General features: G+C 71.3%; 54 protein-coding genes, 1 tRNA gene and 2 pseudogenes (2 of these 57 cut by a window edge). 25 read left to right on the top strand and 32 right to left on the bottom strand.

The annotated features are described in order from the left end of the window. Positions 1-181 carry the final stretch of a beta family protein gene (locus ABEA87_RS26010; protein WP_345633880.1) on the top strand. Its footprint begins 851 nt before the window's first position, so only the last 181 of its 1,032 coding nucleotides appear in the window; its start codon lies off the left edge, out of view; it ends in the stop codon at positions 179-181. On the opposite strand, the gene ABEA87_RS26005 is transcribed toward ABEA87_RS26010, so the two are convergent. From ABEA87_RS26005 to ABEA87_RS25995, 3 genes are all read right to left on the bottom strand, one after another. Further along, on the bottom strand, positions 147-716 hold the full coding sequence (locus tag ABEA87_RS26005) for a sce7726 family protein (protein WP_345633878.1): 570 nt from the start codon (positions 714-716) through the stop codon (positions 147-149). The genes ABEA87_RS26010 and ABEA87_RS26005 overlap by 35 nt on opposite strands. A 153-nt stretch (positions 717-869) precedes the next feature. Beyond that, positions 870-943, bottom strand: a tRNA-Pro gene (locus tag ABEA87_RS26000). Between the two features lie 132 nt (positions 944-1,075). Beyond that, complete coding sequence (locus tag ABEA87_RS25995; RefSeq protein WP_345633876.1) at positions 1,076-1,909, bottom strand: helix-turn-helix transcriptional regulator; 834 nt, start codon at positions 1,907-1,909, stop codon at positions 1,076-1,078. Positions 1,910-2,095: 186 nt separating this feature from the next. On the opposite strand from ABEA87_RS25995, the gene ABEA87_RS25990 reads away from it, so the two are divergent. Beyond that, a complete protein-coding gene (locus tag ABEA87_RS25990) occupies positions 2,096-3,523 on the top strand; it encodes an aldehyde dehydrogenase family protein (RefSeq protein WP_345633874.1) in 1,428 nt (475 codons plus the stop codon). Between the two features lie 60 nt (positions 3,524-3,583). Here the strand turns inward: ABEA87_RS25990 and ABEA87_RS25985 are convergent, their stop codons facing one another. Next, the gene (locus tag ABEA87_RS25985; RefSeq protein ID WP_345633872.1) at positions 3,584-4,348 is read right to left on the bottom strand and encodes an SDR family NAD(P)-dependent oxidoreductase; all 765 of its coding nucleotides are present in this window, start codon (positions 4,346-4,348) and stop codon (positions 3,584-3,586) included. A gap of 96 nt (positions 4,349-4,444) precedes the next feature. Between ABEA87_RS25985 and ABEA87_RS25980 the strand changes: the two genes are divergently transcribed. Beyond that, positions 4,445-5,074: a TetR/AcrR family transcriptional regulator gene (locus ABEA87_RS25980; RefSeq protein ID WP_345633870.1), complete on the top strand. Its 630-nt coding sequence runs from the start codon at positions 4,445-4,447 to the stop codon at positions 5,072-5,074. Positions 5,075-5,090: 16 nt separating this feature from the next. Here the strand turns inward: ABEA87_RS25980 and ABEA87_RS25975 are convergent, their stop codons facing one another. Beyond that, positions 5,091-5,879 (bottom strand): alpha/beta fold hydrolase, encoded by a 789-nt coding sequence (locus ABEA87_RS25975; protein ID WP_345633868.1) that lies wholly within the window; start codon positions 5,877-5,879, stop codon positions 5,091-5,093. A gap of 214 nt (positions 5,880-6,093) precedes the next feature. On the opposite strand from ABEA87_RS25975, the gene ABEA87_RS25970 reads away from it, so the two are divergent. The 3 genes from ABEA87_RS25970 (at position 6,094) to ABEA87_RS25960 (ending at position 10,804) form a co-directional block, all read left to right on the top strand. Then, complete coding sequence (locus ABEA87_RS25970; RefSeq protein ID WP_345633866.1) at positions 6,094-6,651, top strand: hypothetical protein; 558 nt, start codon at positions 6,094-6,096, stop codon at positions 6,649-6,651. 222 nt (positions 6,652-6,873) lie between these two features. Continuing rightward, positions 6,874-7,137: a DUF7161 family protein gene (locus ABEA87_RS25965; RefSeq protein ID WP_345633865.1), complete on the top strand. Its 264-nt coding sequence runs from the start codon at positions 6,874-6,876 to the stop codon at positions 7,135-7,137. A gap of 166 nt (positions 7,138-7,303) precedes the next feature. Next, the gene (locus ABEA87_RS25960; protein WP_345633864.1) at positions 7,304-10,804 is read left to right on the top strand and encodes an amidase family protein; all 3,501 of its coding nucleotides are present in this window, start codon (positions 7,304-7,306) and stop codon (positions 10,802-10,804) included. 121 nt (positions 10,805-10,925) lie between these two features. Here the strand turns inward: ABEA87_RS25960 and ABEA87_RS25955 are convergent, their stop codons facing one another. Next, a complete protein-coding gene (locus tag ABEA87_RS25955) occupies positions 10,926-12,023 on the bottom strand; it encodes a hypothetical protein (protein ID WP_345633863.1) in 1,098 nt (365 codons plus the stop codon). 351 nt (positions 12,024-12,374) lie between these two features. Between ABEA87_RS25955 and ABEA87_RS25950 the strand changes: the two genes are divergently transcribed. The 3 genes from ABEA87_RS25950 (at position 12,375) to ABEA87_RS25940 (ending at position 15,224) form a co-directional block, all read left to right on the top strand. Further along, a complete protein-coding gene (locus ABEA87_RS25950) occupies positions 12,375-13,295 on the top strand; it encodes a hypothetical protein (protein WP_345633861.1) in 921 nt (306 codons plus the stop codon). A gap of 281 nt (positions 13,296-13,576) precedes the next feature. Next, on the top strand, positions 13,577-13,729 hold the full coding sequence (locus tag ABEA87_RS25945) for a hypothetical protein (RefSeq protein WP_345633859.1): 153 nt from the start codon (positions 13,577-13,579) through the stop codon (positions 13,727-13,729). Between the two features lie 154 nt (positions 13,730-13,883). After that, positions 13,884-15,224, top strand: coding sequence for a hypothetical protein (locus ABEA87_RS25940; protein ID WP_345633857.1), 1,341 nt, complete (start codon positions 13,884-13,886; stop codon positions 15,222-15,224). A 361-nt stretch (positions 15,225-15,585) separates the two neighbouring features. Here the strand turns inward: ABEA87_RS25940 and ABEA87_RS25935 are convergent, their stop codons facing one another. The 6 genes from ABEA87_RS25935 to ABEA87_RS25910 form a co-directional block, all read right to left on the bottom strand. Next, positions 15,586-16,329, bottom strand: coding sequence for an anti-sigma factor (locus ABEA87_RS25935; RefSeq protein ID WP_345633856.1), 744 nt, complete (start codon positions 16,327-16,329; stop codon positions 15,586-15,588). Beyond that, on the bottom strand, positions 16,326-16,877 hold the full coding sequence (locus ABEA87_RS25930) for a sigma-70 family RNA polymerase sigma factor (RefSeq protein ID WP_345633854.1): 552 nt from the start codon (positions 16,875-16,877) through the stop codon (positions 16,326-16,328). The genes ABEA87_RS25935 and ABEA87_RS25930 overlap by 4 nt, the downstream gene beginning before the upstream one ends. Before the next feature lie 126 nt (positions 16,878-17,003). Continuing rightward, the gene (locus ABEA87_RS25925) at positions 17,004-17,573 is read right to left on the bottom strand and encodes a hypothetical protein (protein WP_345633852.1); all 570 of its coding nucleotides are present in this window, start codon (positions 17,571-17,573) and stop codon (positions 17,004-17,006) included. A gap of 45 nt (positions 17,574-17,618) precedes the next feature. Beyond that, positions 17,619-18,941, bottom strand: coding sequence for a hypothetical protein (locus ABEA87_RS25920; protein WP_345633850.1), 1,323 nt, complete (start codon positions 18,939-18,941; stop codon positions 17,619-17,621). Positions 18,942-18,992: 51 nt separating this feature from the next. Further along, a complete protein-coding gene (locus ABEA87_RS25915; protein ID WP_345633848.1) occupies positions 18,993-19,553 on the bottom strand; it encodes a type VII secretion system-associated protein in 561 nt (186 codons plus the stop codon). A 21-nt stretch (positions 19,554-19,574) separates the two neighbouring features. Next, complete coding sequence (locus ABEA87_RS25910; protein WP_345633846.1) at positions 19,575-21,404, bottom strand: putative T7SS-secreted protein; 1,830 nt, start codon at positions 21,402-21,404, stop codon at positions 19,575-19,577. A 199-nt stretch (positions 21,405-21,603) separates the two neighbouring features. On the opposite strand from ABEA87_RS25910, the gene ABEA87_RS25905 reads away from it, so the two are divergent. Both ABEA87_RS25905 and ABEA87_RS25900 read left to right on the top strand, forming a co-directional pair. Beyond that, positions 21,604-21,897 (top strand): hypothetical protein, encoded by a 294-nt coding sequence (locus ABEA87_RS25905; protein WP_345633845.1) that lies wholly within the window; start codon positions 21,604-21,606, stop codon positions 21,895-21,897. A gap of 16 nt (positions 21,898-21,913) precedes the next feature. Beyond that, complete coding sequence (locus ABEA87_RS25900; protein WP_345633844.1) at positions 21,914-22,555, top strand: hypothetical protein; 642 nt, start codon at positions 21,914-21,916, stop codon at positions 22,553-22,555. A gap of 61 nt (positions 22,556-22,616) precedes the next feature. Here ABEA87_RS25900 and ABEA87_RS25895 read toward each other — a convergent pair whose 3' ends face one another. Together ABEA87_RS25895 and ABEA87_RS25890 are read right to left on the bottom strand one after the other, a co-directional pair. Next, entirely contained in the window at positions 22,617-27,002 is a 4,386-nt protein-coding gene (locus ABEA87_RS25895) for an FtsK/SpoIIIE domain-containing protein (RefSeq protein WP_345633842.1), read from the bottom strand. Between the two features lie 87 nt (positions 27,003-27,089). Continuing rightward, positions 27,090-27,383 (bottom strand): WXG100 family type VII secretion target, encoded by a 294-nt coding sequence (locus ABEA87_RS25890; protein ID WP_345633840.1) that lies wholly within the window; start codon positions 27,381-27,383, stop codon positions 27,090-27,092. Between the two features lie 272 nt (positions 27,384-27,655). On the opposite strand from ABEA87_RS25890, the gene ABEA87_RS25885 reads away from it, so the two are divergent. Together ABEA87_RS25885 and ABEA87_RS25880 are read left to right on the top strand one after the other, a co-directional pair. Further along, complete coding sequence (locus ABEA87_RS25885) at positions 27,656-28,372, top strand: COG4315 family predicted lipoprotein (protein ID WP_345633839.1); 717 nt, start codon at positions 27,656-27,658, stop codon at positions 28,370-28,372. Positions 28,373-28,448: 76 nt separating this feature from the next. Next, positions 28,449-29,141 carry a DUF4333 domain-containing protein gene (locus ABEA87_RS25880; RefSeq protein ID WP_345633837.1) on the top strand — a complete coding sequence of 231 codons (693 nt, stop codon included), beginning with the start codon at positions 28,449-28,451 and terminating at the stop codon, positions 29,139-29,141. Positions 29,142-29,290: 149 nt separating this feature from the next. On the opposite strand, the gene ABEA87_RS25875 is transcribed toward ABEA87_RS25880, so the two are convergent. Continuing rightward, positions 29,291-30,316, bottom strand: a complete 1,026-nt coding sequence (locus ABEA87_RS25875) for a DUF1996 domain-containing protein (RefSeq protein WP_345633834.1) — start codon at positions 30,314-30,316, stop codon at positions 29,291-29,293. A 521-nt stretch (positions 30,317-30,837) separates the two neighbouring features. On the opposite strand from ABEA87_RS25875, the gene ABEA87_RS25870 reads away from it, so the two are divergent. Next, entirely contained in the window at positions 30,838-31,302 is a 465-nt protein-coding gene (locus ABEA87_RS25870; RefSeq protein ID WP_345633833.1) for a dihydrofolate reductase family protein, read from the top strand. A 48-nt stretch (positions 31,303-31,350) separates the two neighbouring features. Here ABEA87_RS25870 and ABEA87_RS25865 read toward each other — a convergent pair whose 3' ends face one another. From ABEA87_RS25865 to ABEA87_RS25855, 3 genes are read right to left on the bottom strand one after another with little or no spacing between them, the layout of a single operon-like run. Continuing rightward, positions 31,351-32,022: an SDR family NAD(P)-dependent oxidoreductase gene (locus ABEA87_RS25865; protein WP_345633831.1), complete on the bottom strand. Its 672-nt coding sequence runs from the start codon at positions 32,020-32,022 to the stop codon at positions 31,351-31,353. A gap of 49 nt (positions 32,023-32,071) precedes the next feature. Continuing rightward, complete coding sequence (locus ABEA87_RS25860; RefSeq protein ID WP_345633829.1) at positions 32,072-32,647, bottom strand: TetR/AcrR family transcriptional regulator; 576 nt, start codon at positions 32,645-32,647, stop codon at positions 32,072-32,074. A 50-nt stretch (positions 32,648-32,697) separates the two neighbouring features. Next, on the bottom strand, positions 32,698-33,552 hold the full coding sequence (locus tag ABEA87_RS25855) for a helix-turn-helix transcriptional regulator (RefSeq protein WP_345633827.1): 855 nt from the start codon (positions 33,550-33,552) through the stop codon (positions 32,698-32,700). 127 nt (positions 33,553-33,679) lie between these two features. On the opposite strand from ABEA87_RS25855, the gene ABEA87_RS25850 reads away from it, so the two are divergent. From ABEA87_RS25850 to ABEA87_RS25840, 3 genes are all read left to right on the top strand, one after another. Beyond that, positions 33,680-34,675, top strand: coding sequence for an aldo/keto reductase (locus tag ABEA87_RS25850; RefSeq protein WP_345633826.1), 996 nt, complete (start codon positions 33,680-33,682; stop codon positions 34,673-34,675). A gap of 176 nt (positions 34,676-34,851) precedes the next feature. Beyond that, positions 34,852-35,061 (top strand): hypothetical protein, encoded by a 210-nt coding sequence (locus tag ABEA87_RS25845; RefSeq protein WP_345633825.1) that lies wholly within the window; start codon positions 34,852-34,854, stop codon positions 35,059-35,061. A 66-nt stretch (positions 35,062-35,127) separates the two neighbouring features. Further along, positions 35,128-35,664: a GNAT family N-acetyltransferase gene (locus tag ABEA87_RS25840; protein WP_345634005.1), complete on the top strand. Its 537-nt coding sequence runs from the start codon at positions 35,128-35,130 to the stop codon at positions 35,662-35,664. 52 nt (positions 35,665-35,716) lie between these two features. Here the strand turns inward: ABEA87_RS25840 and ABEA87_RS25835 are convergent, their stop codons facing one another. Together ABEA87_RS25835 and ABEA87_RS25830 are read right to left on the bottom strand one after the other, a co-directional pair. Next, positions 35,717-39,139, bottom strand: coding sequence for a BTAD domain-containing putative transcriptional regulator (locus ABEA87_RS25835; protein WP_345633823.1), 3,423 nt, complete (start codon positions 39,137-39,139; stop codon positions 35,717-35,719). 90 nt (positions 39,140-39,229) lie between these two features. Continuing rightward, on the bottom strand, positions 39,230-40,198 hold the full coding sequence (locus tag ABEA87_RS25830; protein WP_345633821.1) for a quinone oxidoreductase family protein: 969 nt from the start codon (positions 40,196-40,198) through the stop codon (positions 39,230-39,232). 66 nt (positions 40,199-40,264) lie between these two features. Between ABEA87_RS25830 and ABEA87_RS25825 the strand changes: the two genes are divergently transcribed. Next, positions 40,265-40,705 (top strand): MarR family winged helix-turn-helix transcriptional regulator, encoded by a 441-nt coding sequence (locus tag ABEA87_RS25825; protein ID WP_345633819.1) that lies wholly within the window; start codon positions 40,265-40,267, stop codon positions 40,703-40,705. A 69-nt stretch (positions 40,706-40,774) separates the two neighbouring features. After that, positions 40,775-41,422, top strand: coding sequence for a sugar O-acetyltransferase (locus tag ABEA87_RS25820; RefSeq protein WP_345633817.1), 648 nt, complete (start codon positions 40,775-40,777; stop codon positions 41,420-41,422). Positions 41,423-41,446: 24 nt separating this feature from the next. Here the strand turns inward: ABEA87_RS25820 and ABEA87_RS25815 are convergent, their stop codons facing one another. The 3 genes from ABEA87_RS25815 to ABEA87_RS25805 are packed head-to-tail and all read right to left on the bottom strand — an operon-like array spanning position 41,447 to position 43,538. Beyond that, positions 41,447-42,664 carry an RNA polymerase sigma factor gene (locus tag ABEA87_RS25815; RefSeq protein WP_345633815.1) on the bottom strand — a complete coding sequence of 406 codons (1,218 nt, stop codon included), beginning with the start codon at positions 42,662-42,664 and terminating at the stop codon, positions 41,447-41,449. Positions 42,665-42,675: 11 nt separating this feature from the next. Next, on the bottom strand, positions 42,676-43,014 hold the full coding sequence (locus ABEA87_RS25810) for a YciI family protein (protein ID WP_345633813.1): 339 nt from the start codon (positions 43,012-43,014) through the stop codon (positions 42,676-42,678). Continuing rightward, complete coding sequence (locus ABEA87_RS25805; protein WP_345633811.1) at positions 43,011-43,538, bottom strand: SRPBCC family protein; 528 nt, start codon at positions 43,536-43,538, stop codon at positions 43,011-43,013. Before ABEA87_RS25805 ends, ABEA87_RS25810 begins: the two co-directional genes overlap by 4 nt. A gap of 501 nt (positions 43,539-44,039) precedes the next feature. Between ABEA87_RS25805 and ABEA87_RS25800 the strand changes: the two genes are divergently transcribed. Continuing rightward, the gene (locus ABEA87_RS25800; protein ID WP_345633809.1) at positions 44,040-44,618 is read left to right on the top strand and encodes a DUF1062 domain-containing protein; all 579 of its coding nucleotides are present in this window, start codon (positions 44,040-44,042) and stop codon (positions 44,616-44,618) included. 19 nt (positions 44,619-44,637) lie between these two features. Here ABEA87_RS25800 and ABEA87_RS25795 read toward each other — a convergent pair whose 3' ends face one another. Next, on the bottom strand, positions 44,638-45,399 hold the full coding sequence (locus ABEA87_RS25795; protein WP_345633807.1) for an SDR family oxidoreductase: 762 nt from the start codon (positions 45,397-45,399) through the stop codon (positions 44,638-44,640). Between the two features lie 214 nt (positions 45,400-45,613). On the opposite strand from ABEA87_RS25795, the gene ABEA87_RS25790 reads away from it, so the two are divergent. Together ABEA87_RS25790 and ABEA87_RS25785 are read left to right on the top strand one after the other, a co-directional pair. Further along, positions 45,614-46,534 carry a helix-turn-helix domain-containing protein gene (locus tag ABEA87_RS25790; RefSeq protein ID WP_345633805.1) on the top strand — a complete coding sequence of 307 codons (921 nt, stop codon included), beginning with the start codon at positions 45,614-45,616 and terminating at the stop codon, positions 46,532-46,534. A gap of 138 nt (positions 46,535-46,672) precedes the next feature. After that, positions 46,673-47,551, top strand: coding sequence for an alpha/beta fold hydrolase (locus ABEA87_RS25785; protein WP_345633803.1), 879 nt, complete (start codon positions 46,673-46,675; stop codon positions 47,549-47,551). An 88-nt stretch (positions 47,552-47,639) separates the two neighbouring features. On the opposite strand, the gene ABEA87_RS25780 is transcribed toward ABEA87_RS25785, so the two are convergent. The 5 genes from ABEA87_RS25780 to ABEA87_RS25760 all read right to left on the bottom strand — a co-directional run bounded on the left by ABEA87_RS25780 (position 47,640) and on the right by ABEA87_RS25760 (position 52,143). Next, on the bottom strand, positions 47,640-48,158 hold the full coding sequence (locus ABEA87_RS25780; protein WP_345633801.1) for a hypothetical protein: 519 nt from the start codon (positions 48,156-48,158) through the stop codon (positions 47,640-47,642). Positions 48,159-48,285: 127 nt separating this feature from the next. Next, the gene (locus ABEA87_RS25775) at positions 48,286-49,041 is read right to left on the bottom strand and encodes a GntR family transcriptional regulator (RefSeq protein ID WP_345633799.1); all 756 of its coding nucleotides are present in this window, start codon (positions 49,039-49,041) and stop codon (positions 48,286-48,288) included. Then, positions 49,038-49,832 carry a tryptophan synthase subunit alpha gene (trpA, locus tag ABEA87_RS25770; protein ID WP_345633797.1) on the bottom strand — a complete coding sequence of 265 codons (795 nt, stop codon included), beginning with the start codon at positions 49,830-49,832 and terminating at the stop codon, positions 49,038-49,040. Before trpA ends, ABEA87_RS25775 begins: the two co-directional genes overlap by 4 nt. Further along, complete coding sequence (trpB, locus tag ABEA87_RS25765) at positions 49,829-50,986, bottom strand: tryptophan synthase subunit beta (RefSeq protein WP_345634003.1); 1,158 nt, start codon at positions 50,984-50,986, stop codon at positions 49,829-49,831. Before trpB ends, trpA begins: the two co-directional genes overlap by 4 nt. 443 nt (positions 50,987-51,429) lie before the next feature. After that, the gene (locus tag ABEA87_RS25760; protein ID WP_345633795.1) at positions 51,430-52,143 is read right to left on the bottom strand and encodes a TetR/AcrR family transcriptional regulator; all 714 of its coding nucleotides are present in this window, start codon (positions 52,141-52,143) and stop codon (positions 51,430-51,432) included. A gap of 3 nt (positions 52,144-52,146) precedes the next feature. Between ABEA87_RS25760 and ABEA87_RS25755 the strand changes: the two genes are divergently transcribed. Beyond that, positions 52,147-53,127: an amidohydrolase family protein gene (locus tag ABEA87_RS25755; RefSeq protein ID WP_345633793.1), complete on the top strand. Its 981-nt coding sequence runs from the start codon at positions 52,147-52,149 to the stop codon at positions 53,125-53,127. Positions 53,128-53,178: 51 nt separating this feature from the next. On the opposite strand, the pseudogene ABEA87_RS25750 reads toward ABEA87_RS25755, so the two are convergent. The 3 genes and pseudogenes from ABEA87_RS25750 to ABEA87_RS25740 all read right to left on the bottom strand — a co-directional run. Then, positions 53,179-53,289: pseudogene (locus tag ABEA87_RS25750) on the bottom strand (IS982 family transposase); the annotation flags it as partial. Between the two features lies 1 nt (position 53,290). Continuing rightward, positions 53,291-53,485, bottom strand: a pseudogene (locus ABEA87_RS42700) (IS982 family transposase); the annotation flags it as partial. A 53-nt stretch (positions 53,486-53,538) separates the two neighbouring features. Next, entirely contained in the window at positions 53,539-54,012 is a 474-nt protein-coding gene (locus ABEA87_RS25740; protein ID WP_345633791.1) for a MarR family winged helix-turn-helix transcriptional regulator, read from the bottom strand. 132 nt (positions 54,013-54,144) lie between these two features. Between ABEA87_RS25740 and ABEA87_RS25735 the strand changes: the two genes are divergently transcribed. Together ABEA87_RS25735 and ABEA87_RS25730 are read left to right on the top strand one after the other, a co-directional pair. Next, positions 54,145-55,014 carry an MBL fold metallo-hydrolase gene (locus ABEA87_RS25735; RefSeq protein ID WP_345633788.1) on the top strand — a complete coding sequence of 290 codons (870 nt, stop codon included), beginning with the start codon at positions 54,145-54,147 and terminating at the stop codon, positions 55,012-55,014. Between the two features lie 52 nt (positions 55,015-55,066). Continuing rightward, positions 55,067-55,445, top strand: the 5' portion of a protein-coding gene (locus ABEA87_RS25730) for a YbhB/YbcL family Raf kinase inhibitor-like protein (protein ID WP_345633786.1). Its footprint extends 194 nt past the window's final position; 379 of the gene's 573 nt are visible here — the first part of the coding sequence; the start codon lies at positions 55,067-55,069; its stop codon lies beyond the right edge, outside the window.

The following is a 55,445-nucleotide window of genomic DNA, read 5'->3' as shown; positions in this document are numbered from 1 at the left end:
GTTGGTGACGTCCGAGCACTGGCCTGGTCAGGGCTCGGAATACTCGTGGGGCGACGGCGAACTAGCCAAATGCGCGCGACGCGAACGAGGCCCCGGCGGGGCAACGGAATGGCGCGCCTGGGGCACGTCGCACCACCTCGCGCACGTCATTGACCACCTGGCCAGTTCCTGCGAGCCCTGAGCGCCCCGCGCACTATCGCCTGCAACTCTTCAAGCTCGACGCTCTCGGCCAGGCGCTGCCAGACGAACCACCGCCGCACACCAGACAACCCGCGGTGCAACTCACGCGCCCGAAGCTCCGCCATCGCCTCCTCGCGCCACAACAGCTGCGCCACCGCGAAAGGCTCAACGCTCGCGTTCCTGTGACCAGCACGCAGGTTCGCCAAAGCGACGATGCCGTTGTCCTGCTTCGCGATCCACACGCTCCACCACGCCGGAATGAGCGTGAGCGCGGCAGCGACGTAGCGATCGGTTGTAACCAGCGCCGCCCTGTCGAGAACCCTGCCGTACATGTCGACCTGCCCCGCCAGGCGCGCGAGCTTGTCTTCGTCGCTCTTTATCTCGAAGCCAGAGATGTCGCCGTTGATCACAGCAACGTCCACGCGAGATCGCCCAGCACACAGACCCAACTCATGCCGGATCAGGGTTGAAGGATCGTGACCATGTTGGTCGCGAAGAAGCGTGACGAGGGCACCGCGGATCTCCGCGTCCCGCATCGTTGCCCCCTCCGACGACTCTCTGAGGAACTACGACCGACGAGGGCCACGGCGAGTGCGCTGTGCCGAGCCGCCGAAGCGTAGTCACTCAGTTAGTCACGCAGAAACCATAAGAGGGCACATCCATCTATGGATTATGCCCTCTGAGCTGCGTCGGGACGGCGGGATTCGAACCCACGACCCCTTGACCCCCAGTCAAGTGCGCTACCAAGCTGCGCCACGTCCCGCTGCCGTACGGCCCAGAACCGACGGCGGCCGGTACAGCGTAGCGCACCGCCACCCCGGCGCGTTCCCGCCCTTCCGATCACCGTGCGCTCCCTGACCCATTCGCCCGCCTAAGGGCCGATAATCCCGATCACTCAGACCAGCTGATCCCCCAGTACCGACAGGAACTGGAGCTTCTCGTAGCTCTCGCTGCCCGGCGCCGCCGTGAACACCACCAGGGTCTGTGACTGGTCCGGGTCCAGTAACCCCTGGCCGTGCAGTTCCAGCGCCCCCACCTGTGGGTGCTCGATGCGCTTCGGCGCGCAGTACGGGCCCTGAACCGGGTGCTCGCCCCAGATCGCCGTGAACTCCGGGCTGGCCTCGTGCAGCGCCTCGACCAGGGCCTCGGCTCGCGGATCCCGGCTCTCACGTGCGTGGGCGGCACGCAGTTGCGCCACCACCGTACGGCTGTGCCCGGCGCGGTCCTCCTCCGGGAACAGCCGCCGGGAGTCGGGGTCGGTGAACCACCGGTACGGCAGGGCCCGGGCCAGCCCGGTGTGCCCGGTCTGGTCGCCGATCAGGGCGACCGCCAGCCGGTTCTGGATCAGGGTCTCGCCTAGCTGGTTCATGACCTGGGCCGGGGTGTCCCCCATCCGGTCGAAGATGCGCATCATGCCGGGGTTGATGTGGTCGGCGCGCGAGACCCGCCCGGGGGCGGCGTAGCCGGCGAGCCGGAAGAGGTGGTCGCGCTCGTCGAGCGTCAGGCGCAGACCGCGGGCGAGCGAGGCGAGCATCTGTTCCGACGGGCGGGGGCCGCGCTGCTGTTCGATGCGGCTGTAGTAGTCGGTCGACATGCTGCTGAGCGCCGCGACCTCCTCGCGGCGCAGGCCGGCTGTGCGCCGGCGGCGGGTACGCGGCAGCCCGACGTCCTCGGGCCGCAGCGCCTGCCGCCGGGTACGCAGGAAGTTCGCGAGCTCCGCGCGATCCACGCGCACTCCCCTCCCCCAACCCGGCCCAAACCGCAGAAGTCACCGCCAGTGAAGACCAGTCGAGCCTGCCACCACCCCAAACGCCCAACCACGGACAGGCAATCCCTGGATAACCCGCGCAGTGCCCCGGATCACCGGACGATCTGTCCCTGGTTGCCGGTATCCGCCCCGATGACGCTGGGTGGCATGAACAGCGAATTGAGCTTCCCCGCCCCGGCCCACTGGATCGACGGCCGGCCGGTGCCCGCCGATGGTCCCACCATCGACGTGATCAACCCGGCCAGCGACGCGGTCATCGCGGCCGTACCCGCCGGAACCGCCGCCGACGTCGACCGGGCCGTCGCCGCGGCCACCGCCGCCTTCCCCGGCTGGGCGGCCACCGCCCCGGCCGAGCGCGCCGCGATCATTCAGCGCGTCTCCGACGGGCTGCGGGCCCGCAACGAGCAGCTAGCGCTCACGATCACCGCCGAGATGGGCGCCCCAATCACCCTGTCCCGGACGGCCCAGGCCGGCCTGCCGCCCGTGGTGACCGCGGCCACCGCCGGACTGGCGGCGGACTTCCCGTGGACCGAGCAGATCGGCACTTCGCTGATCGTGCGGGAGCCGGTCGGCGTGGTGGGTGCGATCACCCCGTGGAATTTCCCGCTCCAGCAGCTGGTGACCAAGGTGGTACCGGCGATGCTGGCCGGCAACACCGTGGTGCTCAAGCCGGCCGAGCTCGCGCCGCTGTCGGCGCGGATCTTCGCCGAGGTGGCCGCCGAGGCCGGGCTGCCGGCGGGCGTGTTCAACGTGGTCCAGGGGACCGGGCCGGTGGTGGGTGAGGCGATCGCGTCCCATCGTGGCATCGACCTGGTGTCGTTCACCGGGTCGACCGCCACCGGGAAGCGGATCTCGGTGCTGGGCGCGCAGACCGTCAAGCGTGTCGCCCTGGAGCTGGGCGGCAAGTCGGCCAGCGTCATTTTGCGCGACGCCGACGTGCCGGCGGCCGTGGCCGCCAGCCTGGACAGTGCCTGGGTCAACAGTGGCCAGGTCTGCGGCGCGTACAGCCGCCTGCTCGTCCCGGCCGAGCTGCGGGATCGGGTCGTCGAGCTGGCTCTGGCCGCCGCGGCGGAATACTCGGTGGGCGACCCGATGCGGGAGGGTACCCGGCTCGGGCCGGTGGCCTCGCAGGCTCAGCGGCAGCGGGTGGTGTCCTACCTCGAGCGGGGCATCGCCGAGGGCGCGACGCTGGTCACCGGTGGTCCCGGGCCGGTCGAGGGATTGCCCGGCGGCGCATACGTGAGGCCGACCATCTTCGCCGACGTCGACCCGGACTCGACCATCGCGCAGGAGGAGATTTTCGGCCCGGTACTGGCGATCATCTCCTATACCGATGACGATCACGCGGTGGCGATCGCCAACGGCACGATCTATGGGCTCAGCGGTGCGGTCTTCGGCGAGGACGCGCACGCGATGAGGATCGCCCGGCGGATGCGCACCGGACAGGTCTGGGTCAACGGGGGCCGGATGAACGTGCTGGCCCCGTTCGGCGGGTACAAGCAGTCGGGCAACGGACGCGAGATGGGCCGCTTCGGGCTGGAGGAATTCCTGGAGACCAAGGCCATCCAGCTCTGATCAAGCAGGGCCGGACACGGGCCGGGCCCGCGTTGCGGACGCGGGCCCGGCCGGGGCGGGTCAGGCGCCGATGACCGCGACCCCCACCCGGCCGCCGTCCACGTCGACCACCGTGCCCTGCACGAACGCCGATTCGTCGCTGGCGAGGTATACCGCCGCGTGCGCGATCGCGTCGGGCGTGCCGCCGGAGCCGGCGGGGGTGCCGCGCATCATCGCGTTGGCCGGGTGGTCGGCGGCCCAGCCGTCGGAGCGGATGACGCCCGGTGAGATGGCGTTGACCCGCACCCCGGAGGGGCCGTACTCGGCCGCCCAGGCGCGGGTCAGCGTCTCGATCGCGCCCTTCGTGGAGCTGTAGAGCGAGCCGACCGGGATGCCCAGCCGGGCGATCCAGCTGCCGAGGTTGATGACCGCGCCGCCGCCGCGCCGCGCCATCGCGGGGGCGATGGCCGCGGTGAGGAAGTACGGGGCCTTGACGTTGATCGCGTACACCCGGTCGAAGGTCGCCTCGTCGGTGGCGGCGGTCGCGTCGCCCGGGTAGATCCCGGCGTTGTTGACCAGGATGTCGATGCGGCCGCCGAGGACCCGCGTCGCCTCGGCGGCCAGCCGGTGCGACGCGTCGGCCGAGCCGTCGAGGTCGGCGGCCACGAAGTCGGCGCGCCCGCCGGCCGCGACGATCTGCGCGACGACCTCGTCCCCGCGCCGCTGGTCGCGGCCGGAGATCACCACGTGTGCGCCCTGCGCCGCGAATTCGAGGGCGATGGCCCGGCCGATGTTGCTGGTGGCGCCGGTGACCAGCGCGGTCTTTCCCGACAGACGGGTACTCATGATAGAAAATCCCCTGTTCTCACGAGCGAATGGACCGGTCAGTCCAGAAGCTAACAGAAAATGGACCGGCTAGTCCACATGGCCTATGATGAACGCATGCAGTCGGCGAGCAAGCTCACCCCGAAGGGGACGGCCACCCGCGAGCGCATCGTCGAGGCGGCCGCCGACCTGATCCTCGCCCGCGGCGTGGGCGGCACCAGCCTGGACGACATCCGCGCCGGCACGGCGACCAGCAAGAGCCAGCTGTTCCACTACTTCCCCGGCGGCAAGAGCGAGCTGATCGGCGCCATCGCGGCGTTCCAGGCGGGGCGGGTACTCGAGGCCCAGCGGCCCTACCTCGACACGCTCGACACCTGGGAGGCGTGGCAGGGCTGGCGCGACGCGGTAGTGGCCCACTACGGTTCGCAGCCCCACTGGGGCTGCCCGATCGGCACGCTGGCCAGCGAGCTGACCGGCAACGACCCGACCCGGGCGCTTGAGGTGGCCGCGCACCTGGACCACTGGCGCGGGCACCTGCGGGCGGGGCTTGCGCGCATGCGCGACGCCGGGCTGCTGCGTCCCGAGGCCGACCCGGAGCGCCTGGCGCTGTCGACGTTCGCGTCGCTGCAGGGCGGGCTGCTGCTGACCCAGACGATGTGCTCGCTCGAGCCGCTGACCGCGGCCCTGGACGGGGCGCTGGCGGCGCTCCGCAGCTGGGCCGCCGACCCGAGCGGCCCGGCCGCCTGATCGGAGCGGGCCGGCGTCAGGCGGTCAGTGCCTGGGCGACCGCGTGGGCGAAGCCGTCCACGTTATCGAGCATGATGTTGTGCCCGCAGTCGGGTACCGGCACCACCCGCACCCCGCTGGCGGCGAGCTCGGCGGCACCATCGGGTTTGCCGTCGGCGGCCGGGTGCAGGAAGGTGCGCGGAATCGGCAGGTCGAGCAGGAGCTGCCGCATGGTCGGGCGGGTGCCATTGGCCAGGTGCACCGCACTGCGGTACAGCGCCTCCCGCCCGGCCAGCCGCATGGTGGCGGCCCAGTGCGCCCCGGCCCACTCGATAACCTCATCCCAGCCGTACGCGAGGAAATCCGCCTCGCGGTAGGACCGGATCCGGGCGCTGCCGGTGGACGCGTCGGGCGGTAGCGGGTCGAGGTTGGCGTCGACCAGCAACAGCCGGCGCACCAGCTCGGGATGCCGGGCAGCCAGCACGATCGCCACTGCGCCGCCCATGCTGTGCGCGATCACGTCGGCGGATCGGACCCCCGCTTGAATCAGCGCCTCGCCCAGCAGGTCGGCGTGCTGTTCGAGGGTGTAGTCCAGGTCGGCCGGCCGGTCGCTGAGACCGAAGCCGAGCAGGTCCACCAGGAGGCCGCGGTACCCGAAGAGCACCGGATGCGTGGCGGCGGCGGTGTAGTAGGCGGCCGACGAGGCGCCCAGCCCGTGCACGTACACCCGGGTCGGCTCGCGGCCGGGCAACTCCACCCACCGGATTGTCGTGCCGTCCGCCCGTACCCGCGCGCCGCGCATGCCCTTCTCTCCTATACCTACCATCGCCACCGCCACGAGCCGCACCGAAATCCGGTGGCTTCGCCAGACCCTCGCCGACCTCGAACCGACCCCAGACCCGGCGCGCTGACCGTCGCTGCGTCCGGCGCCGACACCCCGACTGGCGTCGGGCGGGAACGTGCCGTCCCCGCCCGTGCGGGCGCGAGGCCAGGCGGCGATCCGGCGCGGTGGTGTTCGCCCACCGGAAATACTGGCGACCATGGCCGATTCCGCGCGGGGCTGGCGCAGCGCGCACCTGGCCCAGACGGTCGAGCGCATCGAGCGGCAGGTCGAACTGGCCTGGGCGCGGCTGCGCGAGGAGCTGGACGTCGCCGCCGGTTCGCCGGACGAGGCGGCGCTGTGCTGGCTCGTGGTCGACGACCCCGGTGGGTACGACTGGCGCGTGGTGGATGCGGCGCTCGACCAGCTGGCGTGCCCGGAGTGCGGTTCGGTTCTCACCAGGGGACCCGCCGATTGTGGGCGGTGCGCGTATTACCACGGCGTGCGGTTCGCGGCGCGGGAGGTGGACCGGCCGGCCGTACCGCCGGGCAACGAGCACGCCATCCGCGTCGCGTTCGCGGTCGCCCGTGCGGGCTCGCGCTACCCGGCGCGGGCCCGTGCCGGTTTCGAGCTTTTGTTGCCCACGCTGGTCGCCGGGGACCTGCCGACCACGCCGCAGGCACAGGCCGCCCGGGCGCTGCTCAACAAGCTGACGCCCGACGAGTGCGACCGGGTGGTCAGCTTCGCCGAGGTGGAGCGGCTCGCCCACGGCCGCTGACCCGGCAACCATTCCGCATCGCGGCCAGCACGGCGGTGGTCGGCACGGCGGGCACGCGGCGTTCGACCGGTGGAAACGGGCCGGCAACTTCGGGACACTTGATGCCGTGTCGGAGGCGGCCACGAATCGGCGCACGAGAGCCCATGGAGCGTGTGGGTCGGCGTCCGCTCGGACCAAGCGGCATCGGCACATGCCGGACGTCGGGCGAGGAGGGAGTCAGCCGTGACTGAGCATCGGGGTGTTACGCCGCTGCGCTACGACCAGACGGGGCTGCGGGGCAGACGCGCCCGGGTCCTCGTCGAGGAACCCACCGACGAAATCGACTGGCCGGCCGACCTGCCGGCCGGGATCGCATTCGTTGTCATCCTCGACGACACGCCAAACCCGCATCACACGCTGCTGGTCTGCCCTCCCGACGATCCCGAGCGCACGGCCCTGGTGGTGTACGACCAGTTGGCGCTCTGTGCGGACACGCTAGAGGAGTGAGGCCGGCACAATCGGCGAATGGTGCTGGATCTGAGGTTGCGGTCGTTGCCCTTCGATGGGAAGAATTGTTGGTCATCGATCGGAAACGCCGGGGATATGACCGCGCAACAGGCCCTCGGCACGCTCCTGGTGTCACGTCCGCGCCCGCCCCCTCAAAGGAGGATAAGTGCGCAGATCCATCGCTCGCCGTCGACTGACATGCGTCCTGGTCTCGGTCGGGCTCAGTCTCACCGTACCGGCCCTCCCGGCCGCCGCTCACGGTCCGGCACCCGACCGGCCGCCCGTCCTGAACCTGGAGACCCTGACCGGCGCGCAGGCGGAAAAGATGCTGGCCGAGGGCAAACTCACCTCCGTCCAGCTGACCCGCGCCTACCTCGACCGCATCCAGGCCCTGAACAAGCAGGGTCCCGGACTCAACGCGGTCACTCAGCTGAACCCGGACGCGCTGAAGGAGGCCGCGCTCGCCGACCGGGAACGCGCCGAGGGCCACCACCTCGGGCCGGCGCAGGGCCTGCCGATCCTGATGAAGGACCTCATCGACGTCAAGGGGATGTACACCTCGGCCGGCAACTACTCGCTGCGCGACTCGTACCCGGCCACGGACGCGGGCATCACGAAGAAGTTGCGCGCGCACGGAGTGGTGATTCTCGGCAAGGTGGGCCTATCGGAGTTCGCCAACAGCTTCGGCAGCCAGCCCTCAGGGTTCTCCAATCTCACCGGTCAGGTACTCAACGGGATCGACGCGGACCAGAACCCGAGCGGCTCCTCCTCCGGTACCGGCGCGGCGATGGCCTCCGCGATGGCGACGCTGGGCATCGGTACCGAGACGTCCGGCTCCATCATCAGCCCGTCCAGCACCCAGGGTCTGGTCGGCCTGCGGCCCACCGTCGGGTTGGTACCCGGCTACGGCATCGCGCCGATCGACGCCTCCCAGGACACCGCCGGCCCGATGGCCCGCTCCGTGACCGACGCGGCCATGACGCTGCAGTCCATCGCCGGCCCCGATCCGGACGCCGACAAGGAGTACCGCGACGTCTTCGGCCCCGACTACCTCGCCGCCGGCGTCATCCCGACGCCGCCGGCCACGGTGCCGGACTACATGTCGGCGCTGAACCTGAATTTCGTGCGGGGTAAGGAGATCGGCTACAACGGGACGCTCACCGACGGCAGCCCGCTGAAGCTGGCCTACGACGCGCTGACGGCCGCCGGAGCGATCATGGTGCCGCGCCCGAGCACCAGCGTCGGCACGATACCGAGCCTGCCCAACGGGTACGAGCAGCACAAGACGATCGATGAGTACTACGCCCGGCTCGGGCCGCAGGCGCCGATCCAGTCGCTGGCCCAGGAGGTCGTCGACAACCAGGCCAACGCCCAGCAGTCGTTGAAGTTCGGCAACAGCCAGCACCTTTCCGAGTCCCAGGCCGACATCACGCCGGGCGGGGCCAACGAGACGCAGTTCCGCACCAACCTGCCGGTCCGCAAGACGGCCTACCACAAGGCCATCGACGACATGATGGACTACCCGAACTCCGACCCGACCCAGGCCGCCGACCCGGTCATCGCGATCCTCGGCTCGGTGCCCAGCGGGCCGCAGGCCGGGTACCCGCAGATGACCATCCCGATGGGTTACAACGCGACGACCCGCCGCACGCTCAACGTCTCGGTCAACGGCAACGCCTACGACGAGCGCAACCTGATCGGCGTCGGGTACGTCATCGAGCAGGCCACCAAGCTGCGCCAACCGGCGAGCATGGTGGATCCGAGCCTGTACCGGTGCGCGCACACCACGCCGGCCGAGCCGTTCGCGGCGCGCGGCGCCTGCAACCCGGACTACCAGGCGGTGATGAAGCTGCTCGGCGGCACCGCCCCGAAGGCGCTGCCGTTCTCGCTGGAGACCGAGTCCGCGACCAGCCTCGAGGCCCGGCTGAACGCCGGCACGCTGACCTCCGAACAGCTGGTGCGCCAGTATCTGTACCGCATCGCGCTGACCAACGCGGAGGGGCCGGCCATCCAGGCCGTGCGTGACCTCAACTCGCACGCCATCGACGACGCCCGGACGCTGGACAAGCAGCGCAAGGACAAGAAGAAACCACACGGCCCGCTGTACGGCCTGCCCGTGCTGCTGGACGATTCGATCGACGCGCGCGGCATGCCGACCACCGGCGGTTCGATCGCCCTGCAGAATTCGACGCCACGGGACGACTCGGCGATCGTGGCGAGGCTGCGCGCGGCCGGCGCCATCGTGCTGGGCAAGACCAACGTCACGGAGCTGAACGGCGTCTTCGACACCAACCTGCCGGAGGGGTACTCGTCGCTGGGCGGTCAGGTGCTGGTCGCCTCGGATACCGACAAGACACCGGCGGGCTCGTCCGGCGGCTCCGCGGCCGCCACCGCGGCGGGCCTGGCGGCGATCACCGTCGGCATGGAGACGTCGACCGACACGGCACAGCTGATCGCGCCGGCCGGCGCCGCCGGCGTGGTCGGTCTCAAGCCGACCGTCGGCCTGGTCAGCCGCGCCGGCGTGCTGCCGGTGGCGAAGTCGCAGGACTCCCCCGGTCCGATCGGGCGCACGGTCGGCGACGTGGCCACCGAACTGGCCGCCATCGCCGGCCCGGACCCGAAGGACCCGGCCACCCTGCACGCCCCGCCGGTGCCCGACTACACCGCCGGGCTGCGCGCCGATGCGCTGCAGGGCAAGCGGATCGCGGTGGTGACGAGTTCGGCCGCGCCGTACGCGGCGATGGTCGCCGCGCTTAAGGCGCAGGGAGCCACCGTGGTGCCGGTGAGCGTGCCGGCGCCGAGCCCGAACCCGCCGAGCATCGTGTCCAGCGAGTACCAGCGCGACCTCAACGCCTACCTGTCCGGCATCCCCGGCCCGGGGGCCAAGTCGCTGCAACAGATCATCGCCTATAACAACGCCCACCCGGTGGAGGGACTGAAATACCAGCAGGGTGAGCTGGTCGCCGCGCAGTCCGTCAACCTGTCGGATCCGGCGACCGCGGCGCAGTACGCGGCGAACCTGACCGCCGGCCAGGCGTCGACCCGGGCCGCCATCGACTCCATTGTGGACGGCGGCACGCCGGACGATCCGAGCGACGACGTGGACGCCATCATGGTGCCCAACGGCGATGCCACGATCGGGATCGCGGACCGGGCCGGCTACCCGGCCCTGACGATCCCGGCCGGATACGGCGCCACCGACAGCTCCTCGGGCCACGACCCGGTCGGCGTGACCCTGGTCGGCACGGCGTTCAGCGAGGCCCGGCTGCTGGCCGACGGGTACGCGCTGGAGCAGGCGACGCAGGTGCGGCTGGCGCCCAGCGACACCAACCCGAGTATGTGGCGGTGCGTACCGGGCAGCACGTTCTTCACCGGAGAGCTGTGCAACCCGGGCGATAGGCAACTGCGGCCGGAGGTCGCGCTGCCCGCCCTCGCGACGAGCGTCGCGGCCATGGGCCTGGACAAGTCGGTGGCCCGGGAGCTGACCCAGGGGGTGAATGGGGTCGTGCGCGCGCTGGGCTCGCCGCCGGCCGCCTGCCGAGCGCTGGACGACCTGGACCGGCAGATCGGCAGGGATACCGGTGGGCGCGGCAAGCTCACCGGAAATCAGGCCGCCGCGCTACGCACGGCCGAGACGCCGGTCGCGGTCGAACTGCGCTGCGGCTGAATGGGTTTGCCCCGCACGCCGGTCATGAGCGGCGTGCGGGGCAATCACGGAAACGGGTCAGCGGTAGGCCGACGAGTGGCCTACCGCCGGCACCGTCCCGAGTGGACCGGCGGTTTCGGGGTCAGCCGGTCTGCCCGATGTTCTGGATGACGATCTTGCGCTGGGTGGTGCTCTCCGCGTACCCGACGACCCCACCGCCGAAGACGCTCTGGGAACGCGGGTCGGCCGCCAGACCGTAGATCGCCATGCCATACGGGTCGTCGACCGGCGGGGCGGCCACCATGCTCCACGCGCCGTTGTAGAGGCGCGCGAAGCCACTACCGCTGGCGGCCCACAGGGCTCCGGCGGCGTAGGCGACCCCGCCGATGCCACTGGTGAGGCTGCCCGCCTTTTCGTGGTGCCAGCTCGTCCCGTCCCACCGCAGGTACCCGTCGGCGAGCGAGAATCCGAACTCGTACACGTCGTTGTTCGGGCCCAACGAACCGTAGATGTAGTAGCCCTTGTACGTCGAGGGCACCGAACCCTTCGTCCAGGTCGTACCGTTCCACCGGTACGCCGCGTTGCCGTAGGGGTGCGCATCGACCGGGGTCGTCCCCATCGCCCAGAAGTCGGTGCCCGACCGGCCCACCACGTTCTTGACGTCGATCGGCGGCATGCTGACCTGTCGCCAGGTGCTGCCGTCGAAATGCAGGCCCTGGCCGTTCAACGTAAAGGCCCAGATGTCGTTGGCGGCGAAGGCTTTGACGCTCCACACCGGGTCGGTGGTGCTCATCGCCGCGCTCTGCCAGAAGCTGCCGTCCCAGTGCCACCGCTTCGGAGCACTCGCGGCGCCGAAGACCCAGAAGTCGGAGCAGGAGGCGCCGCCGAGGGCACCGTACTGGCGGTGGCCCGACGCGGCCGGGAAACCGGGTCCGGGCTCCGGGATGAAGGTCCAGGTCGAGCCGTTCCAGCAGCGGATGGGCTGGCGATAGTCGGGCTGGTATGGGCTGTCCTCCGACGCCATCAGCACGTCACCGGAGGACGTCGGTTCGATGTAGTCGTACTCGGTCACGCCCCACAACCCCGGCGGATTGTCCTCGATCTCGGTAACCGTCCAGGTGCCGGGAACGGCAGCCGGGCTCGCCGCCGTCGACTGCGCGTACGCGGGTCCCCCCACGGCCACCAACCCAGCGAGCACACTGACCGCCGTCGCTACCCGGCCCCAGCGTTGCAATCTCAACAAATCTCCTCCGATCCACTATGACCGTCCTAGTCGGACACGGAGGAACTTACTATCTACAATATCGGTTATTCAAATCACCGACGCTGTGGTAGGGCACGACCTCAGCCGATGGGTCCGGGAACGAAATCCGCACCTCCACCAGGTCCCGCACCGCATCGTCGGCAACCTCACCGCCATCCGTGACGACCAAGCCACCGCCATGCGCGGACAGAGCCGCCTCAACCACGCCCACATCGCGCGGCGCAAACGGCCGGACGCGCGGCTGAACCGGTTGGGATCGCGCTCCGTGTGGACTGCGAACGGCTCCGGACGGACCCGGAACCACCGCCAGACACTGGAGAAATCCCGATGTTGCGCAAGCACGTAGTGCCCCTCGCTGCCCTCCTCGCCGCCGGTGCGGTGGCGTTGCTGTCGGCCTGCCAGGCCGCCCCGATCGTGCCCGCGGCTCAGGTCGCCGCCCCGCCGCCGGCCAGCGCGCAGGCCCCGGCGGGTACCAGCGATCTGTCGCTGCTGTCGGGCACCGCGAAATCCAACAACGCCCCGATGGGTACCGGCGACTGGGCGATGCCGAATGGGGGTGAACCGATCGGCGCGGCAGCCCAACTGGCGCCGAAGTGGGTCCAGCTGACGGCCAGCTCGGCCGGCAACCTCGACCCGGTCGTCGTCAACGGCGCGGGGCTGACCCTCTACCGCTTCGACAAGGACATCCCGAACTCCACCTCGAACTGCAACGACACCTGCGCGACGATGTGGCCTCCGGTCACCATCGACCCGGGTGGGAAAATCTTCATCGCGGGCATCGATCAGGCGGCGGTCGGCACCATCACCCGGGCCGACGGCACCCGCCAGGTCAGCATCGACGGCTGGCCGGTCTACCGCTTCGCCAACGACACCAAGCGCGGTGACACCCTCGGCCAGGGCTTCGGCGGCACCTGGTTCGGCGTGACCCCGACCGGTGGAAAGGCCGGTGCGCCCGCCGACAACGCCGGTCAGCCGACCCCCAGCGCGTCGGCCGCCCAGCCGGCCACCACGGCCGTGCTGTTCGACGACGCCAACTTCAGCGACAACGGGGCCTCGCAGGGGGTGGCCGGCAGCGGCTGCCAGAACGTCAGCCGCCCCGGTGTGGCGTCCTCGGTGGCGGCGCCCGGCTCGCTGAAGCTGTGGTCGCAGCCCAACTGCACGGGCGAGTCGGTGGTCATCAACGGTGACGTGTCCGACCTGGCGACCATCAACTTCGACAACAAGGTCGCCTCGGTCTTCTTCGGCTGAGCCGCGAGGCACCCAGACGGGTGTGCTGGCCAGGTTTCCACCGGGCCGGCACACCCGTCGTTGGTGTAATGCCTGAGGGATTTGTGGCTGGCGGCGCCGGTCGGTCCGAGTGACCGAGTCGTAGCTGACGCTTGCGGCGTCGATGTCGCCGATGTGCCGCCGCGCCCACTCGCTCACCGAGTCCATCACGGGAAGCGGGCCCTCGCCGAGCGGCGTCAGCCGGTACTCGACCCGGGTGCGCGATGGTGCGCGGATTCGTTGTCCTGCCACGATGTTGGGTCGTGAAACGCGGCCCGGCCCGGATCACCAGACACCGCCGCCGCGCCCGCGGCTACGAAGCCCTGCCCACCCACCACGAAGCCACGGCCCACTGGGCGATGGTCCGCATCACCAGCAGCCGCCACCCGGACCTGAAGTCCAGGTACGGCTTCTGATACATGCCGACGTGGATTATTTAAGAGACCTGACTAACGCCACGTGTGTCAGGTCGAGGACAGGGTTCGACCATCTCCAACCCGCACGATGGGTGCGTCCTGCTGACGCTGCGTAGACCGGAAACGGCTACGTCACCCCTGAAAGGTACTCTCCGTGATCACCCGTTGGAGGATCGGCCTCATCGGACTGCTGGCTGCCGTCACCGCGCTGCTGGGTGTCGCCGTCCCGGCTCACGCCGCCGGTACGCCGCTGATCGACATCTGTGACACCCCGTCGTACATCCCGGTCTGTGTCGAGTTGACCGGGGACACCCCGGACCTCGCCGCGATTCCGGGCTACACGCCGGGCATCTTCGACAACCACGTCTACCAGGTCCGGGTCATGGCCAACGACGTCCACACCACGGTCTACGCCCTCGTCTACGACCAGCCGAACTACGGTGGCCGGTGCGAGGAGTTCGCGCACAACGTGTGGAACCTGGCCGGTACGTACATCGGCCCGAACACCGCTTCGTCGATCCGGTTCACCACCACGCCCGGCGGCTGCGGCGCTCAGGGCGAGCCCGCCGATCCCACGCCCCGGCTGACTCTCGAGGGCGTGTACAACGACACCCGGCTGCCGGTCATCACGCACAACAATGGAGACCTGCGGCAGATCGGATTCAATGACGCCGCCGTCTACGCGATCGGCGCGAACCTGGCCGGACGTACCGTCGCCTTCTATGCCGACATCAACTACCAGGGTGCCTGCTTCCAGTACACCTTCGGCAGCAGCCTGGACGGCGTCCCGCTGCCGAGCACGATCCAGGTGTCGTCGATCGCGTTCGACCTGTCCTGCACCACCGATCCGGCCACCATGTTCGGCCACCGCAACCTCATCAGCGTGTACGGCGCTCAGAACGAGGTGCTCGACGTACCCGCGTACAGCACGAGCTGGGGCACCAACCTCCAGCTCTACGGGGCGCACAACCCGTCGACCGACAACCAGAGCCTCTACATCAAACCGGTCGGCCAGACCGTGCCGGAGGTGTCCGCGAATGGCGTGCCCTACAGCGTGCAACTGGTGAAGATCATGCACGCGGAGAACCGGGACTGGTCGAACGTGACCTGCCTGGAGGTCCCGGGCGACCGGATCGGGCAGCCGAACCTGCCGGTGGAGCAATACGGCTGCGACCCCAACGCGGTCAACCAGCCCAACCAGTTGTGGGCGTTCGTCAGCCTGGATTACACCGTGGTGGACCAGTGGACCTCGGCGTGGTGGGACAACTACCACATCTACAACCTCGCGCTGGGCACCAGCCCGGACTCGCCGGTGCTCATGGAAACGTCGACGCTGAGCGCGCGCGATGGCGACGCCCTGCAGATGGAACCGGCCAGCGCGGCGATCGAGCCGGCCAATGAGAACGAGTTCACGCTGCTCGACCCGTATATGCCCGCCACCCCGCCGCCGGCGCAGAAGCCGGACTGCATCCTCTACCAGTGCCTGCTCGGCTGACCCGACCGGCTGAGTTCGCCCAACCCGCTGATCCCGGCGCGCGGACCGATGGTCCGCGCGCCGGTTTCAGGACGGAGTGCGTCGGGCACACGGCCATCGACCTCAGGTACGCCGAGCGCACCGGACGGAGCCTCGCCGACAGCTTCAGCGCGTGCTCCCGGACACGCGCGTGGTCAAGGCGCTGAACACGGTGGGTCTGGCGCCGCTGATGGTCACGCCGGCCAGCCCGACCGTGGCGCCGTCGACTTTCCTGCCCGGCGACGACGCGGGCGCCAAGAAGGCGGTGGCCGGACTGAGCCACGCGAGAAAAAGGGGGCGCGGTGCGCACGCCGGTCGGCGTAGGCACCGCGCCCCCGAGGTACTACAGGTTGGCGCTGGCGAACTGCTTGCCGTCGGTGTTGGACACCCGGACCCCGGCGACGTCGCTCGGGTCGATCAGCGCGGTGCCGTCCAGGGTGGTGCCGTCGGCCGCACCCTTCGCCGATACCACCCAGCTGCCCGCCAGCACCGCCGTGCCGTCCTTCTTGACGACGAACAGCTGGCACTGCTGCCCGGCGGGGATGCCGGAGACCGCGGCGGTGACCCGCACCCAGCCGGTCTGCGGCGCGACCGCGACGGTGATCCGGGCGCCGGTGGCCGGGTCGGCGACGGTGGCGAACCGGGTTCCGGGCGCGGCGGTGGATGCCGTCGCGCTCGGTGCCGGCGCCTCGGCCTGCGGGCTCGACTGGTGGCCGCCGGTGTGGCCGATCGCCACGCCGGCCGAGATCGCCGCCGCGACGACCGCCGCCGCGGCCACTCCGAGCCCGGCACGGCGCCGGTTGCGGTCGCCCGCGGACTCCGTGCGGATCTGCCGCAGCGTGCGCTGCAGCAGCAGGTCGCCGCCCTCCGGCGGGCCGTCCAGCAGCATGGCCTCCGCCATGGAATCGGGTACGGCCTCCAGCGAGTCGGCCCACTCGCGCAGCGAATCGACCTCGGTGCGGCAGTCCTCGCACGCGGCGAGATGCTCCTCGACGCGCTCGGTCTGCGCCGGGTCGAGCGCCTTGGCCAGGTATCCGCCGATGTCCACGTGGTTACCGGTGGCTGGCAGATTCTCCGGTGTTCTCATGAGGCTGACCGTTCCAATCTGGCCGGACCCCCAGGATAGAGTTCGCGCAACGCCCGTAGCGCATAGAAGGAGCGTGATTTCACCGTGCCGGGCGGGATGCCAAGTGATTCGGCCGCCTCCCCGACTGTACTACCCAGTAGGTACAACTGCTCCAGGACTTCGCGGTGCTCCGTGGAGAGCTGACCGAGCGCGTCGACCACCAGCATGGAGTCGGCCACCCGGTCGGCGTGGTCGCGTTCGATCGCGACCTCCACCGGAGACTCACCGACCTCGGTCGGCCGGGCGTTGCGCGCCCGGACCATGTCGATGACGATATTGCGGATAACGGTCAGTAACCATCCGCGTACCGATCCCCTGCCGTTGACCAGGCTGTCCGGATTGCGCCAGGCGCGTAGCAACGCCTCCTGGACTACGTCCTCGGCGATCGCGCGGTCTCTGGTCAACTGCGTCGCGTATGCCAGCATGGCCCGTCCGTGTTCCTGGAACAGGGATCGCACCAGGGCCTCGTCCGCCACCTCCCGGCGTCGCTGGCCCCTCAACCCTGCCATCTGATACTTACCTCCGTGGCCCCCACCTCACCGGCTCGCACCGGCCCCGTCACACAATGAAGGAGTGGGGTGGCCATCGGCCCGTGATGGGCGGCGTCTGTGTGGATGCTCACTGTGTGCGGCCGCTCAAGCACCGCTGCGGTCACCGGGTGGGGCCGCCTTGCCACCGTCCGGTGCGACCGCGAACCAGACCCCCTGCGAGCCCTGGCCGCGGGTCTGCCCGGGCACCTGGTCCTGGGCGAACCGGTACACCGGCTGACCCCCGACGGTGACCTGTTGGGTGCCGTCCTGGCGGGTCACCGTGCCGAGCCTGGCGGGGTCGAGGTTCTGGAAGCGCAGCGTGTCGTTGGCCAGCACCGGTGGCCACTGGGTGGAGCACGCACCGGAGCAGTTGGATGCCGGCGGCGACGCGCTGTCGCGGTCGAACCGGTACAGGGTGAAGCCCTGACCGTCGACCACCACCTGCCCCAGCGACGGGTTCTGGCCGAGCTGCACCGTCTGCGGCCAGTAGCCGCCCTCCGGGCTGCGCCGGCCGAGGTCGGGACCGGTGTTCGCGGACGCCACCGGGCCCGGTCGGGCCACCGCGGCCGAGCGGGCCACCGTGACGGGGCGGGCCGCCGTGGTGCAGGCGGTCGCGACGCTCACCGCGACCAGGGCCAGCGGGACGAGCAGCGCGTGCGAGATACGTACCTTCATGACCGAACCATCCATGAGAACGAAGAAACATCCTGAGTCACCGGATCAGGACGCCGGCCGGTTGCGCGCCGAGGAGGGCGCGTCGAGGTGCAGGCCGAGCACGCCGACGTCCAGGAAGCCACCGTCGGCGCATTCGAACCGCCAGGCCGCGTTGGGAGCGTCCCCGACCACCAGCACGGCGGCGGTGTTGTCGGAGCGCGCGGCGAGGACACCCAGCCGCTCCAGGGCCACCGACCCGACCGGAGCGGTCACCACCACCAGTTCCCGCGCCAGCGACTGCGCCGGATTCAGACCGTCGGGCGCGGCGGTACCGGGGGCGAACACGTCGGTCAGCTCCCGCACGTCCGCGGCCACCCGCAGGCGGCCGGCCGGCAGCCGGGTGCCGGGCACCGGACCGACGACGGTGATCGCCACCGACGCGGCGGCCGGATCGGCGCCGATCTCGTCGAGGAAGCCACCGACGACGGACATCGCCACGGCCTGGTCGCCGGTCAGCGCCACCACCCCGGGTGCGCGTCCCAGGTTCACCACGGTCAGCTCCCCGCCGATCGTGCCGACCGTGGCCAGCAGCGGCAGCCCGCTGCCGCCGGGGTACCCGCCCGGGTCGAGCTGCCAGTTGGGCGCCTCCCAGACCCCGCCCCGCTCGCGCACCTGCCACGGCGCCGGCGCCTCGGGCACCGCCGGCGCGAGCCGCAGCGACACCCGGTCCGGGCCGATCACCGCCGCGTACACCTGTGCCTGGGTCGCCTGCGCGGCGAGCTGCCGCAGCGCGCCGTCGAGCGCCGCCCGGGAGCCGCTGGCCGCCGGGGCCACCGAGGCCAGGCGTTCGCGGCGCCGCAGCCGCACCACCGCCACCGTCGCCGAGGCCACCGTCGCCAGTACCGCCGCGCCGGCCCCGGCCGCCACGGCCGGCTGCAGCCCGAGCACGCGCGGCCGCGCCGGCGGGGCGCCCGACGGCGAGCCCACGGCCGCCCCCGGGGACTGCCGGCCCGGCGCGCCGGTCGGCGGCTGGCCGACCCGGATCTCACCGGAGGTGGCCCCGGCGGGCAGCACCAGGACCCAGCCCGCGTGCAGCTGCGACGGGTCGGTCAGGGTCGATCCGTCCGGCTGCGTGCGGCCCTCGTTGAGATTGAAGATCGCCGGCCATTGGCCGCCGTCGCCGAGCAGACGCTGCGCCACGTCGGGCAGGGTCAGGTCGCTGGTGGTACCCGGCTGCCCCGGCACCACCCAGTAGGGCGCGGACGGGGCGGCCGCGGCGCGCCCGGCCCCCAGCGACAGCACCAGCAGCATCGCGGCGAACAGGGCGGCCAACGCGGCCAGGGCGACGATGGTACGGCCGCGCGCGGGGCTGGCGGTCCGGGTGGTCATGACGGCACCTCGTGGGGTTCGTGGTTCGGGTTTGACGGGTTGGCAGGCTCGTCAGGCGGGTCGCGCCGACGCCGCCAGGGCATCGCGCAGCGCGCCGGCGAACAGCCGCATCGCTCGCGGACCGCCCGGGTTGAGCAGCACGTCGACGCCGTCGGGCAGCAGCCCGACCAGTTCCGCGCCGCCGACCTGCCGCCACCCCGGCGCCGCCACCCGGGTCTGGTCGGTGGCCCCGGTGGCGACCAGGACGCAGGGCTGCCCGTCGGGCGCCGGCTCGACGATCACCTCGCCCGCCTCGTCCAGCGCCAGGTCAGTCAGGCTGTCGCGCATCGCCAGCAGCACCAGGCTCGCGTCGGCCACCCCGGCCGCGACGAGCTTCGCGGCGGCGTCCACCGGGCCGCTGGGCGCGTCATCGCCGGTCGGCAGGTACAGCGGGTTGGGTTCGAACGGCCCCACCGCCCCGCCGTCGTCGACCAGCCAGCCCCCGACAATCGACTCGGCCGCAGGCATCGCCCCCGCCCCGCCGTCGGCCCCGTTCTCGGCATCGGCGTCCCTTTCAGCGGGCGGCTCCCAATCGGTATCCAGCAGCAGCATCCAGTTGCGTTCCTCGCTCATGGCCCGCAAAGCCCCTTCGCTCTAGTTGTTGTCCGGGGTCAGCCGGCGGAACCGGCCGCCGTTGTTGACCGCGACGGTGGTGATGGACTGACCGGGGTCGGTGATCAGACCGTCCAGGTCCTTGCCGGTGGTGATCTGGACGACGTCGGTGCCCGCGTAGATCGGTCGGGTGTTGCCGAGGTTCTTCATGACCGAGGCGAACTTCGCACCGGCGTCGCCGGCCGTGTTGCCGAAGTTGCAGGACAGCAAGCCGATGGAGCCCTTGGGGTTGGCGTCCGTGGCGGTCTTGAAGATGGCGTTGTTGTTGACCACCTTCGCGAACTCGCCGCCCGGTACGTGGACCACCTTGCCGCTGTTCAACGACACGGTGGCGCTGTCCGGGCTGCCGTGCGCGATGACGAAGTTCGGGTCGGCCTTCTGCTTCAACCACGGCGCGGGAAGGAACTCGTTGTTCTTGAAGTCCGCCTTCTCCCCCGGCAGGCTCCGGATGATTTTCAGCCCGCTGAAGTCCATGCTCCCGCCCAGGTTCTTGCCGGTGGCGAGGTTGGCGTGGGTCTGGCCGAATCCGCTGAAGTTCTCCACATCGGTCGACTTGGAGGGGAAGAGCACCCCGACGGTCTTGCCGTTGTTGTCCAGCAGCGGTTCGGACTTCACGTTCTTGCTGCTGAAGCTGGTGATGTTGCCTTTCTCGGTCTGGCCGATGATGGTGCTGCTGTCGAACTTGCGCCGCAGGTACCCGAACTGCAGGGCCGCGTCGTCGCGCAGGTCGTTGAGCTTCGCGCCGGCCGCGCTGAGCTTGCCCTTGAGGAACTTGCCGGGACCGAGGCTCGCCGCGTTGGCGTCGATGCCCCGGCCGGCGCCGTCCACACTCTTCGCGCCGGCCCCGATGTCCTTGACACCGCCCAGTTCCTTGGTACCGGCCTTGATGCCGCTCTTGACCGTGCCGGACAGCGCCTTGCCGCCCTCCATCGCGAATTTCGCGATCCGTCCGACCAGCCGGCCGCCGGGCACCAGGCCGAGCGCGAGGCCGCCGGCGGCCATCGCGATTTTCCCGCCGTCGCCGGTCAGCAGCGCCGCGCCGAGGTCGATCGCACCGGACAGCAGACCGAGCGCCTCGCCCAGGGGCGGGAAGATGAAGCTGGCGATGGTGGACAGCACGTCGAGCACGGTCGTGATCCACTGCACGACGGTGCTCGCCAGAAAGTCCACGAAGTCCTTCAGCGCTTCGATGATCTTTTCCAGCAGCGACCGCTGCGGGGCGTCCTTGGCGAGCTGGTTCAGGGTCTGCGCGGCGCTGCGGGCCGCCTGGTCACGCAGCGCGGTGGCCTGGCCGAGCAGCGCCTTGGCCTGATCCAGCGACTGCTGCGCCTGCTGCTGGCGGTTCTGCGCCGCGGTGACGTCGTCCTGGGCCGAGTCCTTCGCCGTCTGGTCGGCGTTCTGGTCGCCACCCAACGCGGTCAGCGCGGCCTGCGCGGCGGCCACCGCGGCCCCGGCCGCACCCTGGTCCCCCGACGCCTGCCGGGCCTGATCCAGCGCCCGCAACGACATCGACTGCGCCTCCTGCAGCGACGGCAGGTACCGCTGGTACGCGTCGGCGGCCTGGCTGTACGACTGGGCCATGGTGTCCAGCCGCCCCGGCAGCTTGCCGATCAGATCCCGGAAGGCGTCCATCGCCTTGCCCACGCCGAGGTCGATCTGGCTGCCGGAGGCCAGCAGATCGTGCGCCTCCTGAGTTGTGCGGGCCAGATCCTGATAGGCGCTGGTGATCTCATCGAAGGAATCAGGATCACCGGGCACCGGATCGGAGTCGAGATCCAGCACCGACCACTCGGCGGCCCCTGGACGCGTCATGACGAACTCCCCATCGCAGCGTCTGTCTTTCTCCCGGTCCCGGCTCGTCCGCCGGGATCGCCTCGAACACGTAGCGCGCGGCGAAGCGGTTCAGCCGCAAGCGAAGGCGGTGCCGGGACGCCAGAAACTGAACCGTGGCGTGCGGCGCTACGTGTACGGCGCAGGAATTCCATAAGCGAGCGAAGCGAGGGGCCGCGGCATGACCGTGATCGACGTTCCGGGTGAGGAGTTGCAGCAGGTACACGATCTGCTGCAGCGAACCTCGGACCTGATGGACAGTTCGCCCATCAAGTCGATGGGTTCGGTGGTCGACACCCTCGGCCAGAAGGACCTGGAGTCGGCCGCCCACAATTTCGAGAGCAAGTGGAGCGACGGCCGGTATGTGGTGAGCAAGGATCTGACCGGGGTACGCGACGCCGCGAAGTCGGTCGTGGACGCGTTCGCCCAGACCGACGAGCAGACGGTCGCCGCGCTCGACGGCGACGGATCGTGACCGAAGGAGTAGTTCCGTGACCGACGTGACCACCGCGACCGCGCCGAGCCCGACCGGCTTCCGGCTGCGTACGCCCAGCGACTGGGTGGACTTCTCCATCGCCGATGAGGCCAGCGAGAACCGGGTCGCCGGCGAGGTCTGGACCCGTGGCCGGGATGCCGGCCTCAGCGAGATCCAGGCGGGTGCGTTCACCGAATCGGTACGCCGGTCGGTGCGCCAGGCCCGCCGGTCCGGCGCGGTACACGCCGCCGGGACGTTCCAGCTCTACGAGGACGGCCCGCTGACCGCCACCGTGTTGGTGTCGATGGTGACCCCGCCGGCCACCGGCGACCTGCTCGGCGCGTTGATGGCGGTGGCGCGGCCGGAGACCGCGGCCGGCACCTGGCGGCGGGTGACCACGGCGCGGATCAACGGCATCGGCACGGTGGGCCGGGTCTACGGAATCCAGACAGTGGTGCAGGACGAGGCGACCATGCGCTGCGCGGTGATGCACACGGTGGTACCGCTGCCGGGCTCCGCGAACGTGCTCGTGGTGACCGGCTCCAGCCCGAACATCGCCGAGGCGGACGAGTTGTTCGAGCTGTTTGACACCATCACCGGCACCCTCGAGTTGACCGCCGACGAGCTGGTGCTGGCGCCGTCCACGCTGGCACCCTGACCAACCGAACATTCGAAGAAGGGGGCACCGTGACCGGTGTCCCCTTCTTCGGGTGTGTGTTTCAGGCGGCGACCGGAGCCTTCGCCGGCGCCACCCGGACCGCCTCCGCGTCCGTGCGGGGCACCTGCACCATCCGCACCTGGCCGTCGCCGAAGTGGGCGAGTACCCGGCCCGGACGTCCGGCGCCGAGCTGGCCACGGGTCAGCTTGGCGCCCAGGATCTCCCCGTCGCCCAGGCCCTGCGGGGCCAGCAGCGCACCCTGCCGGTTGCGGCGGGCGTCCACGTGCCAGCCGCCGAATCCACCGGACAGCCCATCGATGGTGCCGGCCAGGATCAGCGCCCGCCCGTGCTCCGCGCCGGCGGTGGCGATCTGACCCAGGTCGCTGCCCGCGTCGCATTTGAGCAGCAGGTCGGCGTCGTCCAGCACGACCACCGCGGGGCCGGTCACCTGGCCGAGCGCGGCGGACAGCCGCTCGGTGGTCAGCTGGTCGTCGCTGGTGACGACGTCCAGCACCCCGGGCACTCCGGCCAGTTCCCGCAGCGGTGAACGGCGTGGGGCCGCGATGAACACCGGCGTACCGTTGCCGATCAGCCAGGCGACCATCGTCATCAGCACGGTGCTGCGCCCGGTGCGGGGCGCACCGGCGACGATGAAGCTGGGAATGGTGGCCAGGTCGGGCCCGACTCCGCGCAGTTCGTCGCCGCCGACGCCGAGCATCGTCCACAGTGGACCGGCGGGCGTCGCCACCGCCCTGGCCTCGGCCGGGGTCAGCTCGTCGGGGAGCACGTCGATGCGCAATGGGCGAGCCGCGGCGGCGATCCGCTGGTCCCGCCGCCGGGTGGTCTCGGCGATCTCGGCGAGCACCCGCGCCTGACCCTGGCCGGAGGCGTCGGCGTCCAGCAGCGCGATCTGCGCCTCGGCGCTGTCGACGGCACGGAACGCCCGGCCCGACTCGATCTCCTCGGGCAGTTGGCGATAATTGATGCCGACCATGCTGTAGTCGCCGCGCTCGCTCAGCCGCAGCACCAGTTTGTCCTCTGTGGAGGATGACACCCGGGTGGAGAACATGGCGCGGTCGCCGGCCAGGACCAGATGGATACCCGCGCCGGCCCCCTCCCGCAGCAGGGTCAGCAGCGCGGTCATCAGGCTGCCGTTGTCGTAGTCGGCGAAGGTCTTGTCGAAGACCTCGTAGCGGTCCAGCAGCACCAGAATGTGCGGCGGGCGCTGCTCGGCCGGCGCGCCCGAGCGGTACTCCACCAGGCTCGCCGAGCCGGTCGAGGCGAGCAGCTGCTGCCGACGCCCCAACTCGGCGGTCAGCCGGGACAGCAGCCGGCCCAGGCGCTCGGCCTCGGTGCGCTGCACCACCGCGCCGCAGTGCGGCAGGTCGCCCAGCGCCAGCAGGGCGCCGTTGCCGCAGTCGATGCCGTACAGGTGCACGTCGGCGCACGAGTGGGCCCGCGCCAGCAGCCCGGCCAGCGTACGCAGCGTCTGCGACCGGCCGCTGCGCGAGGAGCCGATGATGTGCAGGTGCCCCAGGGTGGCCAGGTCGAGTTCCAGCGGCACCTGTTGCTGCTGGGCCGGCAGGTCGACCAGCCCGTACGGCACCGCGGGCAGGTGGTAGTCGCCGGTACGCGGGGCGGGCAGGGCGTCGGCGGTCAGCGCCGTGGGCAGCGCGGGCAGCCACGGACTGTGCTGGGGCGCGATGCTCAACTGTCGCGTGGCACCGCGGATCGCCCGCACCAGTACCGCGAGGTCGGTCAGCGGCTCCTGCTCCGGCCCCGCCTGCCCCGCCGGCCGGGTCGGCACCGGGCGCCCCATGTCCACCCAGGACAGCGGCGCCATCCAGGGCGCCTGCCGCACCGCGGTCTGCGCCCCGGGGCGGAACCCACCCACCCGACCGGCTTGGAAGGGCACCAGCGACGACTGCGCGAGGCGCACGTACGCCCGACCGGGCGTCGACTTCGAGATCGATGCCGCGTCCGGCGCGTTGAGCACGTCCTGGCTCTCGCTGCTGTCGGTGACCCGAAGCGCGATGCGCAGGTTGGTGTTGGCCCGGATCTCCGGAGACACCACGCCACCGGGGCGCTGGGTCGCCAGTACCAGGTGGATACCCAGCGACCGGCCCCGCTGGGCGATGTTGACCAGGCCGGTGACGAAGTCCGGCAGGTCGCGGACCATCGAGGCGAACTCGTCGATGACGATCAGCAGCCGCGGCAGCTGGGTACGCGTCGGTTCCCGGCGCAACAGGTCCACGTAGTCGTCGATGTCCTTCGCCCCGGCCTCGGCGAGGAGGTGCTCCCGGCGGCGCAGCTCGGCCGACAGCGAGGTCAGCGCGCGGCTGACCAGGTGGGTGTCCAGGTCGGTGACCATGCCGACGGTGTGCGGGAGCAGCACGCAGTCCTTGAAGGCGCTGCCGCCCTTGTAGTCGACCAGTACGAAGGTCATCGCGTCCGGCCGGTTGGCCACGGCGAGCGAGGCGACCAGCGTCTGCAGCAGTTCCGACTTGCCCGAGCCGGTGGTGCCGGCGACCAGCGCGTGCGGCCCGTCCCGCCGCAGGTCCAGGGCGAACGGTCCGTCCAGGGACACACCGAGCACCGCCTCGGTGGTGCGCCCGCCGACGGCCCAGCGGGCCGCGACCGCGTCCGGCTCCGGCGGCTCCAGCGCCAACACGTCCAGTAGCCGGCTGGCATCGGGCAGCGCTCCGCCGTCGTCGGCGCCGCCGGTGTCACGCAGTGGCGCCAGGGTCCGGGCGACGGTGCGCAGCCACTGCCCGGACACCAGGTCCGGATGCACCCCCGGCACCGGCTCGGTACGGGTTCGGGTGACCAGCAGCGTGCCGTCGGCCTGCTGTGCGATCACCGCCTGGCACTCCTCGGGCAGCAGCTTCTCCTCGGCGTCCAGGCAGATCGCGAACACGCCGACCGGCGGCCCCTCCCGCAGGATCTGTGTCACCCCGGGCAGCGAACGCAGTTTGCGCGCACCGTCGAGGACGACCAGCACATCCCGGAACGCGTCGTGGCCGCCGCCGGCCGCGGCTCTCGCCGAGATCAGCGTCACCAGTTCGGCGACCCGCCGGGCCAGGCTCTGGGTGTCGGCGCCGACGGTCGCCAGGGTGTCCTGGCCGTCGCGCGGGGCCAGGTGGGGCAGCCACCGCGTCCACGACCAGCCGGGCTCGTCACCCACCCCGGCCAGCACGTAGATCTGCAGGTCCTCGGGGCTGTGCAGGGCGGCCGCCTGGGCGAGCAACCACCGCGCGGTGGTGCGGGCGGCCCCGCCGCCGGTGACGCCGATCACGCCATAGGTGCGTACCGCCACCGTCGCCGGCACGTCCAGCGCCCGCCAGCGGACCTCGCGCCGGTTCTCGTCCTGCGCCGGGTCGCTCAGCACGACCTCGGAGGGCAGGTCTGCGGTGCCGACGCGCAACTCCAGGAAATCCGGGTCGCTGCGGCGCCGCTCCCACAGCCGGCGCTGCGGCCCCACCGCGATGAGCAGCACGGTCGCCGGGTCGGGGAAGTTGCGCCGGCGGGCCAACCGCTCGGCGACCAGCGCCTGCCGCGCCTGTTCGGCGACGGCCGCCTTCTTCTGTTCGTACTCCGCCGTCCGCCGGCGGTACGAGGACTTGCCCTGGCGCCTGCTGCTGATCTGGTTGCCGATCACCACCAGCGGCGACAGCAGAGCGAACAACAGAGTGGTGGGATTGTGGGTGATCAGGAAGGAGGCGCCGGAAAGCACCAGCGGAGCCAGGGCGGCGATCACCGCGAGCGGCCGGCGATCCGGCGTGGCCGGCGGCCGGGGCAGGCTGAAGGCCGTCGTGCGGGCGGCCGGCAGCAGCCGGGGTGGCCGGTTGTAGTCCAGGCCGGTGCGGTCCTCGGAGACCTGCAGGGCGGCCTCGGCCCGCTGCGGGACGCACAGCTCCAGCAGCGAGGAGCCGGCGGCCACCTGCGCGCCGGGCGCCCAGACTTGCTCGCCGTCCAGCGCGGCGCGCTCCAGCAGCAGCCCGGGTGCGACCGGCGCCAGGTGAGCGCGGCCGTCCGGAGTGACCCGGATCCGGGCCACCACCGCGGCCAGCGTCGGATCGGACAGCCGCACCGAGCAGGTGCTCGCCGCGCCGATGGTGTGTTCGCCAATGTCCAGCGGATACACACCGCCGGCGTCGCTGCCCCCGACCACGCGGACCTCCACCAACCCCCGGGGCTGGCCGACGTCCGCGCCGACGGGATGGTCGAGGCTGACCATCGCGCCCTGCCGCAGCGGTGACTCCGCGAGGGTCAGCCGCGTGTCCAGCGGCGCACCGGCGACAAACAGCGTGGGCGGCCGGTCGGCGGGTTGCGGCCCGCGGGCGGCCAGGGATTCGGCCAGTTCGCGAACGGTGGTGTCGGGCGCGGCGTCCACCTGGTAGTCGGTGACCACCGAGGACTGATCCACGACGGTAAGCAAGAAGCGCATGGCACTCTCCTGATTGGACGGTCGGCAGACACAAAGGCGGGGCCGCGCGGTGCTGGCGTAACACCCCGCGGCCCCGGCACCCTTGGTTCAGGACAGGCTCGAACCCAACTGCTGGTCGGTGTCGCCGAAGGCGGTGCCGACCTGCTGCAGGTACTGGCTGATGCCGTCCATGCCCTGCAGGGTCTGGTCGACGCTACCCTTGTACTCCTCGAAGTACGGGCCGAACTTCGCCTGTGCCTGCGGGGTGTTGTAGCCGCCCTGAATCAGGGTGTCGATCTTCGACTTCGCCTGGTTCATGCCGTCAAGCAGAGTGTCCATGTTCTGCTTGAGCCAGCTCGCCGACTCGTCGATGTCGTCGCTGTTGACGTGGTAGGTGGGCATGGCGTACTCGCTTTCGGTGAAGTGGTGTGGAGATCCGGCGGGGTACCGCGACCAAACCGTCGCGATGCGCTCCCCGTCGCCGTTGCCACCACCCACACGGTGCCGACCGCCGAACGGTTCAGGGAAATTCCGCCGGGTGCCGACGCGCCCCCTCGATCGGTGACGCCGGACCGGTTCCGCTGAACCGATCCGCCGGCAGTTCCGTGTGGATGCCGGACCGGGTCGCCGATTCGGCTGGCCCCAGGCGTGAAACCCGATGAGGTAGACCCAACATGAAGCTGCGCACCAGGATCGCGTACGCCGCGATCGGCCTCGCCAGCCTGGCGGCCCTCGCCGCCTGCGACCGCACCGTCGCGGCCACCGCCGCCGCCCCGCTCACGGGCGCGCCGCCCGCGGCGTCCGCCGCGCCGTCAGCGGCGTCCGCCGCCCCGACCAACGGACAGGCTCCCGAGGTCATCGTGGAGTCGGGGCAGCCCTCCGCGCCCCCGTCGCCGAACGTGGCGAAGACCCAGGGCCGGGTGAGCGTCTACAGCGGCCCGCCCGACACCGTCCTGCATCCCAGCCCGGACACCGGCAAGGGCAGCAACATCGTGCAACTGGACAGCACCAACAACGACGAGATCGGCGTCTACGTCGCCGACGGTCAGGGAATGACGCTCTACCGCTTCGACAAGGACAGCGCCACGCCGCCGAAGTCCAACTGCGCCGGCGACTGCGCGAAGACGTGGCCGCCCCTGCTCATCGCGTCCCCGGGCCAGATCTACCCGAGCGGCGTCGACCCGCAGCTCGTCGGGTACGTGGAACGCGCGGACGGCACCTGCCAGGTCACCATCGACGGCCAGCCGGTCTACCACTACTCGGGGGACCAGAAGCCCGGCGACATCAAGGGTCAGGGCGTCGGCGGCACGTGGTTCGCCATCACGCCCTCGGGTGCCCGGACCAAGAACTCCATCGAGGTCGTGCCGCTGCCGTCCAGCAGCGGCCACTGACCGACCGACCCACCAGCCAGCGACCGGACGCGAGGGGCCGCACAGGCCCGTTGCCACAGACCTCCCGGAGGCGACAATGACCAACCCGCACGCATCGTCCATGACCAACGGCCAGGGATGGGGCCAGCCCCAGTCCGCGGGCACACCCACCCGACCGGACGGCGCCGCACCCATCGGTGGCCCCGCGCCCCAGCCGGCCCCCGCGCCGCAGCCGGCCCCCGCGCCGCAGCCGGCCCCCGCGCCGCAGTCGGGCTCGCGGCAGCCGTCGGCCCCGGGCCTGCAATGGGATCCCGCCCCGACCCCGACGTGGGAGCCGGCCCTGGCGGGGTGGGCCGACGGCCCTGCTCCACAGTGGACACCCGCCCCGCCGGCCGAGTGGGGCCCGACCGACTGGCACTCGGCCGGCCCGACCGGGTGGGGGCGGGCGGACCGGCCGGCCGACACGCCACGGCGCTGGCGGCCGTCGCTGGCCATCAAGATCGCCGCACCGGCGCTGGCGGTGGTCGCCCTGGCGGCGGGGCTGTTCCTCGCCCGACCCGGCTCCGCGCAGACCAAGGTCTTCGACGCCACCACGTTGCAGGCGGGGGTGAGCACCGTGCTGCACAACAGCTACCAGATCGACGCCACCAATGTGACGTGCCCGCCCGATGCGCCGGTCCGGGTCGGCGCGACCTTCGCGTGCTCGCTGACGGTGGGCGGGCAGGCCCGGACGGTCACTGTCGCCGTGCGGTCCAGCGCCGGCGCGGTCGAGGTCGGCCTGCCGCGGTGACTTTGCCGGGAAAGGTCGCCGGCCGGCGGTCCGGGGGGGATCGCCGGCCCAGCGACCGCAAGGCGCTCCCGGTGGCCGTGGGGGTGCGGCCACCGGGAGCGTCACCACGTTTTCGGAGCCCGCGTGCGGATGGCCGGCCGTCGGCCCCGTCAGCTCCGCGCCTGTCGGGCGTCGCACGCCTCGCCGGTGTTCAGGCACCGCACGATCCGCGTCATCACCTGATCAGGCATCAGGTTGACGAAGAAGGCGTGGTCGGTGAGCGGGCTGAAGTTCTGCCCGTCGAACGCGTCGATCCGGTACCGGACGCGGGAGGGCAGGTTATAGGCGAGCACGATCTGCAGGCGCGGCACCGCGAACGTGTCCACCGGGCATCCGCCACCCGCGGTGGGAAAGACCAACTGCGCGCGGTGGTCGGTGCTGTCCAGCTGGCGGCCGTCCCAGCAACTCGGGAAGTCGAACACCCGCAGCACCTGCGTGCCGGGGGCGCAGATCGGATACTTCGTGGTGCGCTTGCGCGGCGTGTCCGAACAGGTCCAGGTGGCCACGGCATCGGCCCCGCCGTCGGTGATCGCCGTGGCGTCGCCCACCGTGCCGCGCAGCAGGTACGGCATCGCCACCACCGGGGTACGCGGGTTGCCGTAGTAGGTGAGCCGGACCGAGGCGGGCACCTGGATCTCGTCGGCGTGCGGGTCGACCTGATCGCCGTTGGCCCCACCGGTGACCGCGCCGCCACTGGGCAGCGGTGCGGCGACCTCGTGCTGGGTGTGGTCGTCCGGGATCAGCCGCAGCACCGGCCAGTAGTACGTCGACTTGTCGCCGTTCGTGCACGTGGTTCCGCCGGCGGCGAGGCTGTCGATGGTGGAGTTGACATCGGTGGAGGTGTTGCCGACATAGTCGTGCACGTGATGGATCGGCCCCGGCACGCCGGGCACCACCACCACGTTCGCGGTGTTGCGGTGACCCTCCTCGTTGCGGCCGCAGTCCCACGTGTAGGTGCCGGTGGCGGCGCCCGCGACCGGCACCGGGGCAGGCGGCCCGTCCGGTACCGACCCGATGTCGACGAAGTCCGGACCCAGCAGCGCCGCGTCGGCAGCCGCCGGCGACACGACCTGTACCCGCCCGTGGAGTCCCACCACTGCGGCCACCGCGAGCAGTAGCACCTCCAGCACCAGCATCCGGGCGAAAACTCCCCGGCGAGCTGCCGCAGCGTCCCTCACGATCCCCACCCTCGCGGCCGCGTCGTTGCGGCTTGGCGCGTTTCCGTGCCTTCTGACCTGGTTCCTGAGCTGCGAAAATTAGCACGTCACGGTCCGTGCGGGCACGGTGTTGAGGTATCGGGCGGGCAACTGTGATCCTATTCAAAAGCCCGAACCACTACCGTTCGCTTGGTGTTCAACGCGTAGAGATGTCGACGCAACAGGTCAGACAAGGTGGCTTTCCAATCCCCGCACGAGCGGATTTTCCGCCCGACCTGTCGAAAACCCACCGGCCCGTCCGACGCGTTGGTGAGACGGCTCGTCGCGGCCCCTCCGGCAGGGTCCGCCGCTTTCGGGTCCCATGGGACCGAGGAGAAGGGAAGCCACCAATGGCCCTCGTGATCTGTGACATGTCGATGTCGCTCGACGGGTACGTCACCGGCCCGCGTGACAGCCGCGAGAACCCGTTCGGCGACGGTGCCCGGATGCTGCACGACTGAATGTTCGGCGCGGCGACCGACGAGGATCGGGCCATCCTGCGGGAGATGGTCGACGGTGTCGGCGCGATCGTGATGGGCCGCAGGTCGTTCGACAAGAACGAGGGCGGCGGCGGTTGGGGCGACGGCGGCCCACTCGGCGACACTGCCTGCTTCGTGGTCACCCACAACCCACCGGCCGGGTCGCACCCACCCGTGTACACGTTCGTCACCGGCGGCGTGGTCAGCGCCATCGAACAGGCCAAGAACGCCGCGGGCGACAAGGTGGTCGGCCTGCACGGCGCGACCGTCATGCAGCAGGCACTGCCGCTCGGCCTGGTCGACGAGATCCGCGTCCACGTGATCCCGGTCCTGCTGGGTGGCGGCACGCCGTTGTTCGGCACGCTCGATCCGTCGATCACGCTCGAGCGCACGCGGGCGCTGGTGACCCCGGCCGCCACCCACCTCGGGTACCGCGTCGTGCGGTGAGCGGGCCGCCCGGCCGGGTCGCCCCGGCCGGGCGGCGGGTAGGTGTGGTCAGACCGTCTTGACCTGGCCGCCGTCGATGAGAAACTCGGCGCCGGTGGTGTTTGCGGAGCGAGCGGAGGCGAGGAACAGCACCAGGTCGGCGACCTCGCCGGGCTCGGTGATCCGGCCGGTGCTGATCGCCATGCTCTGCGGCACCACCTCGTCGAGCGCCTGTTGCGGGGTGACACCCGCGCCGGCGGCGACGGCGTGCGCGAAGCCGTCCGGTCCGGTCCAGAACGGGGTCCGCACCGGGCCGGGCGAGACGGCGTTGACCCGCACGCCGCGCGGCGCGAACTCCTCCAGCAGGGCGGGCAGGGCCACCCGGCTCGTGCGTACGGCGCTGAAGAACGTCACGTCGAACACGCGCGCCCACTCGGCGTCGTCGACGTCGAGGAAGCCGGGCCGGGGACTGCCGGCGCCGACGTTGTTGACCAGCACATCCAGGCGCCCGTACGTCGAGAGCGCGGCGTCGACGAGCCGCTGCGGGGTGCCCGCGTCGGTGATGTCGGCCAGCACCACGGTGGCGCCACGCGCGGCCAGGGCGTCGAGTTCGGGGGTGCTCGTGCGGCTGGTCGCCACCACGTGCGCGCCCTCGTCCAGCAACGCCGCCGCGGTGGCCGAACCGATGCCCTTACCCGCGCCGGTGACCACGGCGACCTTGCCCCGCAGTTCGAGGTCCACCTCTACTCCTATTGTTGACTGAACAGTTCCTAATTCGGGTACACAAAAATCAGTCGAGCGCGCCCAGGGCGATCTCCACGGCGTTGGTGAGGAAGGCGCGGTCGGCGCGGGCCTTACCCATCACCCGCAGGCCCTGCACGAACGTGGTCAGGAACTGGGCCAGTTCCCGCGGGTTCTTGTCCGCCGCGAACTCCCCGCGGACCCGGGCCCGCTCCAACGCGCCGGCCAGGGCCGACTCGACCTGACCCATGGTGTGGGAGACCTGCCGCACGGTCTCCGGGTGCGCCGAGCGCTCGGTGGCCGCGTTGACCATCAGACAGCCCAGCTCGGGATCGGCCAGGTCGGCCTCCACCAGCCCCAGCAGCGCCGCCCGGAGGGCCGGGCGCACCTGCTCCGCCCGATCCAACATCTCGATCAGCCCCGTCGCGTGCCGCTGGCAGTAGCGTCGCAGCGCCAGCGCATAGAGCTGCTCCTTGGACCCGAACGCCTTGTACAGGCTGCCTCGGGCGATGCCCAGACCCTCGACGAGGTCCTCCGTCGAGGTCGCCTCGAAACCCTGACGCCAGAACAACTCCATCGCACGGTCCACCGCCGTGTCGATGTCGAACGTCCGTGGCCTGCCCATGCGACGACCATACGAGTAAGGGACTGATCTGTCCACAACTGTGCGAGCCGTCACCGCTCGGCGCTGGCCACCGCGGGAAACTCCTCGGTACCGAGCACCCACAGCAGCTCAAGCCGCTCGCGGGCCTCGGCGTTGGCCGGCGTGAGCACCAGCAGCTGCTGACGCCGGTCGGGCGTGACCAGCGTCTCGCAGTCCACCAGCACGGGCCCCACCCGCCGGTGCACGATGGTCTTGCGGTCGGCGCGCTTGACCGCCACCTCGTGCTCGTCCCACAGCTGGCGGAAGTCGGCGCTCGCGGCCTGCAACCGTTCGACGAGTCCCGCGACCGTGGGGTCGTCGGACCGGCGGCCGGCGGCCGCGCGCAGGTCGGCCACCAGCTGGCGGGAGTGGCGCTCCGTCTCCTCCGGCGGGTGAACGACGCGGGCGGCGGGCTCGGCGAACCAGCGGTACACGAGGTAACGCCGGTCACCGGAGAAGCCCGTGTGATCACCCATCAGCAGGATGGCCGGCCGGTTCTGGGCGAGTACCTCCCCCAGGTCGGACAGCACCAGGGCCGGAGTGTCGCCGAGCAGGTCGAGCATGCGCACCAGGCCGGCGCGGGCCAGGCGGGCCACCCCGTCGGCGGGCGGAGGCCGGTGACCGGCCAGGTAGAACAGGTGGTCGCGCTCGTCGTCGGACAGCCGCAACGCCCGGGCCAGCGCGCCGAGCAGCTGGGTCGAGGGCTGGCTGCTGCGGCCCTGCTCGAGGCGCACGACGTAGTCCACCGACATGCCGGCGAGCATCGCCACCTCTTCCCGGCGCAGCCCGGCGGTGCGCCGGCGGGGGCCATCGGCGATGCCGACCTCGGCCGGACGGATCGCCTCACGGCGGCGGCGAAGGAAGTCGGCGAGCTGGTCACGGCGCATGCCCCATGGTCCCTCGCGCGTGCCGGGCCGATCCAGGGAGCGGCGCTCCCACGATCAACGCTCCGCTCCCGTACGCACCGGCCTGGGCGCAGGGTGGATGACGTCATCGACGACGAAGGAGTACACAATGCGGACCCGAACCCTGGGCACGACCGGCCCGGCCGTCTCCACGCTGGGCCTGGGCGCGATGGGCATGTCGGGCGCGTACGGCCCGGCCGATCGCGCGGAGAGCATCGCCACAGTACGTGCCGCGCTGGAGGCCGGCGTCACGCTGATCGACACCGGCGACTTCTATGGCATGGGCCACAACGAACTGCTGCTCGGCGAGGCGCTGCGCGGCCGGGACCGGGACAGCTACCAGCTCAGCGTCAAGTTCGGCCTGCTGCGGGGGCCGGGCCCGGGATTCGGCGGCCACGACGGCCGGCCCGAGGCGGTCAAGAACTTCCTGGCCTACTCGCTGACCCGGCTGGGCGTCGATCATCTCGACATCTACCGCCCCGCCCGGCTGGACCCGGCGGTGCCGATCGAGGACACGGTCGGTGCGATCAAGGAGATGATCGACGCCGGGTACGTGCGGCACCTGGGCCTGTCGGAGGTCGACGCCGCGACGATCCGCCGGGCGCACGCCGTGCACCCGGTCGCCGACCTGCAGATCGAGTACTCGCTGATCTCCCGCGCGGTGGAGGCGGACGTGCTGCCGACGCTGCGGGAGCTGGGCATCGGCCTGACCGCGTACGGCGTCCTCGGCCGCGGCCTCATCTCGGGGCACTGGACCGCCGGCCACACCCCCGGCCCCGGCGACAGCCGCGCCTTCGGCCCACGCTTCTCGGCGGGCAACCTCGAGCACAACCTCGCCCTGACCGAGGCGCTGCGCCGGGTCGCCGACGCGAAGGGCTGCACCGTCGCCCAGCTGGCCATCGCCTGGGTGGCCGCGCGGGGCGAGGACATCGTGCCGCTGGTCGGGGCCCGCACCCGCGAACGGCTGGCCGAGGCGACCCCCGCCACGGAGCTGGACCTCACCGTGGACGACCTCGCCGAGATTGAGAAGGCGATGCCGCGGGGCGCAGCGCGCGGCGACCGGTACCCGTCCGCGCACATGCCCAGCCTCGGCGTGGGGAACTGAGCCGCTGGCGCGGGGGCGCTCGCGAGGGTGATGCCGGGCTGGCATAGTCGTCTGATCACCTGGGGAGGCGATGCGGTGAGCGTGAGGCGATCCTGGTCGGCACTGGTGGCGATCGCGCTGACCGGTGCGGTGGTCGCGGTGCCGGCGGCGCCGGCATCGGCGGACTCGCGACCGTCGTGATCGGCCTCGCGGGTCTCGTGCTGGTGGCGGCCGTCCTCGTGGTCATCGTTGTGCCGCTGCGGCACCGCAATCGTGGCGGCGGCCCCTACCCGCCGCGGTACGCGCCGCCGTCCGGCCAGTACCGCCAACCGCTACCCCCGTACCCGCCCACGCCCGGCGGCTACCCGACCGCGAATCCGGGGCAGCCGCCCTATCCGGGACGGTGACCACCGCGGGGCCGGGTACGTGCCGGACAGCGGCGGGAGCGGGATTTTGCGATCATGAGTCGCATGATGGTGAGCACCCGCCTGGTGACCCTTGAGGATGTACCGGCCGTCGCCGAACTGTTCCACGCCAACCGGGAGTTCCTACTGCCGTTCGAACCGACGCGGCCCGACGAATACTTCTCTGCCCAGGGGCAGGAGGCCGTGATCCGGGCCTCGCTGGAGCGGTACGCCGCGGGCATCACCGTGCCGCACGTCATCCTCGTCGACGACCGGATCGTAGGGCGGATCAACCTCAACGACATCGTGCGCGGCCCGTTCCTCAATGCCCATCTGGGCTACTGGGTGGGGCGGGCGGACAATGGCCGAGGCGTGGCCACCGCGGCCGTCCGACACCTGGCGCGGGTGGCGTTCGAGGAGCAGGGGCTGCATCGCATTCAGGCGGGGACGTTGCGTCACAACGTCGGGTCGCAGACTGTCCTGCAACGTAACGGGTTCGTCCGCTTCGGTGTGGCCGAGAAGTACTTGAAGATCGCCGGAAAGTGGCAGGACCACGTGCTGTTCCAGTTGCTGGCCGATGAGGAGAGTCGAAGCGACCCGCAGTAGGCCCGTACGCGCGATCTGGCCCCACAGGTCGGACGGGGTCCGGCCCCTGCCGCTACCGGTCGGGTAGGTCCGGAAGCGCCGACCGGGACCGGTCGGCGACCTGCGCGGCCCGCCGGTGGTGGCGCCGGGCCCGCTCCGGCCGCCCCAACGCGTCGGCCAGCCGGCCGAGGTAGCCGGCCACCGGGCCGAACGTCAGCAGTCCGCTGCCCGCGCCGGCCAGTTCGTCCTCGGCCGGCCGCAGGTCCGCGTAGGCCCGTTCCATCAACGGCCGGTCCCCCACGCCGAGGGCGGCCACCGCGAGCAGGCAGGCGCGCGCCTCGTAGAGCAGGTCGCGTGGCGAGTCCGGGATGGCCCGGGCGGCGGCAAGCGCCCCGGGGCGGTCTCCGGCCGCGAGCAGCCCGAACGGCCGTACCCAGTCCAGGTACGGCCCCCAGTCCTCACCGAAGTCCACAATGGACGATACGTGCTGATCGGTGTCTCCCACGTGGATGGACAGCAGGGACAGTGGCAGGATCCCTTCCTCCAGGCCCCACATGCCGGTGTCGCCCAGCCGGGCCGCCACCGCCCGGTACCCGGCCTCGGCGCGCGCCGGCCGGCCCGCCACGGCCAGCCGCAGCGCGGCGTACCAGCCGGTGAACACGCCCACCAGCGGAATGTCGTAGCGCGCGGCCAGCCGGTCGGCGGCCGCCGCGTGCGCATCGGCCGCGGCGAAGTCGGCCAGCGCGCAGTGCGCCTGCAGCAGCACCAGCTGGCCGAGCACCTCGAAGGTGACCAGATCGTGGGCGGTGGCAAGCTCCACCAGCTCCGCCCCGATCGCGGCCCGCGCGGGTGCCAGCCCGGCGCGTTCGAAGGTGTGCATGAACCGCCCGTTGAGGGCGAAGGCCAGCAGACCCGGGTCGCCCAGCCGGCGGGCGATCGACTCGGCCTGCCCGGCGGCCTCCCGGCCACGGTCGGACCGGGTGCCCCGCAGCTCCATCGCGAGGGTGCTCAGCAGCCGCGCCCGCTCCACCAGCGCGTGCGGCGACAGGTCGGCCAGGGTGCGTTCGGTGACCGCCACCACCCGCGCGGCCAGCGCGGGATCGTCGTTGGCGGTCCAGACGCCCGGCACGTCGAAGGCGCCGATCACGCGGGCGGTCAGGCCGGGGTCGGCCAGCCGTTCGGCGGCGGCGAGGGCCTCGGCCCGGTGCCGCCGGGCGGCCTCCAGCGCACCGGTCACCGCCAGCGACCGCACCAGCCCCATCACCAGCTCCAACCGGGTCCGCACGTCGCCAGAGCCGTCGCCGGCGCCGGTGCCGGTGCCGGTGCGGTCGTGCGCGGCCAGGGCCGCCCGCCACAGCCGCGCGGCCTCGTGCGGGGCGAACCGCCGCTCGGCGCGTCCGGCCGCCGCGGCGGCGTAGTGGGCGGCCTTGGCCGCGGTGGCCCGGCTGTCGGCCAGCAGGTAGTGGTGCGCCAGCGCCTCGACGTCGTCCGGGTGTACCCGTTCGAGGACCTCGCCCACCGTGGCGTGCCAGCGCGCCCGGCGTGCCCTCGACACCTCCTCGTAGAGGGTGTCGCGCACCAGGGCATGCGCGAAGCTTGACCGGTCCGGGCCGCGCTCGACCAGGAAACCCAGCAGCAGAGCGGAGTCCAGCGTGTCGAGCACGAGATTTTCGTCGCCGGCAAGCGGTATCAACACCTCGAGATCCACGTCCCGGCCGATGACGGCGGCCTGCCGCAGCACGGTGCGGGCGGCGTCCGGCAGGGCGGCCAGTCGGTGCCGAATGACGTCGCGCACGCCGGCCGGCACCGCTGCGAGCGCGGCGTCGCCCTCGGCGTCGAACAGCCGGGCCAGTTCGCGCACGAAGAACGGATTGCCGCCGCTGCGTTCGTGAATCATCCGCACGATCGGGTCGGGCACCGGGCGCCGGGTGGTCGCGGCCACGAGCTCGCCGACCGCGGCACGCGGCAGGCCGCCTAGGTAGACGCGGGTGGGTTCGGCGCGTGCCGTGCGGGCGAGCAGTTCGGCCAGGCCGGTGGAGATTTCGGTGGTACGCAGCGTCGCCATGACCAGCACCGGGTGCGCCGGCGGCTCGGAGACCAGCGTGGCCAGCAGCGCCAGGGTCTCCTCCCCCGCCCGGTGCACGTCGTCGAGTACCAGCAGCAGCTTGCCTCGCCCGGCCACGGTGTCCAGATAGGACACCACGGCCCGGTGTACCCGGAACCGGGCCGCGGCCGGGTCCTTCGCGTCCTGCGGGGGCACGGTCGTCGCCGGGGCCCGGCCGTGACCCGCCTGCGCGAGACCGGCCAGTATCCGGGTCCACGGCCAGGCGGGCGGCGCGCCCTCGTGCTCGGGGTTGGCGCCCCAGGCCGTGGTCCAGCCCCGCGCCGCCAGGTCCGCGATCAGCGCCTCGGCCAGCGCGGTCTTCCCCGCGCCGGCCTCACCGGAGATCAGGGCCAGCTCGAGCCCGTGCCGGGCCCGCGCGTTGGCCCCGGCGGCGGCCAGTAGCGCGAGTTCGGGTTCGCGCCCGACCAGCCCGGGTCGCCGCACCCCGGGGCCCGCGACCGGGCCGGCGGAATCGGAGACCGTGGCGGCCTGCCGCCCGGAGACCGTGGCGGGGTCCCGGCCCGAGACGGTGGCGGCATCCCGGCCGGAGACCGTGCCGGGGTCCCGGGTCGGCGGCGCGCCGGCGCCGGGAGCGAGCAGCGACGGGGCCTGGGCGAGGATGTCCGCCTCCAGCGCGCGCAGCGCCGGCCCCGGATCCAGGCCCAGCTGCGCCACCAGGGTGTCCCGGGCGGTACGCAGCGCCGCCAGCGCGTCGCCCTGCCGGCCGGCCCGGTACAGCGACAGGGCGAGCAGCCGCCAGGCATGTTCGCGCCACGGGTACTCAGCCACGTGCGCCCGCAGGTCGGCGGCGACCGCGTCGGCCCGCCCGAGCGCCAGCCCGGCCCGAGCCCGCCGCTCCACCGCCAGCAGCCGCAGCTCGTGCAGCCGGTCGATCTCTGCGCGGGCCCAGTGCGCGTCGGCGAACTCCGAATACGCCGGCCCCCGCCACAGCGCCAGCGCGGCGTCCAGGCCGGCGAGCGCGGCCTCGGCGGTCGGCGGGTCGCCTCGCGGCGGCCCGGGCGCCAGCGACTCACCCGCCAGCAGTTCGCCCGCCTCGGCCAGGGCCGACTCGAACCGCCACGCGTCCACCGCGCCGGGCTCGGCCCGCAGCGCGTACCCGGGTGCCTCGGTGACCAGCAGCCGGGCCGGGGTCCTCGGCGGCCGGTCGGGCTCGATGGCCTGGCGCAGGGCGGCCACGAAGGTCTGGATCGCGCCGACCGCGTTGTCCGGCGGCTCGTCCCACAGGTCGTCGACGAGCAGGCGGACCGGCACCACCCGGCGCCGGGCGATCAGGAGCCGGGCCAGCACCGCCCGGTGCCGGGGCCCGCGCAGGGCGACCGGGCCGCGCGCGTCGCGGGCGACCAGCGGCCCGAGCACGCCGAATGTCACCACCGCCCGATCACCACCGGATAAAGGTAGCCGGGACGCGCCGGCGGGGTCCGGCCGTCGGGCAGGCCCGCCCGTCACCTCATGACCCGCCCGTCACGGCATCGTGATCACGACCCGGCCGAGGTTGCCGCGGGCGTCGAGGATCTCGTGCGCCCTCGCGACCTCGGCAAGCGGGAGCGTGGCGTGTGTCGCTGGGCGCAGCACCCCGTCGGCGAGCAGGCGTGCGGCCTCGGTGAGGTCGGCGCGCGCCTCGGCGGGCCGGGCGGCGCGCCAGGCCAGCGTGGACATGCCGGTGACCGACTTGAGCGCGAACAGGCCGTGAGCCGCCACGGTGGGCACCTCGCCGGTGATCGCGCCGTAGGTCACCATCCGTCCCAGGGGCGCCAGCAGGGCCAGTCCCGCGTCGAACACGCCGCCGCCGACGGAGTCGAGAACCACATCGACGCCGTGCGGCGCGGCGGACCTGACCGCCTCTGGCCACGACGGGTCGCCGGAGTCGGCGGTGGCGTCGGCGCCGAGCGAGCGGACGAATTCCCGCTTGCGCGGGCCGGAGGCGGTGCCGACGACGGTACCCGCGCCCAGCCGTCTGGCCAGTTGGACGGCGAGGTGACCGACGCCGCCGGCGGCCGACTGGATGAGCACCGTCTCGCCGGCGGCCAGCCGGCCGACCTTCAGCAGGCGCAGCGCCAGCGGTGCGGTCATCGGCAGCACCGTCGCGGTGGCCGCGTCGAGACCGGCCGGTACGGGGGCCAACCACTGCGCGTCGGCGGCCACGACCTCGGCGAAGGCGTCCTCGGACAGCGCCGCCACCCGGTCGCCGACGCGCACGCCCTCGACGCCGGGGCCGAGCGCCGTCACCCGGCCCACCACGTCGCCGGTGAGCCGGCCGGGCAGCGGCCGGGCCCAGGCGCCACCGCCGCGGCGGAACACCGTGTCGATGGCATTGGCCCCGACCGCCTCGACGGCGATCAGCACCTGACCGTGGCCGGCCTCGGGTGCCGGGATCTCCTCGACGCGCAGCACGTCGGGGCCGCCGTGGCTAAGGTAACGAACCGCCTTCATGGGTCTCTCCTATCATGGGGTTCACCCACAATAGGAGAAGCCCGCAACTTGCGCTAGGGTGCGATCGTGACTCACCGCCTCAGCGATCGGGTTGTCTGGCTGGTCGGCCGGGTGTCGCTGCACGCGCAGAGGCTGGTGCAGGATCAGCTCGCGACCGGCCCGCACCGCAAGCAGCACTACGGGATACTGGCCAGCCTCGCCGACCGCGGCCCGGCGGTGCAGGCGCAGCTCGCCGACCGGCTGCAGCTCGACCGCAGCGACCTGGTGTCCTTCCTCGACGAGCTGGAGGCGGCCCGCTACGTGGTGCGTCGCGGCGACCCGGACGATAGGCGCCGCAAGATCGTGGCCATCACCCCGCGCGGACAGAAGCTGCTGAGGGAGCTCGACCTGCTGGTGTACTCGGCGGACGACCAGTTGCTCGCCGCGCTCTCACCGGACGAACGCGTCACCCTCGCCCGCCTCCTGGCCCGCGTCCTGCCCGACGCCGACCGCCCCGATGCTGGTTAGCCGCAAGACGCTTCGGTGGTGCGGTCGTCCCAACCTCGTTGGTAGTTGCCGTACCCTGCTGTAGAGATCATGTTCGCTGAACTTGGTACGGATGGAAGGAAGAGTCGCAACGTGCCGCACGGTGATGAGCAAGAGGTCTTGGATCGGATTCGTCAGGGCCTCATCTACACCGAGTCGGAAGCGGCGTTCCAGACTTCCTCGCGGCGTACCGATCTCATCTTCGAGTACAACCACACGCCGCCCGGCGAAGCCGACCGGCGACGGTCGTTACTTGTCGCCATCCTCGGCTCGGTGGGAGAGCGCACCGTACTGCTCCCGCCCTTCCACGCCGGGTTTGGCAGTAACGTTCATATCGGCGACGACTTCTTCGGAAACGTCAATCTCACCTTCGTCGACGACGTCGAGATCCGCATCGGCGACGGCGTCATGATCGCGCCCAGCGTGACGCTGACGACAACGGGACACCCGGTTCATCCGGCCCGCCGGGTTGACTACGCGCGGTTCTCGGAGTCGATCGTGATCGAAGACAAGGTTTGGATCGGCAGCAATGCCGTCGTCCTGCCCGGGGTCCGGATCGGATACGGATCCGTCATCGGCGCGGGCAGCGTCGTCAGCCGGGACATCCCTCCCATGGTGGTCGCCGTGGGAACGCCCTGCCGTGCGCTGCGAACCATCACCGATGACGATCTGACGACACGCACCGCAGCCATCGGTTAGTGACCGTCGGCAAAGGACGCCCGGTCAGCAGACCGCCAGTCGACTGCGAAGAAACCGGCGCTCGGCCTCGGTCGGGGCGATGTCGAGGGCGGCACGGTAGCTCTCCGCGGCCTCCGCGCTGCGGCCCAGCCGCCGCAGCAGGTCCGCCCGGGTCGCGTGCAGCAGGTAGTAGTCGTTGAGCTGTCCGGTCTCGACGATCGCGTCAACCAGTGGCAACGCCGCCTCGGGGCCGTCGGCCATGCCGATCGCCGCGGCACGATTCAGGTCCACGATCACACTGGGCGCCACGCGCGCGAGCTGCTGATACAACCCGACAATCTGGGGCCAGTCGGTCGCGGCCGCGACCGGGGCCGTGGCGTGGCACGCCGCGATGGCCGCCTGGATCTGGAACGGGCCCGCCCGGCGCCGGCGCAGCGCCCGCTCGATGATCGCGGCACCTTCGGCGATCTGAGCCTGGTCCCACAGCGAGCGGTCCTGCTCCTCCAGGGTGACCAGATCGCCGCCCGGACCGGTGCGGGCCGGCCGTCGGGCATCGTGCAGCAGCATGAGCGCGAGCATCCCGTGCGCCTCGGGCTCATCGGGCATCAACGCCGCCAGTACCCGGGCCAGCCGGATGGCCTCCCCGCACAGCCGGGACTTGTTCGGGTCGCCGTACCCCTCGTTGAACAGCAGATAGAGCACGTGGAGGATGGCCGGAAGGCGCTCCGGCAACAGATGCCCGGGTGGCACCCGGAACGGGATGCTCGCGTGTGCGATCTTTTGCTTGGCCCGGAAGAGGCGTTGGCTCATGGTGCGCTCCGGCACCAGGAACGCGCGGGCGATCTCGCCGGTACTCATCCCGGCCAGGCTCCGCAGGGTCAACGCCACCTGCGCGTCGAGGTTCAGCGACGGGTGGCAGCAGGTGAACATGAGCTCGAGACGCTCGTCCGGGATCTGACTGTCGCGGGTGTAGCATCGCGGTTCCGGCTCCATGGCGGCCACCTCTCGCAGTTTTGCCGCCTCCATGGACGCGCGCCGCAACCGGTCGGTGGCGCGGTTGCGGGCCGTGGTGGTCAGCCACGCCAGTGGTTGATCCGGGACACCCGACTCCGGCCACCTCTGGAGTGCCTGCGCGAACGCGTCCTGCGCGCACTCCTCGGCCAGGTCCCAGCGACCGCCGGTGAACCGGATCATGGTGGCCACGACCCGGCTCCAACCGTCGGCGTAGATCCCGGCGATCCGGACCTTAACCTCTTCCGACACCGGGCCTCACACTAATCCTCGTCGACCCAGAACGGGCGCAGCTCGATCACTCCGGCCCACGCCATCGGATGCTTGGACGCGACCTCGATCGCCTCGTCGAGGTCGGCGCAGTCCAGGACGTCGAAGCCGGCGATCAGGTCTTTGGTCTCCGCGTACGGGCCGTCGGTCAGCAGCACCTCCCGGTCGCGCACGCGCACCGTGGTGGCGTCGCTGGCCGGTCGGGTGCGGCTGCCCATCAGCCGGATGCCTTTACCGTCCATCTCGTTGACCCAGTCGTCCACGTCCGGGGCGCCCTCCTCCTGGCCGGGCGTGTAGTTCGGGTCGACGCAGACGAGCATGAGGTACTTCATCGGGATGCTCCCATCGCGGTAGTGGTGGCGGCCATCGCGCCGATCGTGGTGGTCATGTTGCGGCACAGGGTGACCAGACGCGTACCGAGTTCCTGAGGGTCCGCCTCGGCCCGGGTCCTGGCGCCGGTCATGCCGGGCCCGTGCGTGAACGAGTGGTACACGAGCGTGGTTCCCGGCTCGACGCCCTCGCGAAGCTCGTACCGCCATGCCGAGCCGACCAGGCCGCCGGCATCGAGCACGGTCCAGGCGAAGGCGCTCGGTGGCCGCGCTTCGGTAATCACGCAGGTCACCGTACCGATTTGTCCGTCCGGGAAGCGGTTGTGGGCGGTGAACCGGGTACCCGCGGCCGGGACTCGCGCAGGCTCGTCCCAGCTGCCCCCGATCGTCTCCGGACTCCATTCGCCGATCCGCTCCACCGCGGTGATCAGCTCCCACATCCGCTCCCGCGACACGGGGACCGTCAGCCCGACGGCCACCTGCGCACCGGTGACCACATCCATGGCGCTCTCCTCTCCGTTCGTCACCTGGATGACGATCGGGCGAGCGGCTCTACTACAGGCTCGCGCCAAGATTTTTCGCCGAGATTTCCGCGCGGCCCACCACGCCCGCGCTGGAGCTCGACCTGCCGAGGTACCCGGCCGGCGACCGGTAAACCCAGGCGCCCGGTTCCGTCGAGCGGCCCGGTTTGGTCAGGGGCGTAATCCGGTGGCGTGGCACCACCGACCGGCATTACCGTCATGCCGTCATCCAGGAGGCGCCGACCGGCGCCCATGTGTGCCGCCTCAAGGGACAGGGCCGTTGTACACCAGCTGAGACGCTCATCGCGCCGAGAAGGCACGCCAGGCCCCGACGGGTCCGTGGCCGGGTAGCGCCGCCGCGCCGCCGGGCTGCTTGCGCGTGCCCTCGGCAGGTCATCGACGTCCGGCTGCCCGCTTCCCGGCACCCGCGACTCGAACCGGCGCCGCGGCCCAGCCGCGCCGCGCCGACGTCTCAACGACGGTCTCGCAGCCGATTGGCCTTTCCTGGTGCACGAAAACACCTTCCTCGTGCGCGCCACGACGCAGTGGCTCGTACGTGCGACAGACTTCCCGATTATCCGGCGCCGCTGCCGGACCTGCCCCTCGACGCAGTACCGAACTCATGGGAAATTCCGGGTCAACGCGAACCACAAGCTGCTCGACGTCTGGCTTTTGGCGCTGTGCGTCGGGTGCGGCGAGACGGTCAAGCTGACGGTGCTGGAACGAGTCCACGTTCGTTCCATCCCGCCCACGATGCTCGACGGCTTCCACGACAACGCTGCCCCGCTCGCGGCGAAGCTGCTGGCCGATCCCGCGCTGGCGCACCGCAACGACATCGCGCTCGACTGGACCGATGCGTGGACGCTGGAGCTGAGCCCCGTAGAGCTTCCCAAGGCCGACATCCTCGAGGTCAGCGTCCACTTCGGACAACGCATCCCGATCGGGGCGGCGGCGCTCATCGCGATGGGCGTGAAGCTGTCGCGGGCCGAGGTCAGGAGGCGCATCGCCGACGGACGGATCGTTTCGGAACACAGCCTGACCGGGCGCCGCGCGCAGGACTTCAGCTTCGTGTTCCGGTGGCACTGAGCGGCGATGACGCGCGTACTCACTGCCGGCCCGAGAGCATCGCCAGTGCCCGCGAGCGCTGGGCGACCAACTCGTCGTAGGTGCCGTCGCGCTCAGCCCACCGGTGCATCAGCACACCCTTCACGAGGATCTCGTGCGGCGTGGGGTCGGTCCGGAGCAGATCCATCACCTCGGTGGCGAAGCCGGCCAGTTCGAGCGCGTGGGGGTTGAGCTGTGCCTGCTCGGGCGTGGTGGCGACGGCCGGGGGGACGAGTTCGGCGACCTCGACGCCGGTCCCGTCCAGTTGCGCGCGCAGTGCCTCGGAGTAGGCGTGCACCCCGGCCTTCGAGGCGGCGTAGCTGGGCATGACCGGGAACGGCAGGAACCCGATGCCCGAGGTGACAGTGATGATCGTGCCGGCGCCGCGCGCGATGAGGTGCGGGGTGAACGCGTCGATGACGCGGATGGTGCCGAGCAGGTTGGTGTCGATGGACTTCTCCGCGACCGTGAAGTGTGCGGGGTCACGGAGATCCTCGGGGATCATGACCCCGGACATCGTCATGATCGTGTCGAGGTCCGGGTGGGCATCGAGGACCGTGTCGCGGGCACGGTCGATGCTGGCCTGATCGGTCACGTCGATCGCAACGGTGGCGAACCCCTCCGCGCCGATCTGGTCGAGCAGGTCGGTCCGCCGGCCACCGACGATGACCGTGCTGCCGGCCGCGGCGAAGCGCCGAGCGAGTTCGAGGCCGATCCCCGAGGTGGCACCGGCGATGAAGACCGTGCGGTTGGTGATGTTCATGTGCTGCTCCTGGGTTGGGGCGCCGGCGGCGCCAAGGCCGTGCGCGCATGATCGTTTCGGGTACCGGCCGCGGCCTCCGGACGGAACGGGATCGGCCTGCGCCGGGGCGACACCTTGAGTGTCGACCGGCGCCCCGGCCCGGGGCAGTGCCCCCGTTTTCCCGGGTCCTCCCAGGGCCCCCCTTCGGCCGCAGGAGCCGAACTACGATCAAAATGTGAGTGACGACGACCGCGCCAACCTGCTGGGCGGCTATCTGCGCGCCCGGCGGGCGCTGGTCAGTCCCGAGCAGGCCGGGATTCCCGCGGGCGCGCACCGTCGCGTTCCCGGACTGCGCCGTGAAGAACTCGCCATGCTCGCCGGCATCAGCGCCGACTACTACCTGCGGCTTGAGCGTGGCCGCGACAAGAACCCCTCGGCGCAGGTCCTCCAATCGCTGGCCCGGGTGCTGCGCCTCGACGAGCTCGAACAGGAATACCTCCTCGGCCTCGCCGCCCCACACCCGACGCCGCGGCGACGCCGGAAGCCCGAACACGTACCCGCACGCCTGCACCAGCTCCTCGCCAGCGTGCAGGTTCCCGCGTTCGTGGAGGGGCGGGCGTTCGATGTGCTTGCCTCCAACCAGCTCGCGGTGGCACTCTCCCCGCGCCTCGCGCCCGGGCGAAACCGCCTGCGGTCGCTGCTGCTCGATCCCGAGGAGCAGGCGTTCCAACAGGACTGGGCGCGTTCCCTGGAAGGATTCGTGGCCACCTTCAGAAGATCCATCGGCGACGACGTCGACAATCCGCGATTCGTTGAACTGGTCGGCGAACTCGCCCTGTCCAGCGAGCGCTTTCGCACCCTCTGGGCGCGCCACGACATCCGCAGCCTCGAAGGCGGCACCACCACCGTGAACCATCCCGTCGTCGGCGAGCTTCGCCTCCACCGCGACAAGCTCCCCGTCGACGACCTGCTCCTCGTCCTCTACTACCCGGATCGGGGTAGCGAGAGCGACGAGAAACTACGCGTGCTCGCCTCCCTGGCCCGGACGGCTTCCGCCCCAACGAGTCCCATCCCGACGCACGACGAATCACCGACCCGCGACGAATCGCGAACGGCCGAGGCGAATAGTCCCCTCGACCGCCACAATGACCGTTAAGCGGCCCGAAACCCGGATTTCGGGGCCGCCCTGCCGGGAATCGGGTCAGCGCGTGCTGATTGGTTGCTGATTGGCGGCGGGCACGCTGGTTCCGGACCGGCCATCCGGGCGGGTCTCGAGAACGAGAAGGACTCCACCGTGGCACCGAGAATCACCGGGTTCGACTACCAGCGGGTACCTGTCGCCGAGGGGGTGGCGCTCAACGTCGCCGTCGGCGGCACGGGCCGCCCGATCGTGCTGCTGCATGGCTTCCCGCAGACCCATCTGATGTGGCGGCACGTGGCCGCCGATCTGGCCGCCGACCACACCGTGATCGTGCCGGACCTGCGCGGGTACGGCGACAGCGACAAGCCCGCCGACCCGGACGGGCTGACCTACGCCAAGCGCGTCATGGCCGCCGACGTGGTGGCGGCGGCGCGGGCCCTCGGGTACGAGCGGTTCGCGCTGGCCGGGCACGACCGGGGCGCGTTGGTGGCCATCCGGGCCGGGCTCGATCACCCGGCGGCGGTGACCCACCTGGCCTCCCTGGACGTGCTGCCGACCCTGGACATGTGGGAGGCGATGCGGGGCGCCTCGGCGGCGGTCGGGTTCCACCTGTACCTGATGGCCCAGCCGCCCGGCCTGCCCGAGCGGCTGATCGCCGGCAGCCCCGACGCGTTCTTCGGGTACTTCCTGGACATCTGGGCCCGGCGGCCCGACGCGATCCCGGCCGACATCCGGGCGGCCTACCTGGCCGCGTCGCGGGCGGCGATCCCCTCGATCGTGGCGGACTACCGCGCCTCGGCGTTCATCGACGTGGAGCACGACACGACGGACCGGGCGGCCGGCAACCGGCTCAGCATGCCGGTGACCGTGCTGCAGCAGGACTGGGGCGCGGCACTGGGCTTCGACGCGGCGGCGCTGTGGCGCGCCTGGACGCGGGACCTCGACCACCGCACGGTGTCCTGCGGCCACTTCATGGCCGAGGAGGCGCCCGCAGAGGTGGTCAAGGCCCTGCGCGACCTGCAGGACCGGTAGGGCGGGCGGCCCGGGGGGGTCCGGGCGGGTTCGCCCGCCCGGACGTTGGCCGGGTGCGTAACAGCTCGCGGTGGTCCCCGCCGGGGCGTTACCGGACCTCGCCCGCCAGCACGTCGCCACGCCACGCGGCCAGCCGCTGGTCCAGCACGCCGTCCCCGGCCAGCAGGTGCCGAGTGAACGCGTCCCGTTCGTGCGCCAGCACCGCTGCCTCCCACACGCACGGCGCCAGGCCGGCCCGTCCCGGGCGCAGCTGGGCGGGATCGCCGGCCGGCCCGGTGAACACGGCCAAATCGGCCATGTATCCCTCGATCCAGGTGTGCACCAGCACGTAGTCGCCGTCGCCACCGGCGTGAATCAGCAGCACGGTCAGCCCCAGGGAGCCGCGCAGCCGGGCGGTCGCGAGGTGATCGGCGGTGATGCCCAGGGCCGCCCGAACGTCCTCGTCGGTCACGGTGCGGCCGGGCGCCTCGATGGCGTACGACTTCACCAGGTGCCCGGCGGCCTGGCCGGCGCCCAGCGGGCGCACGGTGCGGGCGTGGTACCCGCCGGCCAGCGCGGTCAGCGCGTCCCGGTCGACACCGGCCGGAATCTCGTCGTGATCGGTCATCCGAGCATGATGCCCCCGGCCGCCGGATCACGGCCACCTCCCTCAGCCGGCCGCATCCCTGAGCCGGCCATACGCCTCAGCCGGCCATACGCCTCAGCCGCCCATGCGCCTCAGCCGGCCAGACGCTTCAGCCGGCCGCACCCCAGTTGATTGACAAGCCGGTGGCCGCCCGCTCGGTGCGGACCTCCATCATGCTGCCCAGGATCGTCGCGCGGTCGACCACCACCGCCGTGCCGTCCAGCGCGTGGGTGATCCGGTCGCTGACGAACACCGGGCGGCCCGGCTGCTCGCCCAGGTGCCGTGCGATGCCCTCGTCCAGCACCTCGGGCCGGATGGTCTCCGATGCCCGGGCGACCGCGACCCCCACGTCCGCGAGGGCCCCGTACAGCGACGCGGCGGTGAAGTCACGATCGCGGATCTGCTGCGCGTACGGGTCCCGGACCCAGGACACCTGGTGGATCGCCGGGCGCCCGGCGAACTCGCGTATCCGTTCCAGCCGCAGCGCCACGGACCCCGGCGGGGTACGCAGCGCCGCGGCGATGCGCTCGGGCGCCTTGCGCAGCGACCGGCCCAGCACCTGGGTGCGCACCTCGTGGCCCTGCGCCTTGAGGTCGTCGGCGAGGCTGCGCAGCGAACCGAGCTGGTAGGCCAGGTGTGGCGGCGCCACGAAGGTGCCGCGCCCGGCCTGCTGCACGATCAGCCCCTCATCGGACAGTCGCCGCAGGGCCTGCCGCAGCGTCATGAGGGTGACCCCGTACGAGGCGCTCAGCTCGCGCTGGGCGGGCAGCGCCTCGCCGGGGGCGTAGTGTCCCGACCGAATCTTCGCGGCGAGGTCTGCGGCGATGGTGCGGTACCTCGCCTCGTGTCCGGGCTCGGGGCTCATCGTGGTAGTTCATCCTCCCGGTCCAGTGCCCGGCGTACCGACGCCAGGTAGGCGCCGACGTCCTTCGGCCCCGCGCCGTCCAGTATCTGCCGCATGATGGCGGCACCGATCACGACCCCGTCGGCGTGGCGGGCGGCCCGCGCCGCCTGCTCCGGCGTGGAGATGCCGAACCCGAGCAGCACCGGCCGGTCGGTGACCGCCTTGAGCGCGGTGGCCAACTCGGTGGCCGAGGCCGCCAGCTGCCCGCGCTCCCCGGTGGTGCCCATCAGCGACACCGTGTACACGAAGCCGCGGCTGCGCCGGGCGATCTCGTCCAGCCGGGCCGGGGGCGTGGCCGGCGAGGCGAGCAGCACCAGGTCGATGCCGGCCTCGGCGGCCGGGCCGCTCAGCCCGTCCGACTCCTCCATCGGCAGGTCCGCGACGATCAGGCCGTCGACGCCGGCGCCGGCGAGCGCGGCGCAGAACCGCTCCGGGCCGGCGTGCACGACCAGGTTGTCGTAGGTGCTCGCGACCAGCGGTACGCCCGGATCCACGCCGGCCACGTCGGCCAGGATGCCGCGGGCGGTCGCCCCGCGCGCCAGGGCCGCGTACGAGGCCTGCTGGATGGTGACGCCGTCGAGCGTGGGGTCGGAGAACGGCAGGCCCACCTCGATGGCGTCGGCCCCCGCGTCGGCGAAGGCCCGCAGGTAGTCCACCCAGTCGGCGGTGATGCCCCCGGTCACGTACGGCATGAGCAGTCTGCGCCCGTCCTCGCGGCGGGCCCGCAGGTGGGTCTCCAGCCGGCCGGTCACAGCAGCTCCATCAGGGTGGTGGTGTCCTTGTCGCCGCGCCCGGACAGGGTCAGCAGCACGGTCGCGCCGGGCGGCAGCTCGCCGGCCTCGGCCGCGCGGATCACCCAGGCCACCGCGTGCGCCGACTCCAGCGCCGGCAGGATCCCCTCGGTACGGGCCAGCCGCAGCGCCGCGTCGACCACCTCGGTGTCGGTGACCGTGACGTAGCGGGCCCGCCCCAGGTCGCGCAGGTAGGCGTGCTCCGGTCCGACGCCGGGGTAGTCCAGGCCGGCGGCGATGGATTCGGCCTCGGTGATCTGGCCGTCGTCGTCCTGCAGGAACAGCGAACGGAAGCCGTGCAGCACGCCGAGGCGTCCCCGGCTCGCCCCCGCGCCGCCGTCGGCCTCCACGCCGATCAGTTGGGCACCGGTGTCCACGAACCCGGCGAACGTGCCGGCCGCGTTGGAGCCGCCTCCGACGCAGGCGACCACGTAGTCCGGCACGCCGGTGCTCAGTTCCCCGGCGCACTGCCCGCGTGCCTCCTCGCCGATGACCCGCTGAAGTTCGCGGACCATCCACGGGTACGGGTAGGGCCCGACGACCGAGCCGACGCAGTAGTACGCGTCCTCCAGCGCCCCGACCCACTGGCGCATCGCCTCGCTGGTGGCGTCCTTGAGGGTGCGGCTGCCGGTCGTCACCTCCACCACCTCGGCGCCCAACACCCGCATCCGGAACACGTTGAGCGCCTGGCGCTGGGCGTCGCGCTCGCCGATGAACACGGTGGCCTTGAGCCCCAGCAGCGCGGCGGCGGTCGCGGTGGCCACCCCGTGCTGCCCGGCCCCGGTCTCGGCCAGCAGCCGGGTGCGGCCCATCCGGGCGGCCAGCAGCGCCTGACCCAGCGCATTGTTGATCTTATGGGAGCCGGTGTGGGTCAGGTCCTCGCGCTTGAGCAGCAGGTTGATGCCCAGCTCCGCGGACAGCCGCCAGGCCGGCGTCAGCGGGGTCGGCCGACCCACATGCACCGACAGCAGCGTGGCCAGGCTGCCCCGGAACTGCGGATCGGACCACGCCTCCCGGAACGCCTCCTCCACCTCGCGGCACGCCCCGACCAACGATTCGGGCACGAACCGGCCACCGTAGTCACCGAACTTCCCCAACGGCCCGGGATCGCCCATCCTCCTGGGCCGGCCCGCCGGCTCCTGACTCGCCCGCAGCGCCACATCGCCCACCGCGCTCACCTCACAGTTCTAGAACTATCGGCACTGTTCTAGAACAGCTTGCCATGGCCGGGCCTCCCGCCGCCACCCAGATCGGGGATTTCGCCTCGCCGACTCGAAGATGCGCCGCATTACGTCGCCTCGGGCCGGCGGCCACTCGTCCACAACCGATGCGACGTGGCGGCATGGAGGCGCCGCGAGAGGCCCCGCCGGCGGCGCCGCGAGCGACGATCGCCCCTGTCGGATGAAGGGGAACCGGCTCGGCGATCAGGCCGCGCCGGGCGATGGTCGTGCCCTACCCTCGGCCGGTCGCAACAGCCAGTCGGCGACCGCTCATGGCCAAAGCACCCACCGCAAGGGACCCCGACTGCTCCTGACCCGGCAGTGAAGGATCGGCAAACCTAGGCAGACAGCGCCGAATGGCGCAGGCCGGCCAGCACGAGCGCGATCGCCGCGTCGACCTCCGCGGTGAACCGCCCTGGCCCTGGGGACTGTTGCGGCATCCAGCGGATGAGCACGCCCTGGTAGACGTCGTAGAGCACATCGGTGGCCAGCCCCGGATCGGTGGCCCCTTGGGGGAGCCGGTCGTCCGGCTGGCCATGTAGCCACTCGCACAGCCAGTTGCGTAGTTCCTCGGACAACCATGAGCGGTGGTTCGGCGAACCGTACCCGCGCAGCCAGCCGGTCGTCAGTTGTCGAGTTTCTTCCCAGTCGTGCTCGGTCATCACCGCGAGTTCATGGAAGTAGGCCCGGATCCGGTCCGGCACGGATCGTGTCGGCCGGTCGGCCTGCCGGGTCAGCGCAAAGGCATGCGCCCCTCGCCGGATCGCCCACTCGACCGCGATGTCGGATTTCGCGGCGAACTGGTTGAAGGCGGTGCGTCGGGCCACTCCGGCCTCGGCCGCTATCTCGTTCATGGTGGCGTTGTCGTAGCCGCGCGTCACGAACACTTTGATGGCCGCCTGGAACACCCGCTCCCGGGTGGCCAGCCGGTGGCGTGTCCTTCCATCCGGCTCCCCGGCCCACGACTGCGTCACAGCACGAATTATTGCACTCGGGTGCAGGGGATCGTATCGTTGCACCCGAGTGCAATAAATCTTGATGAAGGGGAACATGCTATGACCAGGGCAAACGGCTGGGTGGACATCCATGCGCACTTCACCCCACCGACAACGCCGCAGGAACGCGAGGCCCAGTGGCGCGGATTGCAGGAGGCCCGTTTCCTGGCGCCGCAGCCCTACCACTGGCAGCCGGAAACCACGCTCGCGACCATGGACCGGCTGGGCATTGCCATGCAGATGCTCAGCCCGGTGCCGCTGGCGCCCACCGTGCCGCAACTGCGGGTCTGGAACGACTACGGCGCACAACTGGTCGCGGACCACCCGGACCGCTTCGGTCTACTGGCCGGACTGCCCATCGACGACCCGGATGCGTGCCTGGCCGAGATCGAGCGCGGTGACTCCCAGACCCACCCCGACGGCTACCTGTTGACCACTCAACGACACGGTGTCTCCCTCAGCGACCAACGCCTTGCTCCCGTGTGGGCGGAGTTGGACCGGCGACGCGCGGTACTCTTCGTACACCCCAGAACCGACATCGCACCACCGCTCGGGCAGCCCGCAGCGCTGGTCGAGGTCACCTTCGAAACCACCCGGGCACTGGTGGACCTTCTGTACACAGGATTCTTCCGCCGATACCCCAACCTGACAGTGGTGCTCGCGCACTGTGGCGGCGCGCTGCCCGCGCTCTCCGGCCGCCTGGGCCTCCTCGGTGCCGAACCGTGGGTACCCAACCCGCAGGGCCTGACCTCCTCCGACATCCGCGCGGATCTGGCAAGGCTCTACCTCGATACCGCTGCGACCGGAACGGACGCCAACCTCGCGTCGGCGCTCACCATGGTGCCGCGCGACCACCTCGTCTACGGCGCCGACGCCGGGGTCCCCTGTTCCAACGAAGCCAGCATGGCCCGCAACATCGAGGCGCTGCATGCCTCAGCCATACTCACCCCGCAGGAAGTCGACGGCCTCGGCCACCGCGCGTTCAAGCTCTTCCCCGCAGCGTCCCGCCGTCATCATCACCTCGCCACCAAGGCCGCGTAGGCACTGCCCTGCCTGCCCCGGATCCCCACTAGCTGATTGCTTCCAAGGGGTTCAGTGGTCGTAGGCGGTCAAGGCACGTTTGACGGGCTGGCCGGTGTGGTCGTTGTGCCAGATCGCGGCGGTCAGCGCCAGAACGCGTTGCAGGACGCGAGCGATCACGCCACCGGGCATGACGGACCCACCGCCGCTCGGAGGTGAAGCCCAGCAGGGCCTGCAGCACCGCCAGCGTGACCAGTTCCGCGTCGTTGAGCTTCGGCGCGATGCCCACCGGCCAGGGTGCCAGCTGAGGTGATTGTCTCAGCAGGTCGCCGGATCTCACGTACAGTGCGGTGGCCAAGCTGTCGAGATCTGGCTTCACCGATGTCTCCGCCTCCTCACGCTAAGAAACGTGGAGTGCGAGGCGGGACCCCGCTACCGAATCAGGTGGTCACACTCTTCGGCGGCACTTTCGTAACTGCCCAGAAGGAAGGTGTGGATCGCCGCCAGCTGGTCGCCGGAGAAGGTGTCCATCAATCGGCGGCTGCGCGCGTCGATCCGTTCGTAGAACGATGCGATCCGTTCGAGTCCTGGGGCCGAGGCTTCGACGAGTACGCGGCGGCGGTCCTTCGGGTCCGGCTTACGCCGGACGTATCCCGCCTTCTCCAGGCGGTCGATCATGTGCGTGACTGCGCCAGTGGTGCGCCCGAGCTGAGAGCTGAGCGCGCCGGCGGTGGAGGCTCCGGCGCGGTTGAGTACGTGCAGGCAGAGCAGATCGGTCTGCGCGATGCCGAGATGCTGGGCGATCAGGTCGTTCAGTCGTCCCAGGGCTCCGGCGAGGTCCGTCATGGAGGCAATGATCCGGTTGGCCAGTTCGTTGGTCTGGTCGTCCTGCGGTTTGACGGGCATGCGGGGTTCCATTTATCTTCTCGGTGCAGATACTTAGCTGTGCAGCTACTGTATCCGATGCGTTGCTCCTGGGATGTGCAGGGGGCAACGGCCGGCCCTGGTCTGGGTCGTTCCGCTTGGAAGGAGCCCGCCATGAACGGCTGGTACGTGGATGACCGCTGCATCAACTGTGACGCCGCCCGACAGCTCGCGCCCGACCTGATCGGCGAGGCCAGCGGAAGGTCGCAGATCCTGCGCCCGCCCAGCGACGAGGCGGAGACCCGGCGCCTCCACGCAGCCGCCTTCGCCTGCCCCACACGCTCGATCCGCCCGGCGTCCGGGCAGCCGGACCAGGCGCTCGACCCTTTTCCGATGGCGTTGGACAACGGCGTACTGATGTGCGGACACAACTCCCGGCACACCGCCGGGGCCAACTCCTACCTGCTGCTGCGATCGTCCGGCACGGCGATGATGATCGACACGCCTCGCTGGAGCCGTGAACTCGCCAAGCGTTACGCGGCGTCGGGCCCGGTCACCGACGTGCTACTCACACATCGAGACCACGCCGCACACGGCCGCCGCTATGCGGACTATTTTGGCGCCCAACTGTGGATCCACGAGGGCGACCTCGACGCGGCACCGAACGCGGACCACGTGATCCCGGGCCTCGAACCTCTGGAGATCAGCGAGGGGGTCACCGCTCATCCACTGCCCGGCCACACCCAGGGCAGTGTGCTCTACCTCGCGGATGACCGGTACTGCTTCAGCGGAGACAGCGTCTACTGGTCGCGCGCCACCGGTGATCTGGAAGTCGTGGAAAGCGTGACCTGGTACTCCATCGAGGAGTTGGCCACCTCCCTGGCCAGGACGGTCGGGCGGCTGCGATTCGAATGGATCCTGCCAGGCCACGGTGACCGCCACCGCCTGCCCGCTGACGAGATGTCCCGGCGGCTGCAAGCGCTGGTGGAACGCACGCGTCTGCTACGGCCTCGACCGGTCGATTTCACTGCCGTCCGCTGGTGAGAGAACGCGCCCCAGTAGACCTACCCACACCCGCGACAGACAAGGACACACCATGACTATTCTGGGAACCCTACTGAAGAACAAGCGCGCCGGCGAAGCTCATCTGGCCTGGAACCTCCCCGCCATGGCTGGACCCGAGGTGCTGGGCCTTCACAGCTCCGAGTTCGAACACGGAAGCGTTATCCCTAAGGCCCACATCGGCAAGCGCGCCGGCGGCGAGAACCACTCTCCGGCTCTTGCCTGGAGCGGCATACCCGCAAGCGCCGCCCAACTACTGCTGGTCGTCCAGGACATCGACTCTCCCACCCGCACCCCGTTCGTCCACTGTGTCGCCCTGCTTGAACCCGATCTCGTCACGCTGCCCACCGGAGCCTTGAACGCAGGAAGTCCGGTCCAGGGAGTGCGGGTACTTCGTTCAGAAATGGGGCACG

Source organism: Rugosimonospora acidiphila, from assembly GCF_039543385.1.
GTDB classification, from domain to species: domain Bacteria; phylum Actinomycetota; class Actinomycetes; order Mycobacteriales; family Micromonosporaceae; genus Rugosimonospora; species Rugosimonospora acidiphila.
Note: the sequence above shows the minus strand (reverse complement) of the source record. Positions and strands in the feature narration are given on the sequence as shown.

Excerpts from the sequence above, each read along its gene's own strand:
- ABEA87_RS26005 (WP_345633878.1), bottom strand. The coding sequence starts at position 716 with ATGCGGGACGCGGAGATCCGCGGTGCCCTCGTCACGCTTCTTCGCGAC.
- ABEA87_RS25990 (WP_345633874.1), top strand. The coding sequence starts at position 2,096 with ATGAACAGCGAATTGAGCTTCCCCGCCCCGGCCCACTGGATCGACGGC.
- ABEA87_RS25985 (WP_345633872.1), bottom strand. The coding sequence starts at position 4,348 with ATGAGTACCCGTCTGTCGGGAAAGACCGCGCTGGTCACCGGCGCCACC.
- ABEA87_RS25980 (WP_345633870.1), top strand. The coding sequence starts at position 4,445 with ATGCAGTCGGCGAGCAAGCTCACCCCGAAGGGGACGGCCACCCGCGAG.
- ABEA87_RS25975 (WP_345633868.1), bottom strand. The coding sequence starts at position 5,879 with ATGGTAGGTATAGGAGAGAAGGGCATGCGCGGCGCGCGGGTACGGGCG.
- ABEA87_RS25970 (WP_345633866.1), top strand. The coding sequence starts at position 6,094 with ATGGCCGATTCCGCGCGGGGCTGGCGCAGCGCGCACCTGGCCCAGACG.
- ABEA87_RS25950 (WP_345633861.1), top strand. The coding sequence starts at position 12,375 with ATGTTGCGCAAGCACGTAGTGCCCCTCGCTGCCCTCCTCGCCGCCGGT.
- ABEA87_RS25935 (WP_345633856.1), bottom strand. The coding sequence starts at position 16,329 with ATGAGAACACCGGAGAATCTGCCAGCCACCGGTAACCACGTGGACATC.
- ABEA87_RS25930 (WP_345633854.1), bottom strand. The coding sequence starts at position 16,877 with ATGGCAGGGTTGAGGGGCCAGCGACGCCGGGAGGTGGCGGACGAGGCC.
- ABEA87_RS25925 (WP_345633852.1), bottom strand. The coding sequence starts at position 17,573 with ATGAAGGTACGTATCTCGCACGCGCTGCTCGTCCCGCTGGCCCTGGTC.
- ABEA87_RS25920 (WP_345633850.1), bottom strand. The coding sequence starts at position 18,941 with ATGACCACCCGGACCGCCAGCCCCGCGCGCGGCCGTACCATCGTCGCC.
- ABEA87_RS25915 (WP_345633848.1), bottom strand. The coding sequence starts at position 19,553 with ATGAGCGAGGAACGCAACTGGATGCTGCTGCTGGATACCGATTGGGAG.
- ABEA87_RS25910 (WP_345633846.1), bottom strand. The coding sequence starts at position 21,404 with ATGACGCGTCCAGGGGCCGCCGAGTGGTCGGTGCTGGATCTCGACTCC.
- ABEA87_RS25905 (WP_345633845.1), top strand. The coding sequence starts at position 21,604 with ATGACCGTGATCGACGTTCCGGGTGAGGAGTTGCAGCAGGTACACGAT.
- ABEA87_RS25895 (WP_345633842.1), bottom strand. The coding sequence starts at position 27,002 with ATGCGCTTCTTGCTTACCGTCGTGGATCAGTCCTCGGTGGTCACCGAC.
- ABEA87_RS25890 (WP_345633840.1), bottom strand. The coding sequence starts at position 27,383 with ATGCCCACCTACCACGTCAACAGCGACGACATCGACGAGTCGGCGAGC.
- ABEA87_RS25885 (WP_345633839.1), top strand. The coding sequence starts at position 27,656 with ATGAAGCTGCGCACCAGGATCGCGTACGCCGCGATCGGCCTCGCCAGC.
- ABEA87_RS25880 (WP_345633837.1), top strand. The coding sequence starts at position 28,449 with ATGACCAACCCGCACGCATCGTCCATGACCAACGGCCAGGGATGGGGC.
- ABEA87_RS25875 (WP_345633834.1), bottom strand. The coding sequence starts at position 30,316 with ATGCTGGTGCTGGAGGTGCTACTGCTCGCGGTGGCCGCAGTGGTGGGA.
- ABEA87_RS25870 (WP_345633833.1), top strand. The coding sequence starts at position 30,838 with ATGTTCGGCGCGGCGACCGACGAGGATCGGGCCATCCTGCGGGAGATG.
- ABEA87_RS25860 (WP_345633829.1), bottom strand. The coding sequence starts at position 32,647 with ATGGGCAGGCCACGGACGTTCGACATCGACACGGCGGTGGACCGTGCG.
- ABEA87_RS25855 (WP_345633827.1), bottom strand. The coding sequence starts at position 33,552 with ATGCGCCGTGACCAGCTCGCCGACTTCCTTCGCCGCCGCCGTGAGGCG.
- ABEA87_RS25850 (WP_345633826.1), top strand. The coding sequence starts at position 33,680 with ATGCGGACCCGAACCCTGGGCACGACCGGCCCGGCCGTCTCCACGCTG.
- ABEA87_RS25840 (WP_345634005.1), top strand. The coding sequence starts at position 35,128 with ATGGTGAGCACCCGCCTGGTGACCCTTGAGGATGTACCGGCCGTCGCC.
- ABEA87_RS25830 (WP_345633821.1), bottom strand. The coding sequence starts at position 40,198 with ATGAAGGCGGTTCGTTACCTTAGCCACGGCGGCCCCGACGTGCTGCGC.
- ABEA87_RS25820 (WP_345633817.1), top strand. The coding sequence starts at position 40,775 with ATGTTCGCTGAACTTGGTACGGATGGAAGGAAGAGTCGCAACGTGCCG.
- ABEA87_RS25810 (WP_345633813.1), bottom strand. The coding sequence starts at position 43,014 with ATGAAGTACCTCATGCTCGTCTGCGTCGACCCGAACTACACGCCCGGC.
- ABEA87_RS25795 (WP_345633807.1), bottom strand. The coding sequence starts at position 45,399 with ATGAACATCACCAACCGCACGGTCTTCATCGCCGGTGCCACCTCGGGG.
- ABEA87_RS25780 (WP_345633801.1), bottom strand. The coding sequence starts at position 48,158 with ATGACCGATCACGACGAGATTCCGGCCGGTGTCGACCGGGACGCGCTG.
- ABEA87_RS25775 (WP_345633799.1), bottom strand. The coding sequence starts at position 49,041 with ATGAGCCCCGAGCCCGGACACGAGGCGAGGTACCGCACCATCGCCGCA.
- trpB (WP_345634003.1), bottom strand. The coding sequence starts at position 50,986 with ATGGGCGATCCCGGGCCGTTGGGGAAGTTCGGTGACTACGGTGGCCGG.
- ABEA87_RS25760 (WP_345633795.1), bottom strand. The coding sequence starts at position 52,143 with ATGTTCCCCTTCATCAAGATTTATTGCACTCGGGTGCAACGATACGAT.
- ABEA87_RS25755 (WP_345633793.1), top strand. The coding sequence starts at position 52,147 with ATGACCAGGGCAAACGGCTGGGTGGACATCCATGCGCACTTCACCCCA.
- ABEA87_RS25740 (WP_345633791.1), bottom strand. The coding sequence starts at position 54,012 with ATGCCCGTCAAACCGCAGGACGACCAGACCAACGAACTGGCCAACCGG.
- ABEA87_RS25735 (WP_345633788.1), top strand. The coding sequence starts at position 54,145 with ATGAACGGCTGGTACGTGGATGACCGCTGCATCAACTGTGACGCCGCC.